This is a genomic window from Mucilaginibacter sp. (assembly GCF_025359345.1).
GTDB lineage: Bacteria > Bacteroidota > Bacteroidia > Sphingobacteriales > Sphingobacteriaceae > Mucilaginibacter.
Window position 1 is genome coordinate 1 of sequence record NZ_JANYGQ010000009.1, and the last position, 57,671, is coordinate 57,671.

Genomic DNA, 57,671 nt, shown 5'->3' on the forward strand with positions numbered 1-57,671 from the left:
GTTTAACGTAGACATTTGGCGCACTTTTGGCGCACTTTGATATCAAAACAAGCTAAAACAGCTTCAAATAGCTCATAGAGTCGGTAGAGCAAAGGACTGAAAATCCTTGTGTCGCTGGTTCGATCCCAGCTGATACCACAAGTCAAAAAGCCTATTTTCGCAAGAAAATGGGCTTTTTTTATGGTTTTAAGCCGTATTTTTGCCCCTACTCTTCAATGTCGCTTAATCAAGGGATTTAGCAGTTTAACAGTTTTTTTTGTTGAATTAATCGGTAATCTTCTACAAATATTCTACAACGGAGATGCCGGTTGCTAAAAGATTAATCATGGCAACAGTTCGTGAAGTGGTATTGCCTCACCACAAAAAAGAAGATGGCACATGGAATGTTAAAATAAGAGTTACGCACAAAGGAAAATGTGCTTTTATTAACACCCAGCATTTTGTTTGCGAAAAACAACTTCGTAAAGATTTTACCATTAAAGATCATTTTATAACTGATCTCATTAACCCCGTATTGAAAGATTATCGAAATCAAATAAGTGATCTTAACATTCGATTGAGTTATTATAATGCGAAAAGCCTTGCGCACTATCTGGAAAGTGGTGGCCAAATCAGGGCCGAGGAAATTAATGTAATTGAATTTGGCTTACAACAAATTGAAAAATTAGAAAAGGAGAAACGCGGTGCAAGCGCTGCGAACATGAAGACGGTGGTTTTTAGTTTGATCGATTTTTGGAAGTCTGATGTTGTTCCAATAACAAATATACGAGCTCAGTTTTTAGAGGAATATGAAAACTTTCTAAAAGGCCCGAGAACTATGACCCGGCTAAACCAATTTAAAAGACCCGTTACTAAGAAAGTAAAAGGCCTTAAAAAAACTGGGCTGCATAATCATATGCGCGATCTTAGAATTTTATTTAACGATAGCGCCTACTATCCCGGTGTATCAAAAAGACGGAACCACCTATGCTGGTGAGTTGGGTGCCGGGTATTCTGACCGCAATAATCCGTTGCACATGCAGGACCTGGCGAAATGGAATAACGCAAACCGTTTAAACACATTTGGGAATGTTTTCCTGGAAATTCAGCCAATTAAGAATTTGTTTATTAAGTCAAATTTCGGTGCGGACAATGCAACCTATTTGAATAAAATAATTACACCAACTTTTACAGAAGGCGCGTTAAGCCGTACTTCCAACAGTTTGTTTTTTGATCAAAACCACTATCTAAGTACCACTCTCTCAAATACAATCAGGTATAACCTTGATTTGAACGCCAATAATCATTTCAAATTTCTGGTGGGTACAGAATACGTTAAGACGTTCACCGATTTCCAAACAACAAAAAAAGAAGGTTTCGCACTGCAGACTGAAGACTATTTCACGTTAAATGCGGGGACGGGCAATACCACCGTTACCGGCGCATCGCTCGGAAACAGATTGCTTTCTGAATTTGGACGCCTTGATTACAATTATTCGGGTAAATACCTGGCCTCTGTCACTGTTCGCCGTGATGGATCTTCAAGATTTGGTACCGACAACCAGTACGGTATTTTCCCTGCAGCCTCAGCCGGATGGAGAATCGATAAGGAAGGTTTTATGAAAAATAATGGGATTTTTTCTGAATTAAAAACAAGGCTTGGTGTTGGCCGGGTAGGTAACCAGGAAATAGGCGACTTATCCCGTTTCGCCCTCTATGATACGCGATATGGAACGACCCAAAACCAACTTACGCCCGGATTTTGGGAACAATATATGAACATTGGGACGGCATATTCTTTAACGGGTGCTAACACTGGTTCATTACCCTCCGGCTTTGTTCAAACCCAGGCGGCAAATCCCGGGCTTAAATGGGAAACTACCGATGAAATAAATGCCGGTTTGGATTTCACCATATTTAATGACAAAATATCTGGTTCATTTGATTACTTCACCAGGAAAACAACCGGCATTTTGATTACACCTCCCGTTGCATCCGCATTAGGTGAGGGGCAATCTAAAACAGTTAACGGCGCATCAAAGAGTAATAAAGGCTGGGAATTTATAGTGTCTTATCACGGACAGCAAAGAGGCGACTTTAACTACAATGTGACTTTAAATTTCTCGCATTTCCGGGACAAGATCACAAACTTACCAGAGAATGTCAGGCCCGCTTACGGTACCGGCATTGGGGGCGCGCGCCCTACCACACAGGCTGAAGCACAATCAATGGGTAACCTGTCATGGGGCGCAAAATATGACGGCGTCCCTACAGTACAGTATGATGGTGTTTTAAGGCCTTATTCTCCTGATAAAAACCGTATAAGCGAATTTTACAGGACCGGGACTACGCTCACGAATTCGATAGCGCTTTCGGGAGGCAACACCTCGACAAACTTCCGCACTTCTTTTTCAAACCAGGATGCTCTTGGTATTTCGCCCGACAATAGCTATCACAGGAAGATTTTTAACATGGGGCTTAACAGCCAGATTACTCCACAACTCACGCTTCAGGTAAATATTAACTATACCCATGAGGAAAACAAGAACCCCCCGCTGGTTGGCGCACAGGGTGTCGGATTTTCCAGTTTCCTTAACCGTACGCCATTAACGCTGGCGATACAGACACTGAAGGACAATGCCGTAGGCCCTGATGGCAGCATTTATGCAACCAATCCCTTCGGGGCCCTTTTAACCAACCCGTATTACCTGATCGGACGGATGTTCAACGATACAAAAAGGGACCATTTTTTAGGTACGGTTTTGGCCAGGTATGATTTTACCAAGTGGCTGTACTTACAGGGCCGTGTAAATGCGGACATGGGTTACGCTGTTAACGACTTTAACTTCCCACATGGTATAACTACGCTGCGTAATAGTAGCAACACGGGCTGGGCGGGTACTTACAATGTTAACACGGGCTTTAACCGGCAAATGAATATGGACTTCCTGTTAGGTACCCACCATAAAATTGGCGATTTTACTATTGACGGAAGCGTAGGCGGTAATATGTATACATTTGACAGTAACCTTTCTACCCAGGGCGTTACAGACTTTGTGGTGAGGGACGTTTATAGTATAGCAAACGGTATTACTAAAACCCAGGATTTCGGCGTTACCAGAACACAGGTAAACTCCGCGTATGGGTTTGCAGATTTTGGCTATAAAAACTACCTCTATCTTAGTGTTACCGACCGTGTCGACTACTTTTCGGTGCTTACACCGCCAAGTTCGATAGTAGCCAACCCTAAAGTCTCTATCAACTATCCGTCCGCAGGCCTCAGCTTTGTTTTTTCTGAATTACTGCACAATATCTCATGGTTAAATTATGGTAAGCTAAGGATGAGCTATGCAGTGGCAGGGAATGCAAACGGTGTTCCTGCCTATAACAGCCAGCTTACCTACTCCATCGCGTCACAGCTTTTCGGCACCTATCCGGTTGGAAGCATTGCTAATGCAGATCGGCCAAACCCGTTATTAACGCCTGCGCTCATTACTGAAAAAGAAATAGGCATGGAGTTAAAGACCTTAAACAATCGTTTAAATTTCGATATCGCCGTTTACGACAAGAGGACCGATAAACAGATTTTGCCGGTTGCTTTATCGCCTGCTTCGGGTTACACTTCCACCAATGTCAACATCGCAAAGTTGAAAAACACAGGTTTAGAGGTTTTGGTCGACGGGACACCTGTTAAAACCAGGAACTTTGCCTGGAATATTGCGGTAAATACAGCCTATAATACATCAAAGGTATTGGCGCTAAATCCCGGGCAAACCCGTCAGTTAGTAGTGTTTTTTAACGGCACAGGCAACGAATTTCTGGGCTCTTTAGTGTACGATGTCGGCAAAGAGATGAACCAGCTGATATCATACACTTACCTCCGCAATGCAGCCGGTCAGGTAATGTTAAATGCTCAGGGACGACTTATCCACTCAGTCAATCAGGTAAATTATGGTAGTGCAAATGCAAAGGTAACCGGTGGGGTAGAGAACACATTCCGTTACAAGGCGTTGAGCTTATTAGTACAAATTGATGGTAAATTTGGCGGTAAGGTGTTTTCGTCGACAGCATTAAATGGTTTAAGATCGGGCATGAGCCAGAAATCTTTAGTGGGCCGCAGCGGGGTTGTTTTTGATGGTGTACTGCCCGATGGAAGTAAGAATACAATATCGGTTGATCCGAGAATATTTTATGCTGATTACCGTACCCAGCAAATTGCAGACCCGTTTGTTTTTAGCAGCGACTTTATCAAGTTAAGAAACATCACGTTTAACTATGATTTTACAAGTTTACTGAGTAAAAACGTAAAGTTTATTAAAGGGCTGTCCTTAGCTGCTTTTTGCCGGAATGCAGCGGTGCTTATGAAACGTATTCCTGATGTTGATCCTGAGGCTTTCGCGTCATCAGGCGATAGCCGCTTAGGATATGAGCAACATACTGAACCAACTACCCGCACCTTCGGGCTTAATTTAAATGTAAAATTCTAATATAAATATTATGAAAAAAATTAGTCGTCTTATAATCCCCTTAACCTTGTTAATTTGCTTCGTCGGTTGCAAAAAGGGGTTTGAAAAGCTAAACCAGAACCCTTATGGAATTACAAAAATTGACCCCGGGTTGTTATTTACCGGGGCCGAACTGGGCATGAATGCCGGCAACTGGGATGGGGAACAAACCATAGCACAACAATATCTGAATGCTTATAACTCAGGCGCTACCGCGGGTTTTAACTTTAATGATGATATAGATGGTTATAACAGCCCGCGCTGGGGTATTTACACAGCTACAGTTAAACCTTTGGTACAAATTATCAGCCTTACTCAAAATGACCCTTCCGCTAAAAACCTGTACAACATGACCCGGATATGGAAAGCGTATGCATTTATGACGCTTGTTGATACCTACGGTGATGTACCTTACAGCGACGCAGGAAAAGCGTACCTTTCAGGCCTGCTTTATCCGAAATATGATAAAATGGCCGCCATCTATGCCGACCTATACAACGAACTTAAAACGGCTACGGGGGCTTTATCTGTTTCAAATGAATATGTAACCGGTGACTTGTTTTTTGGAGGTGCAACCGCCTCCTCTCCTGCTTTGATAGCCGCACAGGTAGCACAATGGAAAAAAATCGGTTATTCTTTGCTATTGCGTTTGGGCATCCGCTACTCAAAAACTGACGTCGCCAAAGCGCAAAGTATTGCACAGGAGGCCTATGCAGGCGGCGTAATGCAATCAAACGCCGATAATGTTGTCATCAAGGGATATAGTGTTGCTAATCCCAACAATTTTTCTAACTTACAGCGAAGCGTAAGCCCATATTTTTATTATTTAGCTGAGCCTTTTGTTAACCAGTTAAAAAACACTAAGGACCCGAGATTGAAGTATATGGGCGCCAGCTATATCAAACCTCAAGATTTTACCTCAACACGTGATACCACGACAGCTAACCAATTTGGGTTCCCGGTGGGGTATGACCAGTCGAGCGTTCTAACCGCTCCGGGTTACAGAGGCATTAAAGGCGGCGGACAAAATTACACGCAGCTTAATTACGATGTAGTTGCCAATGTTCTTACCCCTCAATTTTTTATTACTTATTCGCAAACACAACTATTGTTGGCAGAAGCGCAATTCAGGGGGTGGATTGTGGGTACCTTATCTACGCAGCAATACTATGAATCCGGCATTATAGCTTCTATGGATGAATGGAAGTTGTATCCGAATGTGCCAAACCCCGCGATTTCAGTTGCAGAAGAAAACTGGTACGTAGCTCAACCCGCCGTTCTGTTTAATAATGCGAACGCACTTCAACTTATCAATACACAATACTGGATATCCAGTTTTGTAAACGGCCCCGAGAGTTGGGCTAATGTGAGAAGAAGCGGGTTCCCGGTATTAGCACCCAATATGTACAACAATAACTTAAACGGCGGCTTTGTTAGGCGTATGGCTTATCCTGATGCTGAGCAATCCCAAAACGCGGTCAACAATAACGCAGCTGTAGCGAGTATGGGAGGTGATGGGTTAACACAAAAAATATTCTGGGATATACCATAATAAATGATCTTGGCTTATTAATACCAAAAACCCGGGTTTAGATCCGGGTTTTTGCCCTTGTTGGTGGATTCAACAACAAGGGCTTACTTCGATCATCATCCGCAATTTTTTACCTTAACCATATTGGAATGGAAAACATCCGTTAAAAGATGATGCATACAAAGCCATCACCAATAACACACGCAAAAAACAGAGCAATTATAACATGATCTCACCCTCATGCACACCTCCAAAAAACTCCCGGGATTCATTCTTACCTTTTTTTTAGTGTTTAGCGGCTATTTTTGCACTGCCCAAAAACTGGCGCCATTGCCCATGATGGACCCGAGCTGGGTTAAACCAACCGAACCTTTCCGTATTGCGGGCAACTTGTACTATGTAGGCACGTACGACCTGGCCTGTTACCTGATAACCACCCCAAAAGGCCACGTATTGATCAATACAGGACTGGCAGAGTCTGCGACGATGATACGCGAAAATGTGGAAGCACTTGGCTTTAAATTTAGGGATATAAAAATACTGCTGGCTACACACGCCCACTTTGACCATGTGGCCGCTATGTCCGAAATAAAGAAAGTAACCGGCGCAAAATTAATGGTCAATGAAAACGACGCTCAACTTTTGGCCGATGGCGGTAACTCTGATTTTACTTTCGGAGGAAAAGGCCCCGTGTTTCAACCAGTAAAAGTCACAAAATTGCTACAGGAGCATGACACGGTAAAGTTTGGTGGGATGGAGATCATCCCTTTGCACCATCCGGGGCATACCAAAGGGGCTTGTAGTTTCTTATTTGATGTGAAGGACGAACACCGCACTTACCGGGTGCTGATAGCCAATATGCCCTCGATAAATAACGGGGTAATACTTTCGGGCATGCCGGGCTACCCGGACATTGGCAAGGATTATGCCCGAACATTTGAGGCTATGAAAAACCTGCATTTTGATATATGGCTGGCCTCGCATGCCAATCATTTTCGATTGCATAATAAGCGCCAGCCTGGCGATAGCTATGATCCTGAAGTATTCATAGACCAAAAGGGATACGATACTGCGTTGGCAAATTGGTATGCGGATTATTTGAAAAAACTGGCTGATAAATAATGCAAATTTTAGTTGCTGAAAGACTGTAAGTGACTGGAAATGCGCGTGCCTGTTAGCCATGCGGTCTTTTTTAACCGAGTAGTGCGACTCGATAAGCCAAAGGCGGCTGCCTAATAGCTATCCCGGCAGGCAAATTAAAGGTGATTTTGTACACCGCTTTATCTATCCTGGTTGGAATCAACGGTGAATGCTGCTAACTATAAGGCTGCTGTTGCGGATATTGGTGGTTCAGACGACCTGGACACACAGTGTTTTGGGATAAATAAACGCACTGGTTATTTATAAAAAAAGTAATAGTCAGACTAAATATAGACTAAAAAACTTTTTGGTTCAAATCCGCTATTAAACGCAAATCAGAAAGGAAATGGTTCGATATATGTACAGTAGGGACCACTAAAACCTGGTAGAAATACCAGGTTTTTCTATTTAAAGACATTTCCAAAATGCATTTTGCCTATATAATTTATTCGCCGACAAAAGATAAATACTATGTCGGGTCTTGTGAAGATGTCGCAAAAAGATTAGCGAAGTATAATACAAATCACAAAGGATTTACTGGCAACATGTTAGATTGGGAAATAAAATGGAAGGAATAATATTCAACAAAGAGTGACACAATAAAACGGGAGAACCAAATTAAAGCCTGGAAAAGTCATAAAATGATAGAAAAGCTCATAGCTGGTTCAGTGCATCCCTATTTATAATCGGGAGGGTCACTGGTTCGAACCCAGAAACCCTACCATCATGAAGATGCCCAGGATTATCTCAAAGTCAAGGACAACAAAAAGATAAAATTCAAGTCGGATATCCATAAGCTGGAGGATATCTCACGGCGGATCGAAGTACTTTGTAAAACCCCCATCCATTTCGCACGCAGGTAAATATTTCGTTTATATATCTGGCATCGTCCGAAATAATTAACTAACTTCGGAATGGCGGAACGCCCGGGCAGCACATCTGCCCCACTACATAAACCAGGGATCAAAAATAAACCGGAATGACTGCAAAATGGGGCTTTGCTTTATGCATTATTTTGATGGCGGTAAGCTGCAGGAAACCGTTTAACCCCGTGGAAATAAGATCCGACAAAAACAGTTACCTGGTTATTGAGGGTGTTATAGATAACGGCGCCGACTCAACCATAATCAAAATAAGCCGGACACAACAAATTAACACCAATCATAGCATCAAACCCGAGCCGAATGCCTTGGTCACCGTTGAAAGCGATACTAAAGACAGCTTTAATTTAGCGGAAACGGTGCCGGGACGCTATGCCGCCCCGCCGGTAACTTTAGATGCGGCGCGCAAATACCGCTTGCATATTAAAACAGCAGATCACAAGGAATATGTGTCGGACTACGTGGACGTAAAAAACAGCCCGCCAATAGATAGCGTGGGTTTTAACGCACAGCCAGATGGCGTACAGATATACCTGAACAGCCATGACGGTGCCAATAGCACACATTATTACCGCTGGGATTATTCAGAAACCTGGCAGTTTCATACTAAATACCCATCAGGGTATTTTAACAGCCTGGCACCACGCAAACCAGGCGAACAGATATTTAATTGTTTTGCCGGCGACTCGTCAACCAATGTTACGTTGGCTTCATCAACCAAACTGGCGCAGGATATTATTTACCAGGCACCTATCACAAAAATTCCGGCCACTGCCGAAAAAATAGAAACCAAATACAGTATGCTGGTTAGGCAATACGCCCTAACCATTGATGCCTACACCTTTTGGCTGAACCTGCAAAACAACACCGAAAAATTAGGCGGTATCTTTGATGTACTCCCCTCGGAAAATCAAACCAATTACCGCTGCCTTTCCGATCCGGCTGAACTGGTGGTAGGTTATTTAAGCGTTGGAAGAACAGCTACCAAAAGGGTTTTTATTACGGCCGACAAACTGCCGGCAAGTTATAGCGCTGTTTACCCTTGTGATTGTCAGATCGATACCGTTTTTAATAACCCTCCGCACCCTTTTACACGATCGTACGCAGAAGTTACGGGCCCAAATTCACCTTATTCCATCGTGTCAGGATTATACCTGCCTCCGCCAGATCCATTCGGGAACCCAACGGCGTATACTTATTCTACCATTCTTTGTGTTGATTGCACGGTCAGAGGGACCAAGGCGGTGCCGCCATTCTGGAAATAATAACAGCGCCATCCAAAAAACCTTAGCGGGAAACACAACAACAGTATAGAATTTGGCTTTTATCATTCGCTGCGTCTCTTCTTTGTTCTCCGCCTTAAATCATCAGGAGTGACACGAAGGGTCCACAAGGTACACTATGGAAAAGCCTTATCTAATAATAAATAAGATCTACTTTTTCACCTCGAAACTAAAATACCCGGTACCGGTCTCGCCATTTGCAGAGATCCCTTCAATTACACCGATGTACCGGCCCGGCTTGTCGCCAGAGTAAAAAGTTGCGCTGCATTTACCGTCAACACCGGTATTAACATCAGGGTTCCAGTATAACGCACTTCTAAAATCGGGCAGCGGGCTGTTTTGCAGCTGCCCGGGATTATACACAGGCGAATAAAACTTGCGTTCCAATTGCAGAGCTTCGTAATCTAATATAACAGCATGCGGATCTAATTCCAGGCCTTTCAAATCACCGTTGTAAGTCGCGAAACTCATGATCCCATTAAAAACCGTTGGTCCGTACATAAAGTCAGTAGTTACTATTTCCAGTTTCTGAATGGTTAACGGATCCTGGTGAAAGATCTTATCCTGATCAAATATGGGTACGCCATCCAGCATGATCAGGGGTTTAAAGCCCAATGGTCTATGGGCATTAGATATGCGGACATTGAATTTGTTCTGCCGTTTTGAAACAGAAATAGAGGTCACATACTCCCGCAACACCTCTTCGATGGTAGCAAAGCGGGTGTAGTCATCCAGTTTGTATGTTTTACCAGGGGTGCCGTAAAACGGGCCGACATCTATTTGTTTGGCATAAAACTCTTTCAGATCGTTACCCTTAAAAATATTTTGCACCTGCATGTTTATACTGCCTTCGGTAAGTGCGTTTTCCATAGCGGGCAACAGGGCGAAAGAAGGTATTGTGGTAGGCGAGTATTTATCCGAAAAGGGGCTTTTGATATCGATGCGATAGGTACTGTCCGTCTGGGAATTAGTTTGAACAATGATCTCACCGGAACCATAGAAGTCGCGTGTGTTGAACAGCAACCGCCCGGTTGAATCACTTATTGATGGATACAATTGCTGGCGGATGCCCGGCACACTTAAATAACCGGTAATATTCCGGCCAGACGCCTTGTTTATGGTACTAACTACTTGACCAGTTATAATATGCCCCGTGTATTCAGGCAAATAAGTAAACGTTGCCGGGCCACCGGCCAAAATTCGATCCCAGTCGAACTGGGCCCAGCCCTGGGCAAGTAATAAGTTATCCAATGCTTCGTCGGCATCCTTGCCATTATTTTCAAGATAATAACCCGCTGACTCGACATGGCCTTTGAACCCGGCAGAAAGCCACAAATAGCTCGATATATCGCCTGCATCTGCGTTTTGCAATTCATCATCACGGTAAACGGTAACCGATAAATTTGAAGCAGTTGCTTTACTATCCTGGTCTTGTGTGGATACATCAAAGCTTACCTTTCTGCGTGTTCCGTAAGCCTTATTGTCGGGCTGCACGGTCACCAACAGCTTTTTTGAAGACCTTTTAAAAACCAGCCGTTCGCATACCGGGCGTTGCTGGCCGTTAAACAGGGTAAGGTAGGTTGACCCATCATCCAGTTTGCTTTTACTGATATGGAAAGTTGCCTTTCCATCAGCTAATGATGCTTCCTGGGCTGACCTCACTGCATGTTTGCTGTGAGCGAGAAGGAAAATAGCTGAAGTACCAACTGAACTTTGCACATGTACGTCCCATCCATCATCGGCCGGGTTTACCCGCATTACATAGCCGGTAGCACTGATTTCGGGCAGATCTTTTACCACTGCCTGCCCGTTCAGATAAATTATCGCTTTATAGGCATTATCGACCTTTGGTGTAAACACAAAGCTGCCTATCCCAAACTTTAGCGTTTTAAAACGGGCCACGGTATCGTTTTGTTTATTGATAATGGCGCCTGCACAGTTTACCCCTTTGCCATCCGGCCCGGTAATTTTAATTGCCACTTTACTTGCAAGACGGTTTACCAAATGCCCGCCTTCGGGCATAAACCGAATATCATACACCGGCGCAGCAACCGCAGCAGCTATAGCCGGCGATATTAATGGGTTTGCAATAGTTAATTGCTTTTCGAAAAAAACGCCCGGCCCAAAATTTTTCATCCAACTGGTATACGCCCTCAGCAGGTAATTACCGTTTGGTAAAGATAAAGGAATAAACAGCGATCCATTACCAGCACCATCTTTTAAGCCAATTTTTGCCTGCATTACCGCAATGTGGTTATTATCCAATAATTCCACATAAGCCACCTTGCTAATCCCGGTAGATATATTGGAGCTGTCGTCTACACAATACAATTTAAACCATAATATCTCGCCGGTCAGGTAATAGTTTTTGTTGGTATGTGTGTATATTTTCTCGCGCAGGATGTTTCCATGGTACCGTGCAAATTTGTTTTGCAGACCATTTAAAACCTGCGCTTTGCTTAAATTAACAGCAAATAATATTATCAGAAACGCCAACACGGCTTTTAGGTGGCGCAGGCTTTTTTTATTGGCCCATATGGGTTGATATCTATTTTTCTGTACCATTAAAATCGGATATTATAATTAATAAAGGGTATTGGTTTAGCAAAAATTGACAGCTGGTAACCATTGATCACTCCTCCTTGTTCCGAAAAATAAGTGGAATAAGCATTATTGCGCCCGGTTAAATTGTAAACCCCGATAGTCCACGAGTTGTGGAAAAGCTGGTGCACCTTATGGTTACCGTCGATATTAATGGAAAGGTCGGTTCGGAAATAGTCGGGAATGCGGTACTGGTTGCGTTGCGAATACAATATCCGTTCCGATCCATCGTAATTATAAGTGGCGATAGGATAAGTGATAGGCCGCCCGGTGCTGTAAACGGCATTGAGCGAGAAGCTATAACGGTGGGAAAAACGGAAGTTGCCGATAAAATTAAAGCTGTGCGGCTTATCATAATTTGCCGGGTAATAGTCGCCATTATTGATCAGCGGTCCAGCTTTCGGGTCACTTTGCCGTAAAAAGGTGCGCGAGTAGGTATAGCTCAACCAGCCATTTAGTTGCCCTGTTGATTTTTTTATAAGGAACTCTGCCCCGTAGGCTTTGCCCTGTGTCGGCAGTACATCGGTTTCGATATGCGGATTTAGCACCAGGGTGGCGCCGCTGCGGTAATCAAGGTAGTTGTTTAGGTGTTTATAATAAACTTCAACGGAAGTTTCGATGGTGTTTGACTGGAAGTTTTTATACAAGCCGAGCGAAACCTGATCGCCAAACTGGGGTCTTATATTGGGGTCGCTCAGCTTCCAGATATCGGTTGGCGAAATAGCCGTGGTATTTGATAACAGGTGAAGGTACTGCCTTAATGTATTATAAGCAGCTTTTACCGAAAATTCATCGGAAATAGCGTAACGGGCAGATACCCTAATTTCTGGTCCCCCGTAAGTTTTTATAAAACTGCCGCTGTCATAGTTGGTGGTTTTGATAATATTATTGATGGTTTTTGGCTCGTTGGCCGGATAATTATTTACCGAATGGGGCCCAAGGTAATTGTACAACGAATAACGCAGGCCAGCATTTATCGAAAAATCGGGACTTACCTCAAACTTATCACCGACATAAAGAGCGCTTTCCAGGGCCTGCTCGGTAGGAATAATCAACGTGGCCACCGCCGAACTGCTGCCATTGGGTAAATTACTGCCGGGGTTGATGTTATGCCGTGAGGAGTTTAACCCAAATGTAATGGTATGCTCGGGGTTTAAATAATAGTTGAAATTAGTTTTGAAATTGATCTGGCTGATGTTGTAATTAAAGCGATAGGCATTAACCTTATTGGCTGTGCTGATAATGCTGTATTGATAACGATCATAACCGGCGGTAATAACGCTGTATAACTTGTTGCTGAAATTATGCTTCCATTTTAAGGATATATTGCGGTTGCCGTATTTGTAACTGGTATCGCTGTTTAGTTTAAACCCATCATTACTGAAATAGGTGGTGAGGTACAAATTGTTTTTATTATCGATCTGGTGGCTCAGGTTAAAATTTATATCGTAAAACGAAGCGCCGCTGTTGGCGTATGCTTTTGGCAGGGCTTTTAACAACCAGTCGGCGTAGGTTGCGCGTGCACCAAAAATAAAGGAGGTTTTGTTGGAATCAAGCGGGCCTTCAATGTTAAGCCTGCTGGTGATCAAACCGATCCCGGCCGAACCGGTAAATATTTTCTTGTTCCCTTCACGTTCGGTAATGTCCAGCACCGAAGAAAGCCTGCCGCCAAATTTTTCGGGAATGCTGCTTTTATATAACTGCACATCCTGTATAATGTCGGCGTCAAAAGCCGAGAAAAAACCAAAGAAGTGGGAAGGATTGTAAATGGTGGCGTCATTTAATAAGATCAGGTTCTGATCGGCCGAGCCGCCGCGCACGTTAAAGCCGGTACTGGCCTCGCCAACGCTTTGTACGCCGGGCAAGGTTAATACTACACGCAATACATCGGCCTCGCCAAAAACAGCAGGTACCTGTTTAATGCTTTTGATATCCAGGCGGGCCACCCCCATTTCAACGCTGCGCACATTGGCTACTTTTTCGGATGATATTTTCACTTCTTTAAGCGAGATCACTTCATTCTGCAATTCCACAGTCAATTCCCCATTGCCGTACAGCATTATTTGCCGACGGGTATCTTTCATCCCGGCACCTTTTATAACTATTATTTGCCGGCCACGCGGCATGTTGATAGAGAAATAGCCAAACTGATCAGTAACAATACCTATTTTTAGCGATGGCACATAAATGCTGGCCCCCGATACTGGCTCGCCCGATCTGATGTCGCGAACATAGCCGGAAAGCGTAGCGTTACCTGGTTTAAGTGTGGTAGTAGCTATACCAATTGGATATATTTTGTTTTCGGATGTGGCTGCCGGTGCCTTTTTAATTTCGGGATTATTACCAGGATCCTGCACAACTTCGGTTTTTGCGGTTGTGCTTTTCTTGTTGTTAAAAAAGCCATCGGGCAGGGTTGTTCTAATTTCGCGGCCCTTTGTCAGGATCACTTCGTTTTCTTTGGAGATAGCGTAACGAAACGCTGTGTTCTCAAACACCTTGCTTGATACCACCGGCAGTGTTTTCTGATCAACCCGAACGGTAACCCTCAGGCTATCAAACAGCACAGGATCGTAGTAAAAACGATAGCCTGTTTTGGATTGCAGATCGGCAACAATTTGCGCTATAGTAGCCTGTTTGAGATCCACATCGATTAGCTGGCTGCTGTTTTGCTGTGCAAAAGCACTAATTGACAGGTTCAGGAGAATTTGAATAGCCAGGTAAATTTTTTTCATCTTAGTGGGTTATCTGGTCGTAATACCTGGCTAAACGGGCAACTGATCCTTCTTTGTCCTCGTTAAATTTTATTTTGTTGCTCCTGAGGTATTGTTTCAGCTCCTTTTTTCTATCCTTAAAAATGCTTATCACATCACCTTTGCTATCAACCTGCATAAATTTCCCGCTTTTTTTTATGTAGATCTCACTTTCGTCGGAATAAATTACTTCAACAACTGTTTCTGTTACGCTTTTATGCGGAGTCTTTATCAGCTTTACCAAAACGGTTGTTTTACCATCATATAATACATCATAATAACCGGGCTTAATATCAGCCCCATTTGCGGCATCCACATAAATGAAATGGTGACCGGCAAGGTAAACATCTGTCAGTTTTTCCTGACGCAGGATAAAATAAACCGAAGCCGGCGAAAACGCCACCATTTCATCGTTAAAAACGTCGTACATCACAGGTATGTTTTTATACGCCGTGCCATTGTAGCGGATGAGAGACGGCGTACAAAAGTTCTTGTCATCCAAATAGACCGAACCTTTTGGGCCTCTTGGCGTAAATTCATAAACGACGCCATTGTATATTTCAGACTGATCCGCAATAGCCGTATTAAAAAGATCAATAGCCCGCCCGGCTGCTTGGCTGTAAAATGCGCTGTCGGGCTTAATATTTTGGGCGTAAACGCCTGAAAGGCATACAACCAAGGCAGCAACCATTAACCAACGTGACTTAACAAACATACATGAAGTTAAAAGTAAATGACTGTAGTCCAGCTATTTTGCATAGCGTAAATACACTATTATAAAGGTTTCAGTAAATTACAATTTGCGCGCGGATGGTCCCCTTGTTATAATTGGTACGGGTTCAGCAAGCCGGATACTATCCCGGAATGAAGTTATGATTTATAAACTATAAGTTATTCATTTTTAGTAAATATTTCATTATAGGACTTAGGTATTTAAAAGAGTTCTCCTTTTTTGCAATCGAGTAGAGGGCGAAACTTTTATTCGTTTCGCCGCTCTCCCACACCACCGTACGTACGGTTCAGTATACGGCGGCTCCAATAGTTACTGATGTCTCGTAGTCTTATTTGACTGGGGCTGGTTCCTCTGTTATGGATACGGAAGTATTCGGACCATTATTACTCCGAACGCCTTCCGGGTGTTCCCCTTTTATAATGGCCTAAAGTTCTGCTTCTTGCTTCGGTATCATAATAGTCCTTCCCGTTACTACCGTTCTGCCTTTCTTCCGCCGACTGGCGGACTACCGGATTTTCTATGAAATCAGATCGTCTTTTAATTAAATGGAAGATATAGTTTCTTACATATCCAAATTTAAAGAAAATGCTGACTTGTTGAGATAAAGACTCAAAATTATACACTTATAGATATCGATTTAAATGATAATTCATATATTTGTAATGTAGGTTTGCGGTATTTAAAATGACATATAATTGTATATTTTAAGTGTGATACCAAAAAGGATACCTTTTTAACAGACTTTAGATAACATACAGTAAATCAGGTTACTATAAACAAGGTTCTGGTACATTTGATACCACTAAAGCCTCCTGGAGAAATCCGGGAGGCTTTTTGGTTACTGACAAAAATCCAGCATTGCTAAATTCAGGATATTATGGATGTTATTCAAGTTCCGGAAGCTGTGGCAGCCCACCAAAAAATTGTTGGCGGCGAAATTTCTTTTGTGAATTACAGGGATACAGGTGGTCCCTTCCGCAGCCGGGTGATGTTTAGCTGCTATGCGTTCAGTTTTATTCAAAATGGGCAGAAGCGGATTTACAGAGCTGGCGAAAGCCGGGTACTCTCTCCCGGGTACGGGATGCTGATACCCGAAGGCAACTCGCTTATTACAGAACACAGCGACAATACCGAAAGATACAACAGTGTGCTTGTTTTTTTCCCGGCTCGTATAGGCAAGGCATTTATTGCATCTCATAAACGCAAAACACCGAGCCAGCCCGACAGGCCGCCGTATATCCATTTTACAACCAACGCATATATTGACGAATACATCAGAAATATAAAAAACCTGATTGATTCGCAGCAAACATTATCCGAAGAAATGGCCGCGTTAAAGGTAAATGAATTGCTGACCGCCATTTATGAGATGGCACCTGGCTTACTTACAGGCATATTTGGCGCTACGGAAAGCGTACCGCTAAAGGTGGTAGTTGAAAACAATTTGTTCAATAACCTAAACCTGGAAGAATTGGCTTTTCTTGCAAACCGCAGCTTGTCGTCCTTTAAACGCGATTTTGAAAAAGCCTACGGCATATCACCCCAGCGCTATATTCGCGACCGTAAGCTGGAAGTTGCCTGCGCCGAGCTCATAAAAGGCACAAGCCCCAGCGACTTGTACCTGGCGTACGGCTACGAAAATTTATCCAATTTCAGCACTGCTTTTAAGAGAAAGTATGGGATAACCCCGGCTGCGTTCAAGCAAAGCGCTTAAACTGGGCTTTTCTCACTACTCTTTTGAACTTTTTGCAATAACAAGGCGTGTAAGTAATCGGCAATATTTGCTGCATGAAAATATTATTCTTTACTGCAATAACGCTATTTATATCTAAGCTATCCTACGGACAAACCTTCACTTTAAAAAGCGTGGATTTAGGCGGCCAGTTCACCAATGAGTTTGTGGCCGGGCATTTCGGCTGCAACGGCTCGAACAAGTCGCCGGAGCTGAACTGGCAAAACGCCCCCACCGGCACTAAAAGCTTTGCCATAACCATGTACGATATGGACGCCCCTTCGGGTAGTGGTTTCTGGCACTGGGTAATGGTTGATATTCCGGCCGGTGTGCTTGAAATAAAACAGGGCGCCGGCGATGTTAAAAGCGGCCTTGCACCTGCGGGCAGTCTGCAAAGCATTAGCGATACCGGCCTGCCCGGATACCAGGGCCCATGCCCCGGCGAGGGCGAGGCGCCCCACCATTACCTTATAACCGTATACGCTTTAAAAACAGAAAAATTGGGCACAACAGTTAATTCAACCGCCGCATTGTCAGGCTTTTTGCTTAACAAACAGGCTTTGGCAAAAGCATCTCTTATAGTATATTGCAAACGTTAAACCTGGTTTCAAATCGACCTTAAAGAGATGAAAGAACGCATACATTCGATCGACATCGTCCGTGGATTGATCATGATCATTATGACGCTGGACCATACCCGCGATTTCCTGCATTTTCCCGGGCCATCACCGCTTGACATGCAAACTACAACGGTCATTTTGTTTTTTACCCGCTGGATAACTCATTTTTGCGCACCTACTTTTGTGTTCTTAGGTGGCGTGTCGGCATATCTTGCTGGCCAGCGGCGTACAAAAAAGGAATTGAGCATTTTCCTGTTAAAAAGGGGCGCATGGCTTATCCTGTCCGACATGTTGATCATCAGCCTGCTGTTTTCGTTCGATTTGCAATACCATATGGTGATACTCGAAGTACTGTGGGCAACCGGGTTTGGTATGATAATCCTTGCTTTACTACTCCGTGCACCTATACAGGTTATAGCCACAGTTGCTGTCATTATCATATTTGGCCATAACCTGCTCGACTATATGCAGCTACCGCAAACAGGCGTGGCCGGGGGCCTTACGAAGCTGTTTCTATCGGCAAAAGGAGCTTTCATACCGCTAAGCACAGGCCGGGCAATAATTGTATTATATGCCGTACTCCCATGGACCGGCGCCTTATTGTTAGGCTATACTTTCGGCTCAGTTTATAAAAACGGGTACGACGCAAAAAAACGCCAACGAATATTACGTCTGACAGGCATTTCCGCAATTGTTTTATTCGTTGTATTAAGGCTGATTAATCACTACGGTGACCCGTCACCATGGGCCATACAACGAAACACGGCACATACCATATTATCTTTTATAAATGCTACCAAGCAGTCGCCTTCACTCCTGTTTTTCCTGATGACGCTTGGGCCGGTTATGGTACTGCTGTCCTTTACCGAAAAAGCCGGCAACCGATTGGCTGAATTTTGCCGGGTGTATGGAAATGTACCTTATTTTTATTTTATAGTACATTTAAGCATTATCAGGCTTCTTAATATGATACTTGTGCTTATATCAGGCCTGCCGATAAAATCCGACGGTTCGCCGATAGTGTGGCAGGTACAGGGTTTTGGAATCCCGTTGCGGGAAGTATACCTATTCTGGATAGGCGTAGTATCACTGTTATATTTTCCCTGCCGCCGGTATGGCAACTACAAACGAACGCATAGCCAATGGTGGCTGTCGTATGTGTAGCCGGTAGCATTCACTCTTGCTTTTCCGTTGATTTTAATGCCCCCATCGAAGATTGCGGGGTGACCCTGCTTTGCCCGGTTCAGGGCTGGCTTGATACATCTATGTCAAAAAATCACACCTAAAATTAAAAACATGATACACTTATTGATCATCCACGAAGTGGAGAACTATGCCGCATGGAAACAAATATTCGACGATGCCTCAGGAATTAGAAAAGCAGCGGGAGAAATATCGTACCAGGTTTTTAATTACTATGACGAACCAAATAAAATCGTCCATTTATCAATATGGGATGATAAACAAAACGCCGAACAATTTTTCAACTCTCCGCAACTGGTAAAAATAAGGGCTGATGCCGGTGTAAGATCGCCCGAATTTATCTATTTGGATTTACTTGAAGCGGGAGTTTTATAGCCCTGGTTGTTTTATTAATACATCCTTTCTAAAAAATCAAACATGAACGCAATATCACCAGAAACCTACCGGATTGAGAATGCAAGTACAGCCGACCTTGAAGTTATCTATTGGCTGTTTGAAGAAGCTATTAGCTACCAAAAAAAGAACAACTATGTTGGCTGGAATAGTTATGATAAAGATTACATAAAGCGGGATATTGAGAACAAACTGCAGTTTAAAATAGTAAGCGACGATACTATAATGTGCATTTTCAGCATTTGCTTTACTGATGAATTAATCTGGCGCGAAAAGGATAAAGGCGATGCCATTTATTTACACCGGGCGGTAGTTAATCCGGCATTTAAGGGGCGAAAAATGTTTGAAAAAATATTAAACTGGATTACCATATTTGCCAAAGAAAAAGGATTGCGATATGTCAGGATGGATACATGGACTGCAAACCCGCACATTATTGAATATTACAAAAGCTACGGCTTTGTTTTTTTAGAAAATTACACAACCCCAAACACGCCCGACCTACCCGAACAACACCGCAACCTTACCGTAGCATTGTTAGAATTTAAATTGTAATTATTAAAATTTTCAAAATGAAACAGGAAAAATGGTTCGACCGGAAATTTAATTTCGAAAGTAAAGAGAATATTTTCCCATCTATATTGGAGCGGCTTTCGGGCACCCCGGCACGGCTCGAGGAAAAGCTAAAAGGTGTTCCCGAAGATATTTTGACTTTTTCGACCGATAACAAATGGACGATAAAAGAAAATATCGGCCACTTGGTTGACCTCGAACCACTTTGGCAGGGAAGATTGGAAGATATTATGAATGGCGAAATTGAGCTACGGCCAACTGATCTGCAGAATAACAAAACCCATTTGGCCAACCATAATGCCAGGTCGCTACAGGAGCTCCTGTCAGGCTTTAGGGAGATAAGAAAACAAACATTGACTGCACTACGCACAATGGATGATGAAACCGTTTTTAAGTCAGCCCTTCATCCCCGTTTAAAAACGCCAATGCGCACAATGGATCTTTTTATATTTGTTGCCGAACATGACGATCATCATTTAGCAACAATTACAACATTACTAGCTGCCAATGGAAATGACATCAAATAAAAATACAAGGATCGCAATTGCAGGCATAGGCGGTATTGGCGGATATATCGGGGGTAAACTTGCCCGTTATTATTCGGATAAAGAAGATGTAGAAATTGTATTTATTGCCAGGGGCGAAATGGCTGATGCCATAAACCAAAATGGCTTAAACCTGGTCTCGAAGGGCGTTACTTATAAAAGTATGCCGACCTTAACTTCTGATGACCCTGCAGCGATTGGAACAGTCGACCTGTTTATTATTTGCACAAAAAACTTCTCGGTAGCTGCAATACTCGAAAAGTATGCAGGTTGCTTAACAGCAAACACAATAGTAATTACTACTCAAAACACAGTAAACGGAAAAGAAACTGTGACACCATACCTCCCGGAGGGCGCAACCCTAATGGAAGGCAGTATCTACATCGCTTCCAATATAGTTGCACCCGGAAAGGTGGATCACATTGGCGGCCCGGCAAAATTATTTTTTGGCAGCGACGGACAGGCGGATAGCAAAGGCAATGATATTGCCAAAATCTTCACTGATGCGGGTATAGACGCAACTTACACAACAGATATTAAACCCGTTTTGTGGAAGAAATTTATGTTTGTTTCGCCGGCTGCAATTGTAACTGCCATATTTGAAACCACATTTTCGGGAATAATCGAAAATAGTGACGCAAAGCAGCTTTTCACAGGGCTAATGTCTGAGTTAATGCGATTGGCTAAAGCGAAAAACATTGTTGTTGATGAAAATACGATAGCGAACAACATTAACCTGCTGTCGAATTTCAAAGGCGAGGTAAAATCATCCTTTCAACTTGATTTGGAAAACAACAAACCTGCCGAAATTGATTCATTGGTAAAATATGTTATCGATGAGGCTAAATTATTTAAAGTATCTACACCGTACTTTGATAGTTCATTTACCCGGCTAATCGGGCAGTACGATTCATTAACAGCATAACCCTTTATTCCGGCCTGTATAAAGTTCCTTACACGCTAAACCTGCATGCAAATTCCGAATATTTTCTATATTTATTTCCGGTATCAACCTAAATAATACCCGCACCTCCAAAATGAGAAAATTAAACAGCTTCAACTATAAATTGCTAACGCGCCTCATGTTTTTGGCAATGTTACTATTTGTTGCCGCACCCGGTTTTGCGCAATCCGATGCATCATCGGTCGACGATGCCCTGGCCAAACTGCCCGGTATAAAGATCATCCACAAAAAAGTAACCGAATCTCCGTTTAAAGCTGAATACCAACTTGCCATAAAGCAACCTGTTGACCATAATGATACAACAAAGGGCTTTTTTTACCAGCAACTGCGCCTTATACACAGGGACTTTTCGAAGCCGATGGTAATGGAAACCGAAGGCTATAGTGGCCGGCCGGGTGGCAACGAGCTCGAAAAAATACTGCATTGCAATGATATTGATGTCGAATTCCGGTATTTTAATAAATCGAAACCCGAACCGCTTGACTGGCAATATGCTACCTTTGAACAGGCAACTGCCGACCTGCACCACATCAACCAGTTATTCCGCACGCTTTACCAATCGAAATGGATAAGTACGGGCATCAGCCGTGGCGGCGAGACCGCACTCACCTACCGCTATTTTTATCCCGATGATGTGGATGCTACGGTTCCGTATGTGGCGCCGATGCCAAATGATATCGAGGACAAAAGGATATACAATTTCCTTGACACCGCCGGCGGTGCTGAAGTAGCAGCGAAAATTAAGAAGGCGCAAATTTTCATGCTACAGCATGAAAAGGAACTATTGGACAAACAGTCGGCGTATGCTCAAAAACAAAAATACAATACCCTCGGTGGTATAGGCGCCGCGTTTGAATATGAAATAATGGAGTACCCGTTTTCCTTTTGGCAGATAAGCAATATCGACCCAAAGGATATACCCACGGGCGACAATGTTGAAGATTATTACAAACATCTAATGAAAGTTTTTGGCGAGGATGTCTCCGGGTTTTCTGACGAAAAGTCGGTAAACCCATATTTGCCACATTCATATATGACCTTTCAAACAGGGTATTACAAATATAACCTCAAACCCTTTAAAGCTTACCTGCATTACCTGAAAGGGCCAAATCCTTCAGCTGCGTTTTTGCCGGCATCATTACCCCGCAGGCCATACGACCCCGAATTTGAGAAAAAGATAAATGCATGGCTGTATAAAAGCGGCAACAAAATTTTATACATATACGGTGGCCGCGACACATGGACGGCCTGCAAAGCGGAATACGGGCCATCTGTAGACGCCAAAACTTTTATTGTTCCCGGCGCTAACCATTATGTTGCGCGTATTAAAAGTATGAGCCCGGCCATGCAGCAGGAATTCGCCGCAGCTTTAGAGCAAATGACGGGATTGAAGGCTGATATGGGGGTGTTGAAATAGGGAGGTATTTTGAGCCGGCAAATTATTCACCCATCTCAAAATCGGTATTAATACAAATGGCAAACAGACAGTGCAGGATGCTATTCCCTTTCAAAACTGCGAATATTAAGCATTATTTGTTACCCTGCGTTATCGGCATTGGGCAATAAATTTTTCGCAAAAAAAATCACCAATAATATGCCTTCATTTAAATCAACCTGCTTTTGTTTGCTGCTTCTAGCCGCATTTTCCACCCATTCAAACGGACAGGCAATGCACAACAAAAAGTCGTCATTAAAAAGAAACTCAGATTTCAAAGCCGTCGAAACAGGCTTCATCAATATCCCCGACTCTGTGCAAACCAGCGTTTACTGGTATTGGATATCAGACAATATCTCGAAAGAAGGTGTAGTGAAAGATTTGGAGGCTATGAAAAAAGTCGGTATCAACCGGGCCTTTATCGGCAACATTGGTTTGGATGATGTGCCTTACGGAAAAGTAAAAATGTTTTCGGATGAGTGGTGGGATGTTTTGCATACAGCACTTAAAACTGCTACGCGTTTAAATATTCAGATAGGTATTTTTAACGGACCGGGCTGGAGCCAGTCGGGCGGGCCATGGATCAAGCCGGAGCAATCCATGCGTTACCTCACTTCGTCGCAGGTAATGGTAAAAGGGCCGTTTGCATTCAACAAAAAGCTGGATAAACCCCAAAAAAATTTCCAGGACGTAAAAGTTTTAGCCTACCCGGTAGCCGATGATTTTAATACAGATATCAGCAGTTTAAAGCCAGCGATGACATCAGTACCGGTTATCGACTCGATCAATAACCTTACTGAAAATAATAACGCGACAGCTATACATTTAACCCAACATCAGCCGTTTACTGTCGATTTTACAACCACAACGCCATATACCGTTCGCAGTATAGTTATAATCCCGGTACACAAAACCGTTAGCCTGGAAGCTGATTTACAGGCAAAAATAAACGGCGGATATACCACCATTAAACATGTTACCATCGACCGTTCAAACGATAACCTGAATGTTGGTTTTACACCTTACGGACCGGCGGCTTTTTCTATACCGGCAACTTCGTCCACCAATTTCAGGGTGGTTTTTACATCCATATCGTCCAATTGCGACATCGCCGAAATTAAACTCTCGGCTACTCCGATGGTGGAGAATTATATCGAAAAAACGCTGGCTAAAACCTGGCCCACTCCTCACCCGTTCTGGACGGCTTACCAATGGCTACCCCAAACTGCCGAGCCATCTGCCTACATTATCGACCCGGCAAAGGTTGTCGACATATCTGCAAACATGACCGCTGATGGCACTTTAAACTGGAACGTACCAGCCGGTAACTGGGTAATTGAACGCACGGGTATGGCACCAACTAATGTGCGTAATGCGCCGGCACCACCCCAGGGCACGGGGCTTGAGGTCGATAAGATGAGCAAGCAGCATATCGAACAACATTTTAATGCCTATATGGGCGAGATTTTAAAGCGTATACCGCCCGAAGACCGCAAAACATGGAAGGTGGTGGTTGAGGACAGCTACGAAACCGGCAGCCAAAACTGGACAGATAATTTGATAACCGAATTTAAGCAAGCTTATAATTACGACCCGACACCTTACATGCCCGTTCTACAGGGAAAAGTTGTGGGCAGCCAGGATATGAGCGATCGTTTTTTGTGGGATTTAAGGCGGTTGATAGCTGACGATGTATCCTATAAATACGTAGGCGGCCTGCGCGAAATCAGTCATAAAAACGGGCTGACTACCTGGCTGGAAAATTATGGACATTGGGGTTATCCCGGAGAGTTCTTGCAATATGGCAGTCAGTCGGATGAGATTGGGGGCGAGTTTTGGAGCGAAGGAGACCTGGGCGATATTGAGAACCGTGCAGCGTCATCATCGGCACATATTTATGGTAAAACTAAGGTATCCGCCGAATCATTTACCGCAGCTGGGAACCCGTTTTTCCGCTACCCAGCCATGTTTAAAAAACGCGGCGACCGCTTTTTTACCGAAGGCATAAACAACACTTTGCTGCATGTTTATATCGAACAGCCTGCCGACGATAAATTGCCCGGCCTGGATGCCTGGTTTGGCGTGGAATTTAACCGGCTGAACACCTGGTTTTTTGATATGGATATATTTTTGAAGTACATCAAACGCTGTAACATGATGCTGCAACAAGGCCGGTACGTAGCCGATGCTGCGTACTTTATAGGCGAAGATGCTCCAAAAATGACTGGTGTTACCGATCCGGCAGTTCCGCAAGGCTACTCGTTTGATTATATTAATGCTGATGTGATAAAAAACAGGCTGACCGTAAAGGATGGCAAACTGGTGCTGCCGAATGGCATTACTTACAGCGTATTGGTTTTACCAAAACTGACCACCATGCGCCCCGAATTGCTGTTGAAAATAAAAGAGCTTGTGCAGCAGGGTGCAGTTATCCTCGGGCCAAAACCACAGCTGTCACCCAGCCTGCAAAATTATCCTGAGGCTGACAAACAAGTTTCTACCGTTGCCAATGAACTTTGGGGCAGCATTGATGGAACGGCCACAAAGGTTAACCGCTACGGCAAAGGTTTAGTAATTAATGGCATGGATATGCAGCAGGCTTTTGATTTTATCAAAGTTGTCCCCGATGCCAAAATAACCGGCAGCGACTCTATCCTGTTTATTCACCGTAAGTTAACCGGCGGCGATGCTTACTTTATCTCCAACCAAAAAAATACCACCGTAAATATTAATGCAGATTTCCGGTTAACCGGAAAACAGCCCGAATTGTGGAACGCCATATCGGGTAGCGTGCGCAACTTGCCGGGTTTTGAGCAAACTGCCACAACAACTTCGGTACCGTTAACCCTGGCTCCGTTTGAAAGCGCATTTGTAATTTTCAGCAAACCGGCCATAAAAGGCAGCAAGCGGTCGAATTTCCCTACGGCGAAACAAACTATTGACGTAACCGGCCCGTGGATAGTCAGTTTCGATAGCAAGATGCGCGGCCCTGCCAAACCCGTAGTATTTGACGGGCTGACCAATTGGATTAATAACAGTAATGATAGCATAAAATATTACTCAGGTACCGCGATTTACAACAATGCATTCAGGTTAGCTAAAAAAGTAAAAGGCGAGACTTACCTGCTTGACCTGGGCAACGCCAGGGCCATAGCAAAAGTTACGGTTAACGGCATTGACGTTGGTGGAGCCTGGACGCCACCTTACAAAGTTGATATTACCAAAGCCATAAAACCCGGCCTCAACAAGTTGAAAATAAAAGTGGTAAACACATGGGTAAATCGTTTAGTAGGCGATAGCATGCTGCCGGTTGCCGAAAGAAAAACATCAGCGTTTATTTTGCCAAATCCAAAAAACGGTCTGGAATCATCGGGATTGTTAGGACCTGTAAAGGTTGAGGCGGTGAGGTATTAAGATTACCTCACCACCAATTCTATCCGCAACACTGTTGGCTTTTCGCCAAACCTTGGGCCGCCCCAGTCGGTTTCGTCGCCGTTCAATATCCTTACCGGTTTAAACGCACCACTTTGATAGCTGCCCTCTTCTACTTTTATGTATTGCCAAGCCTTACCGGTGTTGGATCCTGTGGGCTTAAAAGTAACATGACTTTGTGTGCCCATCGCGATGAAATTATTTTCGCCAAATTTTACGATCATCAGTTTGCCGATGGGCTGTTTGTTGGTTTCAGTGACATTGGCCCTGCTGTTGCCAAATGATATTACTGCCTGCCATGCGCCAAGGTCTATCGTTTGGTCAGCATGGTCTTCGCGTTCAACAACGGCTTTTATCCTGCCGTCAAATGCCCATTGCGCCAGTTCCCGCATCAAGGGGCCTGCCACCGCATAATCGTGACCATAGGGCGCAACATGTTCGGCAACTTTTTCCGGTGAGTCTCCCCTACCATTGTCATCCAATCCAAACGGCGAAAACCCTATGCCACCACCAGCCAATACTTCGTACAGGTATTTTGCATTTTCGGGGGTGAAAGCAGCTTCAGGTACAAAAAGTGCGTTATCCGGGCGATTGTATAGTTCCAGCACTTTTAAAACCCTTTCGCTGCCTTGCAGGTAAATATCTGGCGCAACAAGGTCGAGCGCCGGGGCCGCTGCTTTCCAAATCGGGATAACATTATCTGTAGGGCCGCCACTTTCGTAGGTATTTGCCATGGGGTTGGTGAGCGGGTCTCGCAGGGCAGCGTTGGTATATAGTGGCAGAGCATACTGTGCTTTGCCCGCGGCAGCAACCTGCCCTATAAACCGCGCGACAGACCATGCATGAAAATACTCATCGGCCCTGTCGCCAAATACTTTTTGCCAGGAGCCTTGGGCGCCTTCAGAAACGTTTAGCGCTTTCAGCACCGCGGGTTTTAACAATTCAGGCGGCACATTGCCTTCAAATAGTTTTTGGGCCACCGGCGAATAATCGCGCATGCTGTCCCACGCCCCCGATTCATTTTCAACCTGCACCATTATAACCGTATGCAGGGCATCGGCGGCTTTTAAATGCTTCATTACCTCTGTAAATGCTCCTACGTCAGCGTCGAGAGTAGCTTTGCTATACGGGGAAGGTGAATCAATATGCTTGTCGTTTTTGCCTGTGATGTTGGGATATTTGCCAGCATCACGCTTCATCCATTCGGGCATGTAATGGTTACTCCCGTTTTTCCACGTGCCGAACCAAAGCAGCACCAGGCGCATTTTATGCCGGCGCGATTCAGCAAGCAGTTTATCAACTACCGAAAAATCAAATTTGCCCGGCTGGGATTCAATTTGCTCCCAATATATGGGTATTTCGATGGTATTGAGGTGCATTTGCTCCGCCGCCCGCCAAACTGCGGGTAACATGCCAGGCCAGCCGCTGGAGTTGTGCACCTGCGCGCCCAGCATAAAAAATGGTTTGCCATCAACCAGTAAGGCGTACCGGCCATTTTTTTCAATAAGCCTCGGTAGCGGGTTGGCCTGGCCGAAAGTTTTTATAATTGCCAATAAGGCTATCGCTATGCAAATCGTTGTTTTTCTAAGCATAATTATCATATTTATAATTCCCTAACCCAAATGTTGCGGTAGCTGATCGGTTCGCTTTTATCACCATGAGCCTGTAGCTTAATAGGCGATGGGCCGTGTTTACGATATGCTGGCTGCCCAATGTATGGGGTGTCGCCTTTCAATTCAAAGTTGTTTTGTACGAGTACGCCGTTATGAAAAGCAGTTACGCGTGCGGGCGATTTTACCGAGCCGTCCTCATTAAACCGCGGCGCCGTCCAAACCACATCATAGGTTTGCCACTCGCCAGGTGGCATTGCGGCGTTTGCCAGCGGTACCGATTGTTTGTAAATACTGCCCACCTGCCCGTTTACATACGTTTTGTTGTTAAAATTATCCAGCAACTCGTAACCACCGGCACCCCATGGCAGGGCGGCTAAAAATATGCCGCTGTTGCCGCGTGCCTGCCCGCTGCCGGTAATATTCATGGGTATGCGATATTCGGCATGCAGCTGAAAATCCATAAAACGGCGGCGGGTTTGGATATCGCCTGCGGCTTTGTTGACGGTTATGATATGGTCGGCAACTATCCAGCCGGCTGCAGCGGTGGTATCTTTGTTTGATACCCAATGGTCGAGGTTGTCACCACCAAACAGGATAATAGCATCTGAAGGTGCAGCGCCAGGCATTTTGCCGGGCGTAACAATTTTTGGCACCGGCTCATAAATTTCAGTATCCTCTGGTTTAGCGGATTGTTGGGCGGCTGCTATAAAAAAGCTGCCGGTAAGTATTGTTGTGAGAATGAGGGTATGTTTCATTTTGGTATTTATTGAAATTGGTTAATATGCGTTAAAAGCTTTTAAATAAGCCATTTGTCATTCTGAACGCAGTGAAGAATCTTATCAATTTGACAAGTCAGCACCATACCTATCCGCGTTCATATCGCTCGCAGAAGATTCTTCACTGCGTTCAGAATGACAAAATTAGTTTATGCCTATACTCCTGCTCTGCCCTTTATCATTCGTCACCTCAACGCTCTTCACATCCTTCCCCACCGTAAAAAACCTGCCAGATTGCGATAAGAACGACGAACCGTAATAAAACTCCTGCTTTTCCTTTTTTCCGTTAGCATAAGTTATAATTGCACTTTCATCATCGGGCAGCAGTTTTATGTTATGCGCATTTGTTTTAAGCTGAAAGAGTTTCAACGCACCCCGGTTTTGGCTGGCTGCCAGCATGTATCCGCCTTTGTTATTTTGTAGTTTTACCAAAGCTTTACCATCGCCGGGTATGTAAATACCGCTTTGCATGATGCTTTGTGCGGTAAATCCGCCTTTGCCATCGCCTTTCAGCATCAGGCCATTCAGGGCATCATATCGGCCTACACCGACCTCGGTGCCATAATCATTTCCGTTTATCATTACATCGAGGTTGCCGTCACCGTCAAAATCATCCACCACCATTCCGTTTATGGCCGATATTTGTGCCTGGTTGGGCAGTGGTATCATGGTAAATTTGCCATTGCCATCGTTCCTGATATAGCACGATTGCGAAGTGTTCGATTTTAGCCGCAACGCACCTTTGCGCATTTCGGGTGTAATAACCTCATCCATGGTTGCCACAGCGTACGATTTGTAATTGGTGTACCGCTTCTTAATGCTGATCATCTCCTTCAAAATATCCTCGCGTCCTACTGCCGGAAACTCCTTTTTAACGCCGTTTACATCCGGCAAAAAAATGGAGGTAAATGCACTGTATTCGCCGTTTTTATCAAAGTCTTTAGCGGTTAAATACACCGGGTATTGCTCACTAGCTTTGTACAATGTGTTTTGGCCAACGTTACCGACGATGTAATCCATGCGGCCGGTATGCCTGAAATCGCCGGCAACTATACTGTTCCACCAACCGGTTTTACCGGCAATACTTGTGGACTGCGTTGCGTTTTTAAATATTCCGTGGTCGTTTTTTAAAAATGTTACCGGCATCCATTCACCCGCCAGCACCAGGTCGGGCCAGCCATCGTTATCGTAATCGGTAAACAGGGCATCGCATACCAGGCCAATGTCTTTCAGCGCCGGGGCCACCTCAGCGGTCACATCTGTAAATTTCACCACCCCGTTTTTACTGTCGTTTCTTAGAATGCAGCTCGATACCGGCTTTGGATAATTCCACGGATCGACCCTGCCCGATACAAAAAGGTCGGGTTTACCGTCTTTGTTATAGTCAAAGGCACGCACGCATAGTTTGCTGGTATGGTTTATTGGCAGGGCATAATTGGCCGGTTTAAAGTTGCCTTTGCCATCGTTCAGATAAAGCTTATCCTGGTAAGTGCTGTCGTTAGGTGCATTTTGGTAGCCGCCATGAGCTATGTACAGGTCTAATTTACCATCGCCGTTGGCATCAAATAACAGCATGCCTTCATCTTTTATGTTCGAGAAAGTGTTTTGCTCTGCTGCAAATGCATGCTGGACAAAAGCACCGTTTTGCTGTTGCAAAAATACCTGCGCCGGGTAAATGGAGTTGCCGCCAACTATAATATCATCCAAGCCATCGCCATCAATATCGCCAACTGCGAGAGCCGGACTGTAGTCAGATAATTTGTGCGGCAATAACTTTTGAATGTTAAAGTCCACAAAATCCTTTTCGTTATGTACAAAGTTGACGCCTTTTGCTTTAGTTACTTCGGTAAACAGGGTTTTATCTGCTGTTTTAGGGCTATCCCACACGTAGCTTTGTTTAGCATCGGCAATGTTAACGGTGATTAGCCTGTTAGCCTTAACCTGTTGTAATACCTGTTTGTTCCCATTTGGCCAACGCACAACGATAGAATCGAGCACGCGGATTTTGCCTAAGCCAAAATGGGCAATGTTTTGATTGGTGGACAGGTAGCCCCTATATGGATTGTTTTCTGCTACCTGGTGTTTGCCGTTGTCGTAATAAATATCGGCCCAGGCACCAAAGCCGTTCAGGTTATGGGCATCGCCTTTAAATTTCAGCTGGATATAATTGGTATTAACCGTATCCTTATCGCGCGAAGTATTTTTATATATAAGAGCCTCATCATTAATATTATTAATAATCATATCCATAGCGCCATCGTTATTCAAGTCGGCATACACGGCGCCGTTAGAAAATGTGGGGATGTTGAGGCCCCAGTCGTTAGTTTCGTCCTTAAAAGTCAGATTGCCATTATTTTGGTAGGCATAGTTATGAATTTTCACCGAAGGTATTTGGTCAAGCACCTGCTTTTTCGATCCTATGGCAAATGCGTTTTGCCGGTAGGTCATAAAATCGTGGTCTGTTAAATCCTTGGGAAAGCCATTGGTGATAATGATATCACGGAAGCCGTCATTGTTAAAATCCGTTATCACAGGTGTCCAGCTCCAATCAGTTTGGGCGGTGCCGCTCATGAAACCAATTTCGCTGAAGGCAGGGCTGCCAACGGTGTCGTTTTGTAAAACCCTCGGCCCCTGGTTTATCTGCAGCGTATTACGTACATACTGGTATTGATAGCCAAATAGATCAAAACTTTGTATCGACTGGTAGCTATTGGGACCCAACATCATTTTCTTACGGTAATTATCCTCGGGGTTCATATCCAGCTCAAACACGTCGGCAAGGCCGTCATTATTTATATCGATGATGTCCTGCCCCATGGCGTTGAACGAGGTGTGCTTAAAATATTCTTTGGAACGGTCGGTAAACGTACCATCGTGGTTATTGATATAAAGCAGGTTTGACGACAGAAAATCGTTGCTTACATAGATGTCTTTCCAGCCGTCGCGGTTAATGTCGACAATAGTGGCAGCATGTCCAAAACCCTGGTATTTTATCCCTGCCTTCGCCGATACATCCTTAAACACGGGGTGGTTCAATTTTGTATCCCATTCGTTGTGATACAGCCGCCCCATGCTCGGGATTAGGCCTTTATCCTTTGAGCCAAACACGTTTGGATAGTAATGCTCATTAGCTTCGTTTACAGTAAGGTACATATCCAGATTACCATCATTGTCATAGTCAAAAAACGCAGCCATGGTCGATTGTACGTTGATATCCAATCCATATTCTTTGGCCATTTCTTTAAAATGTGGCACCCCGTCTTTATCTGCTCCCTGGTTAATATACAGCAGGTTGCGGCGCAGCAGCGAGTCCTTATAAATGGTATTACACACATAAATATCGGCCAGCCCGTCGTTGTTGATATCGATGATGGATACGCCCCGCCCCCACCTGCCCATGCCACCAACACCGGCTTTTTCGGTAACATCTTCAAACTTAAAATCGCCTTTATTTATATAGAGTTTATTGCTTACGCGATTGCCGGTAAAGTAAATATCCTGCAGGCCATCGTTGTTAAAATCACCAATCCCTACACCGCCTCCATTGTAAATATTTACGATGTCAAGCGGGTTTATAGAGTCGTTTTCGGCGATGGTATTGTTAAAAGTAATGCCTGAATGTGAAGACGAAATTTGCTGGAATAGCGTTGGCTTTTTGCACGAAAAAAAACATATTACACACGAAACGAGCCCTAAAAGTATCGGTTTGTTCATTATTAATCAGGATATTTTTTTATATTAATAATTATTTTACTGAATATTTCACTAAAATAACTTAACAAAAACATTCAATAATATGGCCGTTTTTGTTCATTTTTTTGGTTTATATCGTTATTATCTTAAGCCTGTAATTCTAAAAATCGCATCCAATTTGAATCCAATTTCTTTACCGGGAAATCAAATTTAATTTCAATCATTTACCTGTTGTAATACAAAAAATACAATCTATATTCAAAATAGTAAATCATTATAAAAAGCAGTTCACATTTCTCATTCTATTCATTTTACAATCTATTAATAATCAACATTTTAAATTGAAATTAAAGTTTATACATACAAAATAAATATAATGAAAATCGGGCAAATACAGGCGTATTTTATTTATATTTAGCATTAAAACCGGTGAAAAAAGCATATTATCAAAAGCGATAAGACGTTCAATAAAAAACTGCTTTTTTTGACGAGTTATACTTATAGAACTTTTTATAAAACCGATAGAATTAAACCAAATGCCAGGGCTAAACAATTTGAAAAGAACCGTATTTATTTTTTCAATAATTTTATTATCAATACTGTTATTAAGATGCAAAAGCACACCCGCTACACAAGTATTTTATTTGAACGATAATTTTATAGGGATAAAACACGATGGGGTGGTGAAGTTTTACGAAACAAAGGACCAAAAGAAATGGATATACGGCCCAAACAAAGATTTTAAAAACCCCGGCGGCGCGGAGCAGGTATTTTATTTCTTTGGCAGCTACATTGGGGCAAGGGATGGTAAAAACATAAAATTTTATCATACCGACAGGTCCGGCGCGTGGAACTATAGTGCAGGTAAGTACCTTACGCTCGCCGACAAAACCGACGGCGTTTTTTCCATCAATTACAGCACAATTGGGGCTTGGCTCGGTAAAACCATAAAATTTTATGAAACCAATAAACAAGGTCAGTGGGCGGCCAGTCCGCTCAAAAACTTCGTGAACGATGACGACATTGATGGCGCATTCACCCCCGGGAATAATTTTTTAGCTGTGCGGGCGGGCAAAACCGTTAGGTTTTATTACGTAGATCCGCAAGGCAACTGGGCCAATCGTGGTAATCTTACGTTTACAAGTACCGGTGCGGTGGACCAGGTGTTTTATTTAAACACCGGATCAATGGGGGTTTTGAGCGGTAATACCATCAAATTTTACCAGGTAAACAAACAAGGTACCTGGGAATATAAGCCGGGATTTGATTTTACCTTTTAACTGTATATGAAGAAGATAAATGTTGTTGCAGCAATTTGCGCAATAATGGCCTGTTTTGTTTACATGCAATGTAAAACCGCAAAACCCACCGACCCGCGCGGGGAGGCTTACGCCGGTGCGGCAACATGTGCAAAATGCCACAGCGCTATTTCCAACTCATCCCTGCATACGGCACATTATTTGGCAACAGTTCCGGCCAATCTTAATACTATCCATGGCAGTTTCGCTAAAAACGCAAATATTTTTGATTTCAGTCCATCACAAAAAATTGTAATGGAAAAGCGTGATAGCGGGTTATTTCAAACCTATTATTTGAATGGGAAAGAAGCGGAAAAACATCGTTTTGATATTGTTTTGGGCGGAGTAAAAGGCGAGAGTTACCTGTACTGGCACGGCAGTGCCTTAAACCAGTTGCCGGTTTCGTACTATTCAAAGCAAAACCAGTGGCTAATGAGTCCGGGCTATATGCCTGGCCAGGTGTATTTTAACCGGCCAATTGCTACCAGGTGTATGGAATGCCACGCCAGTAACATAAGCGGTTTACCTGACAAATCACCGCAACTAACCGGCGGCGAGCAGTTTGACAAAAGCAGTTTGGTGTACGGGATCGACTGTGAGAAGTGCCATGGCCCCGGCGCCCGGCATGTTGAGTTTCAAACCAATTACCCTGAAGTAAAAACGGCAAAATATATCGCAAGTTTCAAGTCGTTACCGCGCGAACGCAAACTGGATGTGTGCGGGGTATGTCATTCGGGCAATAAAAGCCCAATGTTGCGCTCAACTTTCGGATTTGTTCCAGGCGATACACTTGCCAATTACAAATTGCCCGAAATGGTTAGCGCAATTGATACCGGCCACCTCGACGTGCACGGCAATCAAATTCAACTTTTGCAAAGCAGCAAATGTTTTATGGGCAGCAAACTTGATTGCCAAACCTGCCACGATACTCACCAAAACCAACGGGGCAACCTTTTGCTTTATTCCCAAAAGTGCCTGGGTTGCCATAGTACCACCAAGCACAATTATTGCAAAATGGCCAATACCATTGATGCACAGTTAATTAAAACCAATTGCGTACAATGCCATATGCCGGCACTACCCTCAAGAGTGATTATCGCGCCAACCCAAACCAAAAGTGCATCGGCCGATATTTTGGTGCATACGCATCATATAGCCATTTATCCTCAGCAGGTGAAAAAGGTATTGGCAATGGCGGCTGGGAAATAAATTACTATCATTTGATATTGCCAATAACGCACCGGTCTGCGACCTGTGCTGATGGATGCCACCCCGTTGGAGCTATGAAATATCGGTTCATTTAGGAACAAAAGCATTGAACAATATTTATCGGATTCCCATTCGATGTTATCCCAAAATCACACCATTTTGAACGTACTTCAAGCCCCAACGGGGCGAAATTCGCCAGCGCAGGTCGCAGGCCTACGCTAAAAGCATGTAAAGTTCTTCCACAAAAAATGCCGCTCCTTTCAAAGCGGCATTTACAAAATATATTAAATCAACTAACTAGTAACCAGAGTTTTGGGTAAGATTTGGGTTCAAACCGATTTCGGGTTGCGGGATTGGGCAAATATCATGACCAACCGGTAATGATGTGCGCCAAACACCATGCAACTTACCATCGGCAGTTGGGCCGTATGGATAAGGTTGTGGGTTCAGGTTGTCAGTAGTACCATAAGCAGCGTGGATAAAATCACGGGCTACCTGGCCTGGGGTTGTACCACCGGCACGACGCAGGTTGTAAAACAGCGAGTAATCACCGCTTAACTCATGGCGATATTCGCTTAACACCATTTGCATCGGATCGGTTATCGGGGTGGTAGCTTTGCCATCATAGGTAAGGCCATCCTGCATAACTGGAGGTGCAGTACCACCAAAGGCACGGTCTCTAACTAATTTCAAGTCGGCCATTGCTCCCGGGATATCTCCGGTGTGTACTTTACACTCAGCCCTGTCAAGTATAACTTCAGCATAACGCAGTAATATCTGGTCTTGTGAACCGAAAATGGCTGATGTTCCGTTAGCACCGGTAAGGTTCGGATCGCGCCATTTTTTTGCACAATAGTAGCCTGAACGGGTAAGGTCATCACCATACCAAGGCTGCCTTAAAGCGCCAACTGTATTGATGATTTTATCGTCATCGCCTTTGTATGATGAGTAGGTTTGCGAAGCGTTGTCTTTAACATTATTGGCAAAACCAGCCTGCACAACTGCGTAACCTTTTATGCCGCCCCATTTGGCTATAATACCAGGGCTCTGAATTTCGTCGCCCGGGCCTATAATGGTTAATGTTTTGCGCAAGTCGCCCGCCTGGTATGAGTACCAAAGGCCAGGGTTTCCATAATCATAACCAAAACCGCTTATTTCGTGTGGCCAGCTAAAGTCATCAATCCAGGCAATTTCGCCGCCATTTTGCCAGCCACCGTCCCAGCTTTGTGATTCACCTGTTGGCAAATCAAACTGAATTTCAAATAACGACTCGTCATTGTTCTGGTGATTAAATTCGTGAACATCAACAAAGTTTGGCATTAAGTGGTAGTTCGAAGTAAGCTCGCTGTTGTTAAATGCAGCTAAAGCCAAATCGTATTTCTTTAACCACATTTGGGCAGCGCCTTCGTAACCGTAAGCAGCACCTTTTGTGGCGCGGCCAAGTTCGGCAGCAGGTAAAGCTGATTTTGACAACAATAAACCTTCAGCTTGTTTCATGTCTGATACTACCTGGGCAAATACCTGGTCCTGTGTGCTGCGCGGCGTTAAGCCTGTACCGCCTGGTTTTAATTCCAGCGGAACACCGCCAAAAGTACCGGCAAGATAGTAATAGGTCATGCCCCTCATAAAGTAAGCTTCGCCTGTTAACCGGTTTGCCAGTTCGGGGGTAACTACACCCTTGGCTTTGGCGGTTTCTACTATGCCGAATACCGAGTTAGCCCTTGCAATAGCGATGTAGGCATTTCTCCAAAAAGTGTCAATAGCACCAAAAGTAGGGCTGATGGTGTATGAGTTCCATGCAACGTCGGCACCGTCATTATACCAGTCGTGCGAGAAGAAGTTTGCATAGTACCAAATTGACTTCTTCATCAGATCACTGTTCTGGTAGCTATCGTAAATACTGTTTACCAGCGCAACCACATCCTGCGATTTGGTAAATGTACCCGAGGCCGTAGAGTTTTGCTGATTTGTTTGCGTTAAAAAGTCTTTTTTACATCCCAGTGGTATCATCAGCACCGCAAACAGGCAGATGGCGACAAGGGTGATATTTTTCTTTTTCATTTTCATGTCTTTAATTATTTATCTTCTTTATTAGAAAGTTACGTTTAAACCAACGGTGAAATATTTCGATGAAGGATAAGTACCGTTATCAATACCATTTTGTGTACCAAAGCCACCCTGTGTACCAATTTCAGGATCTAAACCTTTGTAACCGGTTATGGTAAACAGGTTTTGGGTTGATGCGTAAAGCCTTAGTTTTGATATCGAAAGCTTCCTAACCAAAGCGCTTGGCAGTGTATAGCCAATTGTTAAGGTTTTCAGTTTCAGGTAGCTGCCATTTTCAATCCATTGACTTGACGGAACCGAGTTTAAATAAGAGTTATCGTTATAGTAAATCCTGGTGAATTCATTTGATGGATTTGATTTGGTCCAGGCATTTTTATAATATTCCTGGCTAAGGTTTTCAACCCCTACGAAACCGCGGTTCTGGAAAGTTTCCAGGTTGCTTTCTTCGTAGTTCAAAATTTTGTTGCCGTAGCTACCGTAGAAGTAAAGGTTAATATCCCATGCCTTGTAGGTAGCATCAAGATTAAGGCCTCCAAAAAACTTTGGCTGTGGGTTACCCAGGCTAACCTGATCGCTTGCGTTTACAACGCCGTCGCCGTTAATATCAGCAAATAACCTATCGCCCGGGCCGGTAAGCGCCTGGTAGTAAAATTTATTAACGCCATTTGTTTTGGCTGATGCATTTGCGTTTAATGCATTAATTTGGTCTTGCGATTGGATAACGCCTATTGATTTATATCCAAAAAACTCACCAACCGGCTGGCCGATGTGGGTTTCGCTATAAACTCCCCAGCCCTGGCCATTCAGGTTAACTGCACCATTAGGACTGTTAAGCGGGTTGGTTATAAAAGTTGTACCGGAGTTTAAGGCGGTAAGTTTGTTTGTAATGAATGAAACCGTTAAACCAGCGCCAAGCCTTAAATCGCTTGAAGTAGCATGGCTGTAATTCAGGGCAAACTCCCAGCCTTTGTTGCTCATTGTGCCTACGTTTTGCGATTCATTGGTATAACCTGTTTGCGGCGGTACAGCAATATATAATAAAAAGTCTTTCGATTTCCTGTTAAACCAGTCAACAGTTAGGGTCAAATCGCCATGTAAAAATGCCATATCAGCACCGATATCGGTTTGGTAATCAGTTTCCCACCGAAGGTTCGGGTTCTCCGGAGATGTTGCCGCTATACCTGGCTGGTATATTTTATTGAATGGATAACCAAGGTTACCGCTATTGGTAGATGCTGAACCGGTTGAATATTGTGCTTCGTATTGGAACAAGCCGATAGGGCCTTCGTTACCAACCTCGCCATAGCTACCCCTTAATTTAAAATTGGTAAGCCAGTCAACACCTTTCAAAAAGTCTTCTTCTTTTACTTTCCATGACACAGCTCCTGATGGGAACGTACCATATTTATGCCCAACATCAAATTTTGAGGAACCGTCGCGACGTACAGTACCGGTAATAAAGTACCTGCCGGCATAGTTATAGCTCAACCTTACAAACTGCGATGCAAGCGACTGAATGTTTTGCGCGCTGGTGCCAAGCTTTAAATTGCTAACCTGCGATATATCCCGGATTTGAGAATTTGGAGGGACACCGCTGCCGCTGAAACCATTGTTGGTTAATTCCTGTTCAGACACACCACCTAAGAAATCAATAGTATGTTTGCCAAAAGTGCGATTATAAGAAAGTGTATTTTCCCATATCCAGTCAAACGAGGTATTTAAGTTTTGATTGTAGAATGCATTTTGAGTTGCACCCGCCTGTGAGCCATACTGGTTAACCAGGCGGTCATCTTCAGGTTGAAAATAGGAGCCGTTTATACCTGTTACGGTAACACCCGCGTTGGTTTTGATTTTAAGGCCCTCAATGATGGTGGCTTCCAACGATGAGTTGGTTAAAAAGAACTGGCTTATGTTTTGGTATTGATTGTGGCTGATGCCGTAAACCGGGTTGTTATATTTAGCAACATAGGTATAAATAGGATTAAAAAAACCGTAGTTACCGTTACTATCACTTATCTGGCTGGTCTGCTTGTTACCACCGTCAAGCGTTGGTGGTAATTGCGCCAGGTTACCCAATGAACCGGTACCAAACGGGTTGTTAGCATTTTGATAGCTGTACTTGGCACTGGTTGATGATTTTAACCATTTGGTAGGCTGATAATCAAGGTTAAGACCCAGTGTAAGCCTTTTAAAGAATGAGCCAAGCACTATACCTTTCTGATCGTAATAACCAATTGAAGCCGACGACTGAACCTTGTCGTTACCACCGCGTATAGCAAGGCTATAATTTTGTGTTAAACCAGTACGGTAAATTGCATTTTGCCAATCAACACTGGTAAGCGATGTCGGGTCGTTCCAGTTGGATAGCACACTAAACTGCTTTGCAGGATCGTCTGCTGCCTGTTGCACAGCCAGTGTAGCAAATTGCTGGGCGTTTAATAATTTGTACTCTTTAGGTCTGCTTTGGAAAGCTGTGTAGGCGTTAAACTCAACTGTGGTACCATCTTTTTTACCTTTTTTGGTATTGATGATAACCACACCGTTGGCTGCACGTATACCATAAATAGATGTTGCAGAAGCATCCTTTAAAATGTCGATAGATGCAATATCACTTGGGTTGATGTTATTAATACCACCTGTTTCGAGTGCGTAACCATCAACAACATATAAAGGACTGTTGCCATATTGTGCCAAACTACCGGTACCGCGTATTAATATACTAACATTGCCGCCTGGGCTGGCATCGTTATTGGTAACCTGCACACCTGCTGCACGGCCTTGTAAGGCTTGCTCAACCGAAGTAACCGGAACCTTAGCAATAGTAGCCGCGCTAACCGAACTGATCGCACCGGTAAGGTCGGTGCGCTTTTGGGTGCCGTAACCTACCGATACTACCACAACCTCATTCAGGTTGCTAACCGCAGATGCAAGCTTAACGTTGTACACGCTACCGCTGCCTATGGCAACTTCTTTGGTTACATAGCCCACAAAGCTAATTACCAGTGTTGCATTGTCGGGAACGGCGAGTTTGAAGGTACCGTTAACATCGGTCACGGTGCCGTTTGTTGTCCCTTTTATTTTTACGCCGGCGCCAGGTATTACGGTGCCATCGGGATCACTTACCGTGCCTGATACCTGCCGGGTTTGAGCTACCGCGGCAAAGCAGGTAAATAAAGTAAACAAAAAAACGAAAATCGTTTTTTTGCTACTATTGAATTTGTTAAACAGTAAATCTTTGTTCATTTTGAGTCATTTAGGATGATTGATTATAAGTATTGGTTTGATTATTATAATGCCGGGCTTAATGCCCGAGTTGATTATTCATGTGTTGGTTTAAAGGTCTGCATGTAAAAAACCTTAGTTATGACGATTGTGGTTACTCGCACAAATTCCTGCCCGGTTTAATTAAATGCGGAGACCGCGATTTTATAATTGGTTACAGTTATAAAATTATACAGGAAGTGATAAAAGGGATAACACTATTGATAATGATTATAGCACAAATGTTAATCATTTTTTAATCAACTAATAATCAATACATTAACTAATATTTAGTTAAAAAATCATCAATAAATGCTACAATAATCGCAGCATATTTAACATTATTGGTACAGCCAGGGGTACTATTGTTGCCACCGTGTTCAACTTTTAAAAATTATCAGTTAAAATAGTATCATACCAAAAAATCAGGTTTTCGCGCTTGCGGTGTGCGGCATTTTTTTCTCCGGGGGGCAAAAAAATCAAAACTGTTGAAGGCGAAAACCAAGCAATGCTTTATTGCCGAATAGCAGGTTAAGAAAAATGAATATAGTGTGTGTGCGGACGACGTTAAAAGCTTTTTATCCCTTTTGGATTTATTTTCAGGATGTTACCTTCAGCGTCAAAGTTCAAACTATCAAGGCAAAGCTCGCGCAGCACAAATTCCTTTTTTTGGGGATGAATACGGTGATACAAAATAAAATATTGCCCGCTTTGTTGAAAAACGGTATGGTGGCCGGGTCCTACGGTGGTGCTGTCGGCGCTGGTTGAAAGTATGGGGCCGTTTTTGCCTTCTGTCCATGGCCCAAACGGTGTTTTACCGGTCGAATACCAAATTTGATAACTCGCATCGATAGCTTTACCGTACGAATACATCAAATAATACAAATTATTGCGCTTAACCATATGGGGTGCCTCAAAATAGTGCGGCGGGGTTACCTCAACAGGTGCACCATCAAAAGTAATCATATCCTTTTTTAGTTTTACTGCCATGCAATGGCCGTTTATCCAGTTAAATCCCGAACCCCAGTACAGGTAAGCCTGGCCATCATCATCAATAAAACAATCGGCATCGATATTATGCACTGCCGGGAATTGATTTGCAGCTATTAATGGCGTGTTATCATTTTTTACATTTTTCCAGGGGCCAAGCGGTTTGTCGCTTACACCAGCCCAAACTTCACTACCCACAGCAACATACATGTAAAACTTACCGTTTGCCGCTTTCCTTACTGATGGCGCCCATACCATAGAACTGTTGGAAGTTGGACTTGTGCATGCTGCCTTGGTTGGCCAGTTAATATGTTTGATTTCAAAACTTATGAAATCCCTGGTTGTAAGTACGCCTAATTCACTGCCGCCCCATGGGTCGATGGTGGCGTAGATGTAGTACACATCTTTGTCTTTTATAATGGTTGGATCGGCATAATAGCCGTTAACAATTGGATTGGTTGTTGATTTTTTTTGCGCCGACGAAAATTGCCAAAGAAATATAAGCAACATCGGCAGTAATACCAATTTTGATAGGCTGCCGATAGAATTCAGGGCGTATTTTTTCATAAATATAGTGATTCCGGTATGACCAGTTACATACCCGGCTTTTTTGCAGAGCCAACTAAGTTAACATCAACCAACTCCAGCGACGTCACCATATTTTTAACTGTCTCTTTGTATTTCTTAAAGTGAGCGGTTTCAATATGTGCCTTGTATGCCGCCGTATCGGCGTAAATTTCGAGGATCGTTATGTGTGATGGATTGTTTTTATCAGCTACAGCGTAATACGTTAACACGCCAGGCTCTACGCCCACTGCGGTGGTCATTTGTTCTTTAAGGGCGGCATTATATTTTTCCAGTTGCAATGGGTCAACCTGGATTTTTGCCAGCCTTACCATTTGATTTCTTTGCTGCGCCATAGCTTTTTCACTAAAACTAAGCGTAAGTATACAAATAGTAACAATAAAAACAGCACGGCTACCCTGGGATAGCCGTGCTTTAATAATTTCCGTAAGTTTCTTCATAGCCCTTGGTGACAAAAAGTTATCTAAGCAAATGTTGTAAAAATTATGGTATTACCGGGAATAATAATCTTTATAACACCCATAAATAAAGCTTTATAGCTTTACCACCATCTGTTGCCCTGTATAACTAACACTTTTATCTGCTTTGCTGCTAATGTCAACGTTTTCGCCATGTCCTTCTTTTACCAGCACTATATTGAAAATACGTTTTTTAGGCATACCGGGGTAAGTGCCTTTTCGATCGGTAATGGTTAGCTGGTGCAATTTATCGTTCCATTTAAAGCTGAAAGTGGCGTGATTACCTTTCTCGTAATTGTAATTGTCGTTTTCGTCTTCGTAATATTTAAAGCTGCCATCGGTACCTGCGTAAATACGCAGTTCGATTGCGCCTCCGGGGTTTTGAGTGGCATATTCAATATTCGGCCCCATAGGTACCACCGAACCCGCCTTAACATAAAGCGGCATAGTCTCGATAGTTGCTGTTGCATCAATGGTTTGGCCACCCTCCAATGCTTCGCCTGTCCAGAAGTTATACCACTTGTTACCTTTTGGCAGGTAAACCTGGCGTGTTTTTGCTATCGCATCGGCATTGCTGGGGGTGTACATTGGTTTGGTTACTGGGTTTACTAAAAACGCAGGGCCAAACATGTATTGGTCAGGTATGTTGTACACATTTTTATCATTCCTGAAGTCAAATGCCAGCGAACGCATAATGGTATAGTTATCATTGGTAACCTTTGCCGCCAGCGAGTAGGTATACGGTAGCAGGCGGTACCTTAACTTGTCATAGTTTAACAAAATTGTCCTGGTTTTTTCATCCCAGTTTTTTGAAAATAAGGCCCGCTCGCCTTTGCCGTGGATACGCATGATCGGGCTGAATGTGCCAAACTGGAACCAGCGGGTAAACAATTCCCGGTATTTTGGTTGTGACCAATCAGGAATGCCGTCTTTATCTACACGTGAAAGATAGCCACCGATGTCCGACGTCCAATATGGAATACCCGAAACACAAGCATTAATACCCTGCGGAATTTGGTTACGAAGGGATGCAAATGTACAGGTAATATCAGACGACCATAAAGTTGCTGCATTACGCTGCTCACCGGCAAATGACTGCCTGATCAACAAGAAAGCGCGTTTTCCCGGTATATCTGCGCGCCAGCCCTTGTAAAGCCCTTTTGAGTGTTCTAACGAATAAGTATTAAAGTAATCGATGCCTTTACCAACCGAAAAAACGGCTTTGCGGCGCTCGTCCAACAGGCTGCCGTTATCAGGCTCGCACTGGTCGACCCACCAGGCATCCCAGCCGTAGCGTTTTATTACGCTATCGCGGGCCTGCTCCCAGTAACGCTGGCGGGCTTTGGGGTTATGGGCATCGTAGTAGGTATCATAAGTGTGTGTAACAAAATTATCCCAGGTAATGCTGGTTAAAAAACCTTTACTTTTTAAATCGTCAAAATCGCGCGTCCCGCTGCCAAATACCGGCCAAATAGATAACATGGCATGCATATTTGCCTTATGCAACTCGTCGATCATCGCTTTTGGATTGGGGTACCGGCCGTTATCCATCACATGCGAGCCCATAGGCAACGGCGACCACCAGTACCAATCCTGCACAATGGCGTCAACAGGTATGTGGTTGTTGCGGTAATTATCTTTTACACCCAGGATTTCGTCCTGCCGGGTATATTTATCCTGCGACTGGAATAAACCCAATGACCACTTAGGGAACATCGGCGCACGCCCGGAAGCAGTGCGGTATAAATCGATAATCCTGTCGAAATCAGGGCCGTAAAAAAAGTAATAATCAATCATTTTGCCGCTTTCGGACACGTACTTGTATTGGGTATTACCTGCTTCTGCGCCGTAAAAATTTGATGCGGCGTAATTGTCCCATAAAATACCATAGCCCTTGTTTGATAACATTACAGGTATAGCCCCCGTCATGTACTTTATCAGCATTTCCTGGTTGCGGCCTTTATAGTTGATGGATAAGGAATCTTCAGGATGACAGCCTAAACCAAACAACGCTTCATCGGCCGGCGAATTGAAATTTGTAGTACAGCTATACGTTGATATACCTGCTACGGTTGACGGAGTCATGCTTTTATTTTCAGTGCCCTCGGCTACTATTATCTCACCTTTTTTGTTGGTGTAAGTTATTGCGTTGTTTGCTTTATTTATGCTGATGTTAAGCCTTGGGGTGGTGATAACTATTTGTCCGCTACGTTCTGTAACCGTAAATGAAGTCTTTCCGGCCCAGGGATTATTTACTACCAGCGAGTTTTTGGCAGGGAAGGCGTCAAAAATGGTGTATTTAACTTCAACAATATCCGCTTTACAAATCTTTACGTTCATTAGGCCTTTATCAAGCTTGAACGTAACACCATCGGCATTTTTTTTGTACGATATTACTGAGGCCTTCGTGGTGTTTACCAATAGCAAGGCAGTAAGTAAAAACGCAGCCGGTTTCAAAAGAAACTCTTTAGCAAAACTTTTTTTCATTTAACAGGGTTATTTTAGGTTTTGACCGTGGTTGAAGATCAGGGTCTAAAACTACTTTCGTTTTTTAAAAACAAATACCACAAATAGTAATAAGTGTAACACAAATGTTTACAATACCCATAATTTGGTGTAAGATGGTGTATTTTGTACGCTTTACAAAAAAGGTAGCTGGGCATCACCTTATAAAGTGCAGCTTTTTACCAGCGTACTTTATCCATTCCCTTGCAAACAGTTCGTGGCCGTTTGGCATGGGGTGTATGCCGTCCCACATCCAATATTCGGCAGGCGGATATTTGGCTGCCGACTGGTTAAAACTATCCTGCAAGGGAACAAAAATGGCATTAAATTCTGCTGCAAGCTTTTTGGCAACTTGCTGCCGACCGGTAACTTCACGTTTATAGTCAACCCATTTATCTTTTACCCGGCCAACTGGCAATATAAACGGCTCGCAAATAACAAGTTCAACCTGTGGCAACTGTTGTTTGGTTTGGGTTAACAGCGCGCGGTAATCGTTTTCGTAGCTTTCAACCGTAAATCTTTTATCGCCTCCAACTGCGTGCATGGTATCGTTAACGCCTATTAAAATGCTTAGCACATCGGGTTTTATTGCGATGGTGTCGTCGGCCCAGCGAGCGGCCAGGTCCGGAACCGTATTGCCGCTTATTCCCCGGTTAAAAAAGTGAAAGCCCTTTTTGGGCAGCTGATACCAAAGTCGGGCGGCAATTAAATAGGCATAACCGTGACCCAAAACATGATTCCAATCCGTATTGCGGCTGCGGTTACCGTCTGTAATGGAATCGCCCTGGAACAGGAACGTAAAACCATTTCCTTCATCGTCTGACGTTATCGAAAAGCCATCCAACGCCGATGGAATGGCAAGTGCAGCAGCACCTGCCACCGATGCTTGTTTTATAAAATTCCGCCTTGATGATTCTTCTTTTTCGTGCATTAAATTGTGCTGCTAATTTTATACCGCCCGCCCGCTTGTGTATTAAATGCGGTTACATACCCATTAGCCGTTTTTTTGGATACTGCCGATACCCCGGCAACTTTTATCGGCTGGCTGGTGCGGATACTACATTTGCCGCCAACTACCGCCAACACCGATGCACTTGTAAGTTTCATATCTTTCCAGCGCATACTTATCTCGAAATTGCCACGTGCTTTTAAACCAGAAATTTCGCCTGTTGCCCATGCATCGGGAAGAGCGGGGAGCATATTTATTTCGTTGTTCTGGCTCTGCAGCAACATTTCGGCCATGCCTGAAACGCCGCCAAAGTTGCCATCAATCTGGAACGGCGGGTGGGCATCAAACAAATTGATGTAAGAACCGCCACCGCCAGAGTATTTTGTACCGGAAACAGCTGTAGCCCTTAACAAATCTTTTATCATTTTGTAGCTGTGGTTGCCATCGAGCAGCCGGGCCCAAAAGTTTATTTTCCATGCAAGGCTCCAGCCGGTGCCTTCATCACCACGCAGTTCGAGTGTTTTTTTGGCAGCAGCCGTCAGCTCCGGCGTATTTATGGGAGATATCTGGTTACCGGGGAACAAGCCGAACAAGTGAGAAACGTGGCGGTGGTGCGGCTCAGGATCCTCCCAATCTTTATACCATTCCTGCAAGTTTCCTTTTTTGCCGATGTGGAACGGGTATAGTTTAGCTTGTTTAGCTATTATCGTGTCGCGGAAAGCCTTATCATCGCCTAACTCATTTGCAGCTGCTATAACGTTGCCGAACAAATCGCGGATGATGGACATATCCATAGTTGTGGCGATGGATACGCTGCCTTTTTTACCTTTATCATCAAAAAAAGCGTTCTCGGGCGACACAGAAGGCGCCGTAACCAAATAACCATCCTTATCAGGTACCAGCCAGTCTTCACAAAATTGGGCCGCGCCTTTCATTAACGGATAAGCTACTTCGCGAAGGTATTTTTTATCTTTTGTATATTGGTAATGCCACCACAAATGCTGCGACATCCAGGGCGATCCCATTGTCCAGTTGGCCCAGGTGGGGTCGCCTTTGCCTTTGTCGCCCACGGGGTTGGTTAGCGCCCAGATATCACTGTTATGGTGCAGCACCCAGCCCTTGGCATGGTAAAATTCTTTTGCAGTACGCCTGCCGGTGACAGCCACATTTTTTATAAAACTGATAAGCGGTTCGTGCATTTCCGAAAGATTGGCAACCTCTGCGGGCCAGTAATTCATCTGCGTGTTAATATTGGTGGTATAGTTCGAGCTCCATGGCGGTCGCAGCTCCTTATTCCATATTCCCTGCAAGTTGGCCGGCACGCCTTTGGTTCGCGAGCTGGATATCAACAGGTACCTGCCATATTGAAAGTAGAGTGTCTCCAGGTCAGGGTCTTTTGCGCCGGAAGTGTAGGCAACCAGGCGCTCGTCGGTTGGGAGGCTTGCGTTGCTGTTATCGGCAGGGGCAGCCAGTTTAAACGATACCCGATTGAAGAAGTGGTGATAATCGGCATAATGTGCCGCCAATAATGTTGACCAGCCTTGTGCCGATGCTTTTTTCAGATAATCGCCGGCTATTTTGCCTTCGTCCTTACCTTCGGATACCGGGCATCTATCAAAGCCGTTGAAACTTGTGGCCGCCGAAAGAAAAATAGTGGCCTCTGTTGCGTTTTTAACAGTAACGCCAGTTGTATCGGCGCTTATTTTACCATCCTTGCTTACAGCCTTTATTTGCAGCTGAAAACGCATACCCTTGCACCCGGTAACATCATAAGTAATTGGGTTTGCCGAGTCGACGTAATTAGGGTCGTCGTGCGCGGGGGCTTTACCTTTTATGGCAAGCTGGTTGCCGGGTAAAATAGCCATGTTATGCATTAATAAGCTGCCTGCACCTACCTTAAAACTCAATTGCCCGGTTTTGCTTGCGGTAAGGTGGATAACAATAACCTGGCTGGGCGCTGATATTATTACCTGCCGGGTATAAGTTACGCCATTAATGGTATAACGGGTTGTTGATATGGCGTTTTTAATATTCAGGTCGCGGTAGTAAGCGGAGGGTACGGTATCTTTTAAATCCTGGGTAATGGTCAAATCACCCAGCGGCAAATACGACTCGGAAAAATACCCCTGCATATTTTTAGCATAGTTGTAGGCTTTGGCGTAATCTTCCTCTTTAAAAAGCGCTTCTCTCGCCAGTAATAAATTGGCATAGGCATCAGGATTCACGTTGGTACGAACCGGGCCGCCAGACCATAACGTAGCTTCATTTAGCTGTATAAGCTCCTGATTAACCCGGCCGAAAACCATAGCACCCAAGCGACCGTTGCCTAATGGCAAGGCATCGGTCCACACCTTTGCGGGTTGTTTGTACCAAAGCTTCAGATTATCCTGGCAAATGCCGGTGAAGGGGATTAAACAGGTAAAGAGGATGAGGATTTTTTTCATAGCTTTTATTTTAAGAACCAGGAGCCAAGAATCAAGAGCCAAGACAGAAGCCCGACATTTCTTGAATGTTTTTCTCCTGATTCTTGGCTCTTGGTTCTAAATCACTGCGCTACCAACTTCAGCAGCACCGCCCCATGCTTATTAACCTGCTGATGATAGCTTTGCTTAAATATGCCCATGTCCTGTTTCTTCCATAAATCCCTTACGGAAATTTTGCCTATCATACCTATTGATGCGAAGGTAAAATCAATATCCTGGGGTTGCTCGCCCAGGTTAAACAGCGCTATGTACATGTCTTTGCTGCCCTGCGCGTGCGAGTACCATATTGTTTTTCCGTCTTTTTCAAACAGTTGCCTCGGGTTTTCGCCCTGCTGGTTAACAGCAATAACTTCGGGATTATTAAACAGGCTCAACTCAAAGGGCCGGTTTTCAGGCAGGTTTCCGCCAAGCATTAAAGGTGAGCGAAATATGCTCCAAAAAGTCATATGCGTATATTCCTCGTCTTCGGTAAAGCGGCTGTAACGCTCCTCGCCCACCGGGCCGCGTTTAGATAGCTTGCCGATTTGTATCATATCGCAATCGGGCCAGTGGCCCTGCACACCTACGCCTTCCCATTGTTTGGCGTATTTCATCATGCCGGTTATTTCTTTCCAGTTATCCCAAAAATCATCGGCCATGCGCCACATGTTGGCATTTCTAAGCAAGTGATCGGTTTCACCAACGGGTGTTGCACCCGGTGAAAGACTTAATACAATTGGCCGGGCGCAATGCTCAATAGCCTTATAGTAGCCTTCCACTTCGGGCTCGCTATAGGGCCGCGAAAGATCATCTACCTTAATAAAATCAACACCCCATTCGGCGTATAGCTCCAGTATCGAGTTTAAATACTCCTGGGCGCCGGGCTTTTTCATATTCAGCCCGTACATGTGGTTCATCCAGGGGCATTTTGAATTGGTGTCGGCAATCATATCTGCAGTGATGCCGTTTGTTCCCTTCACCGGCAATTTTGCCCAAACCGCCTGCCGCGGTATGCCACGCATAACGTGGATACCAAACTTCAACCCCAGCCCGTGCACATACTCTGCCAGCGGACCAAAACCCTTGCCGCCAAATGCCGAGGGAAATTTGGTGGGCTGCGGGCTTAGCCGGCCCCATTTGTCCATAGTGAGCCACGGAACATAGGAGCCATCGGGCAAGCGCAACTGAAAGGGATTGCCGATGTTGCTGCCCGGCGGGTTATCATACGACCATAAAAAATCGACTATAATATATTGCCAGCCGACTTGTTTCAAATTTTTTGCCATATAATCGGCATTGGCTTTTACTTCATCCTCGTGCACGGCCGAACCAAAACAATTGTAGCTGTTCCAGCCCATGGGCGGGGTTAAGGCAACGTTTTGTGCCGATGAGGAAATGGAAATTGATACTAAGGCGCCAACGAGCACGGCGTACAGGTATTTCATAACAGTTGTAAGTTCTCTGCGTTAATTAATTAAGGGTTTCTTCTTTTTCTTTACTGCGCAATTCAACAATGTATTCGGATGGCAACATACCAAATTCCTCGCGAAAAACCTTGGCAAAGTAAGCAGCGTTATTAAATCCGACTTCGTAGGCAACACTGGCAATGCTCAGCTTGCTTTTCTCAAGCAGCTGCACTGCCCGCTTCAGGCGGATGGTGCGGATACAATCAACAGGGGTTTTACCGGTAAGTACTAATAATTTTTTGTAAAGCGATACCCTGCTGAGGTTCATATTCCGGCTCATCTCTTCGACCGAGAAATTCGGATTGGTTATATTCTTTTCAATACAGGCAAAGGCGTTCTTTAAAAACTTTTCATCTTCCGACACCACCTCGATACCCGATGCCTGCACATCAACCTGTTTCTGATAGGTTTTGGTAATCTTTAACAACCCATGGATTTTCGACAGCAATATTTCAAAGTTGAACGGCTTAACAATATAATCATTAGCGCCGCTGTTAAGGCCGGTTAACTGGTCATCCTGGCTGGTTAGTGCGGTGAGCAAAATAATTGGAATTTGTGCTGTGCGGCTGTCGGCTTTTATTTTTTTGCAAAGCTCGATGCCATTCATTTCGGGCATACTTACATCGCTCACAATAAGCTTAGGGTGCAATGCAAGCGCTTTTTGCCACCCATCCTTGCCGTTTACTGCTTCAATAATATGGAAGCTATGTTTAAGGTTATCCTTTAAGTAAAATCTTAAATCATCATTATCCTCTATCAATAAAATAGCCGGCTTTTTTGAGGAGTTATTTACATTTTCTGCTGCCGGCAATGCAGGGTACAGCGCTTCAATCGCATCAGGAACATCTATCAACGACTCTTCGTGTAAGTCGCCAACAGGCAGCTCAATGGTGAAGCAGGTGCCATAATCGGGCTCGCTTTCAATTTTGATATCGCCGCCATGCATCTTAACAAATTCCTTGGTTATTGATAAACCGATACCGCTGCCCTGGTTAAGCAAACTCTCCGGCATGTTATCCTGGAAAAAGCGCTCAAAGATCTTTTCCTGGTTTTCGGCCGGTATGCCGATACCTGTATCCATGATTTTTATCTCCAGTATCTTTTGGTCTTGCGCAAAAATATCGGGCGAGAATAAGTTGATCATTACGCTTATATAACCGCCCGATGGAGTAAACTTAAATGCATTTGATAACAGGTTAAACAGCACCCGTTCAATCTTGTCATGGTCGAAATTGGTGACGAACGAAGAAACCTCGCTTTCAAACAAAAACTGTATCTGTTTTTGATGCGCTACATCGGTAAACGACGATGAAACCTCTTTTATAAAATGGATGATATCGCCTTTTTTCAGGCTGAGCTTAAGCTCATTGTACTCCATTTTACGAAAATCGAGCAACTGGTTTACCAGATTGAGCAGCCGTTTGCCATTGCGTTTTATCATGGTAAGTTGCTGCTGCTGTTCAGGCCGCTCAGTAGTTTTTATTAAGTCATCAATAGGCGATAGTATGAGCGACAATGGTGTGCGGAACTCGTGGCTCACGTTAGTGAAAAATTTAATCTTCATTACATCAAGCTGATGCATGCGCCGGGCCTCTTCGCGTTCGTTGGCAATTTGCCGTTCTTCCTCCAGCTTATCGTGCTTAAGCCTGAATTCGTTCCTAAGTTTCATTATTCCCCGGTGGCGGATGTAAAATAACGCACAACCAATAAGCACCACGTAAAAAACGTATGCAATTGCCGACTTCCAGAACGGCGGTAATACCTTTATGTTAAGCGTTATGATGCTTGCGTTATTAATATCGTTAATGCTGCTTGCACGCACCTTAAAAACATAGTCGCCGGCATCAAGGTTGGTAAAAGTGGCCTTGCGAGAATTATTGGGTACCGACAGCCATTGTTTATCAAAATCTTCCAACTTATACTGATAAACAATTTTATCGGGGTTAAAATATTCAGTGGCTGCAAACTCAATACTAAAATCGTTTTCGTTGTGGTTCAGCGTTAAGTTCTTCGTGTCGGTAATGGAGCTTTTAAGCACCACGTTGCCATTAATGGTATCGCCCACAATTACGCTTTTATTAAACAGCTGAAAGTCAGTAAACAACAGCTGGGGCTTGTTTTTGGTTATGCTGATAGACGAAGGATTGAAAATATTATACCCGTGCGCACCGCCAAATATCATATCGCCATTGGGCCTTTTAATAGCGGCATAGGCATTAAACTCACGCCCCTGCAACCCGTCTGACTCATCAAATTTATTTATGTGGAAGGTGTATCCTCCACCAGCCGGCAGCGCTGTAATGGCGGCCATGCCATTAGGTGTGCTGAGCCAAATTTTTCCGTTGTTATCTTCCAGTATCTTCAATACATCATTGGCAGGCAAACCATTTGCTTCATTGAGGTTGTAAAATTTATTTGTTTTGGGGTTTAATACGCTTAAGCCATCTTTGGCGCCTATCCACATCAGGCCGCGGGTGTCCTGCAAAATGGTATTTACATCATTGCCAATAAGGCTATTAGGGTTATTGGGCTGGTTTTTGTAATGCCGGGCTACTGTGCTGCCCGGGGATATAAAGTCGATACCCTTATCGCGGCCTATCCAGATGTTTTTTTGCCGGTCTTCATATATAATTGCCGTGTAGTTTGACAGCATCTGGTAATTGGGGTGCTGAAAACTATTGGTAGCCCTGTCGTAAATATTGATTGCACCCGCAAACGTGCCTAACCACAGCTTTTGCGACGAGTCTTCTATAATGGTATACACCCTGTCGTCTGATATGCTGGAAGGATCGGTGTCGTTATGTTTATAATGAACGAATCTGCCGCCTTCAAAACGATCCAGCCCGCCAAAATACGTGCCAACCCAAAGCTTATGATCATGGTCTATACAAAGGCTTATTACCACATTGTTAGCAAGGCTGCTGGCGTCGGCGGGGTTATGTTTGTATTGGGTGTACGTTTTTTTGCCGGCATCGTAATAGATCAGTCCGCCGCCGTTGGTACCCATCCATAAGTTGCCTTTTCCATCATCAGCAAAGCAGTCCACATCTTCGTAAGGCAGACTCCTGGCATCCGAAAGGTAATGCCTTACCAGCGGAAACTGGATGATACTTTTGTGGTAATAGCTTATCCCCTGCTTAAAGGTACCTGCCCAAATTATGCCGGTGTTGTCTTTGTAAAGCACCGTACTGTTACCCTGCAGCGATTTAGCATCATCCTCCTTATTTAATACATATTGTATACTGTTATTGGCCGGATTGATGATGTTTATGCCCCCGTGGTCTGTACCGATCCATATTTTATTGTCGTCGGCCTGTAAAATGCTATAAATAACATTGTAATTGAGCCTGGTGCTGCCGGTTTCGGTGCTGAAATGGTCGAGTACATCGGTGTTAGTGTTGTACCGGTAAACACCGAGCGGACTATCAGCGGCAAACAGCCAAAGGTTGTTTTGGCTATCAATGCTTGCCGAATACCTTTCGGGCTTGTTATTGTTGGCTTTGGATAATTTACTGGTTTGCGCAACTATGGTGCTGGTACGAACATCGAGTTTGTCAATTTCACCATCGGAATAAACAAGCCATACAAACTTGCGACCGTCTTCAACAACGTCGGTCACCGCATCGGAGTGTAAAATGGAAATTGAATTATTACCGGCACTATTAAAAAAACTGGTGGTATTGGTTTTAGGGTCGTAGCAATATAAGCCCTCGTTATTGGTTAAAAACCAAAAATTGCCCTGGTTGTCTTTTTTAATATTGGTCAACTGGTCGGTTAATACTTTATATTTACCGAGTTCGCGGGCAATATCGTTCGAAAATTTCTCGGTGATTGCGTCGTATATGCTGAACCCGCTGTGGGTTTTTATCCAGAGCTTTTTGCCGGGCCCCTCAAAAATGCCTGCAACGGCATTATCTCCCAATGATGTTGGATCATTTGCGCGGTGTTTAAATACTTTAAATTTATAGCCGTCGTACCGGTTTAACCCACTTATGGTGCCGAACCACATAAAGCCGTCGGCATCTTTAAAAATGCTGCTTACCTGGTTTATCGACAGGCCGTTGGTGATATCCAGATGCGAAAACTGATAAGTCGTGTTTTGTGCATACAGCCATTGCTGCATCACCATAAACAGGATAACAATTTTGTAAACTCTAAAGCGCATATGTGCCTGGTATGTCGGTTTGAATCAAGAGCCAAGAATCAAGAACCAAGAGTCAAGACAGAAAAAAGGAAAATTGGCAAATGGCGATTCACACCACCTACTGTTTTCACTCTTTGTTCTTGATTCCTGGCTCTTTGTTCTATTCCCTTTGTTCTTACTAATTGGTTCTAATTCTCTAATCTATGCAATAATTGTTAATATAACAGTAATTAATTTCAACTGCACGCAGCACAGCTATTTATCACATCAAAAAAACGTTAAATACAATTCAACCGCATTTGCCGGGCGTAACAGGTCTATTTATTGGATTGCTGCTAAAGCACTGGTGGTAAAGTTAGGGTTTTATGCAGCTCATGGATACGACAAATGTTAAATTTGATACCACAAATGTTAGGGAAGGATAAAAATGTTAACCGCTTGTTTTATATAAAAACTTTCCCTGATGTATAGGTTTCCCTGAATTCGCGGGGCACACATTGTTTTTTGCGTTTAAAGGCGCGATTGAAATTAGAGATATTGTTGAAGCCGCACTTATAGGCGATGAGGGCTATGGTATAATTGGTATCAACCAGCATGCGCGATGCATGGCCCAGCCTTATTTCGTTAATAGTATCGATAAACGACTTGCCGGTACGCTTTTTGAAAAACCTGCTGAACGATACAGTAGGCATATTTGCTATTTTTGCCGCCTCGGCAAGGGCAATTGGTTTTTCGTAATTATCATATAAAAACTCAAATACCTTTTCCACCCTGCGGCTCTTATAGGCAAATTTCTCGCTGGCAAAGCCCGGCTCCGACAACAACTTTATATTTGGCGCCACCGATAAACTGTGCAGAATTGACAACAAGGCCAGTACGGCCTCGAACTGGGTTTTCTGTTTTAAATTCACGATGCTGTCCAGCACGCCCTCCGCTGTTTCCTGCGAAAAAAGTATACCGCGCTGGGCATTGTTAAACATGCTTTTGAGCATGCTTAGCTGGTTGCGTTTTAAAAAGCCCTCTCCAAATAAATCCTTATGAAACTGGATGGTTATTTCCTGTATATCGCCGGGTTTGCGCTGATGGTTGAACCAGGAATGGTACAGGTTAGGGCCGATAAACACCAGCTCGATATCGTCAACCACGCCAATGCTGCCGCCCACAATACGTTTGGCGCCTTTGGCATTTAATATCAGGGTGAGTTCATATTCGCTGTGATAGTGCAGCGGGAAGTCAAAATCCTTTTTTACCCTTGACGATATAGTGAAACAATCGCCCGGAGTTAAAGGTGTTATTTCGTGCATTACGCCCGGAGTGACTGCCTGGTACATTGTTTTTAAAATTGGAGGTTGTTATTTGGTTTTGTAAAGCTATAGCATTACAATTTTTATTAATCCCACAAAAGTTTATGTTTATATAACAAATGTTAACCCGGGGAGTAAATACGGGTAGTATCACAGGGAATAAACGGCTTTTGAGTACTCCAAACACCTCATGATAAAGTAAAAAAGAGCAATACGCGTTGGCGTATTGCTCTTTAAAATAAGTTTTTTAAAAGACTTATCCCCTCGGCCGTTTTAAATTAAAAGCAACCAGGTAATTAATCTCGTCTGTAAGTATATTTTTTGCAGTTGGTAACTGGCTTTCGTTGTATGATGATTGCTTTAAACCCTTTTGAGTGGCATGGAAAACCTGCAACAACATTTCGGGGCCAACCTTTATGGAAACAGCCGGAAAATAATCTTTATGAAGTTTTGAGCGTCCACTAGCTGTAACCATGCTCAATTCCCAAATATCGTCGGATTTGAAGCCATGCTCGCTGGCTGCATTCATTAAATCGTACAGGTACATACGGGTTTGAACTTCTACAGTTTGTACGCTCATGCTTATTTAGGTTTTTTGCCTGTGGCAATTTCAGATTTCGAACCTTTTTCTGACTGGTACGACGATACCTTTTTATTTGCGTTAACGCTCGGGGCTTTTTTAACCTCTTTGATGGTTTTTTTGTCTTTGCTCATTATTGGTGATGTTTAATGGTATAAATAATTAAACGCAGATACCAGGGTATTATTAGCCGAATGATAAGTATTGTTTAAGAAAAGAGACGAAACAATGTTTAAACGCAGCTACTGCGGTAGTATGGAATTTTTAAAGATAGGTTTTATAAAGCAAAGTTTGGCTGCTGGCCAATAATAAATATGTTAAGCCCCAAACTGGCGTAAATGATGATCAAGGTGTTTATACTGTAGGGTACTCCATTCATCAACGGTTAACGGGCCAAAAAACGGGTGGGGGCCGTTTATTAATACGCCAGGGCCGCTTTCAAATTTTTTCACCAAGACGATTAGCGCAGCCTTTTCCTGCTCAAAATTGCGTACATCAGCAATTTTGGCTTCCTTCATGGTCGGTAGGTTGCGTTCAAAAGGTTGGTCGTTAACCAACTTTTTTTTAGCTATGCGGCCAAATAGCAGACCTATTAAACCTCCTTTGCTCACAATATCGCCAACGGCAACCTGTATAGGCACCTGACAATGGGCCAGCATTTGGGCGACATTCATTTTGCCCCACAAAGCAGGAGTTGCCGGCGTAAGCTTATTGATACGGACAATAAATGATTCGATTGTGGCTGGGTTGAAAATGCTATCCATAACAAGGTTTTTAAAGCCTTAAAAGTAGATAAAAAGCTGCCGATAAATTGGAAAAAACGGGCTTAATCTTGCATGTACTTATCCACCGAAATTACTCCTGGAAGTTATCCCGGTTAATACCCCAGCGCAACCCCACCCGGCGGAGAGAAAACAAAGTGGGTAACTAACTTATCCAGCAGCACAAACGCGGCAATAATAAGCGCAATGCCGGCAACCTCGTTAAGCCGGTGCACAAATTTTACCGATATACGGTCGCGCAGCTTATCGGCATAAAAGGCCTTGGTGGTATCCAGACCAAACTGCACGATAAGGATAGTTAAAAACATTATCCCAATTTTTAATGAGCGATTGTGTACGCCCTCGTGGTAAACGGTACTTGCCGCGCCGATAACTATCGTCCAATGGAATAAAATGGTTGGGTTAAAAATGCACATAACAAAGCCTTTCAAAAAGTAGCCCGCGCGATGCAGCTTGGTGGGGATGGTATTCTTATAGTTTATTTCGGACTTTTTGAACATATAGTAAATACCTATGGCAAACAAAATGGCGCTGCCAAATATGCCTGCGTAGGTTTTATCGTGTGCGGTGATATCAAAATATTGTGAGCCGAACAGTATGGCACCAACAAAAACCATGTCGCTGCAAACAACGCCCAAAGCTAATGCAACACCTGCATGGAAGCCCTTTTCGATGCTGGTTTTTATTAGTGCAAAAAATACCGGGCCGGTTAAAAACGTAAGCACTAACCCAAACCCAATACCCGAAATAATAGCTTCTATCATTAATTAAGGCTTATGTGCCAGTTAATTTTAAAAAAGGCAGCACGAATATGCAACTTTATATGGTAAACAACCAAACTTAAAATTGTGATTTATTAATTAAAAAATATAGCAGAATTATAAAAAATAGCTATGTTTAGTGTTTCAATTACACCGTTTGTATAAACCTGATTAAAACAATGGAACAAAAAAATTCAAAAAGTTACGGCTCGGCGCTGTACACACTTATTACGGTATTTTTCTTTTGGGGCTTCTCCGCAGCCTCAAATGGTGTTTTTATACCTTTCTGTAAAGCGCACTTTCATTTGAGCCAATTTGAATCGCAGTTGATTGACTATACATTTTATGGAGGTTATTTTATCGGTTCGTTAATTTTATACTATGCATCTGAAATAACCAAGGTTGATATTATGAACAAACTGGGTTATAAAAACGGTATCATATATGGGCTTGTACTATCTGCGGCTG

38 protein-coding genes and 1 tRNA gene (1 of these 39 running past the window's edge) are annotated in these 57,671 nt (G+C 43.7%); 19 read left to right on the forward strand and 20 right to left on the reverse strand.

All coding sequences use genetic code 11. The annotated features are described in order from the left end of the window. Window positions 1-67 precede the first annotated feature (67 nt). The 7 genes from Q0R52_RS03745 (at window position 68) to Q0R52_RS03770 (ending at window position 9,301) form a co-directional block, all read left to right on the forward strand. A tRNA-Phe gene (locus Q0R52_RS03745) sits at window positions 68-138 on the forward strand. A 187-nt stretch (window positions 139-325) separates the two neighbouring features. Continuing rightward, a complete protein-coding gene (locus tag Q0R52_RS03750) occupies window positions 326-976 on the forward strand; it encodes a phage integrase SAM-like domain-containing protein (RefSeq protein ID WP_295792305.1) in 651 nt (216 codons plus the stop codon). Then, window positions 942-4,466: a TonB-dependent receptor gene (locus Q0R52_RS03755; RefSeq protein ID WP_295792306.1), complete on the forward strand. Its 3,525-nt coding sequence runs from the start codon at window positions 942-944 to the stop codon at window positions 4,464-4,466. Before Q0R52_RS03750 ends, Q0R52_RS03755 begins: the two co-directional genes overlap by 35 nt. Window positions 4,467-4,476: 10 nt before the next feature. Beyond that, window positions 4,477-6,036 carry a SusD/RagB family nutrient-binding outer membrane lipoprotein gene (locus Q0R52_RS03760; protein WP_295792308.1) on the forward strand — a complete coding sequence of 520 codons (1,560 nt, stop codon included), beginning with the start codon at window positions 4,477-4,479 and terminating at the stop codon, window positions 6,034-6,036. Between the two features lie 219 nt (window positions 6,037-6,255). Next, window positions 6,256-7,137, forward strand: a complete 882-nt coding sequence (gene bla, locus Q0R52_RS03765) for a subclass B3 metallo-beta-lactamase (RefSeq protein ID WP_295792310.1) — start codon at window positions 6,256-6,258, stop codon at window positions 7,135-7,137. Between the two features lie 443 nt (window positions 7,138-7,580). After that, entirely contained in the window at window positions 7,581-7,733 is a 153-nt protein-coding gene (locus Q0R52_RS29305) for a GIY-YIG nuclease family protein (protein ID WP_366520847.1), read from the forward strand. Between the two features lie 401 nt (window positions 7,734-8,134). Then, window positions 8,135-9,301, forward strand: coding sequence for a DUF4249 domain-containing protein (locus tag Q0R52_RS03770; RefSeq protein WP_295792312.1), 1,167 nt, complete (start codon window positions 8,135-8,137; stop codon window positions 9,299-9,301). Between the two features lie 168 nt (window positions 9,302-9,469). Here Q0R52_RS03770 and Q0R52_RS03775 read toward each other — a convergent pair whose 3' ends face one another. The 3 genes from Q0R52_RS03775 to Q0R52_RS03785 are packed head-to-tail and all read right to left on the reverse strand — an operon-like array spanning window position 9,470 to window position 15,385. Next, complete coding sequence (locus tag Q0R52_RS03775) at window positions 9,470-11,884, reverse strand: hypothetical protein (protein ID WP_295792313.1); 2,415 nt, start codon at window positions 11,882-11,884, stop codon at window positions 9,470-9,472. Continuing rightward, window positions 11,884-14,652, reverse strand: coding sequence for a carboxypeptidase-like regulatory domain-containing protein (locus tag Q0R52_RS03780; RefSeq protein WP_295792315.1), 2,769 nt, complete (start codon window positions 14,650-14,652; stop codon window positions 11,884-11,886). Before Q0R52_RS03780 ends, Q0R52_RS03775 begins: the two co-directional genes overlap by 1 nt. 1 nt (window position 14,653) lies before the next feature. Beyond that, on the reverse strand, window positions 14,654-15,385 hold the full coding sequence (locus Q0R52_RS03785; protein WP_295792317.1) for a hypothetical protein: 732 nt from the start codon (window positions 15,383-15,385) through the stop codon (window positions 14,654-14,656). 895 nt (window positions 15,386-16,280) lie between these two features. On the opposite strand from Q0R52_RS03785, the gene Q0R52_RS03790 reads away from it, so the two are divergent. The 9 genes from Q0R52_RS03790 to Q0R52_RS03830 all read left to right on the forward strand — a co-directional run bounded on the left by Q0R52_RS03790 (window position 16,281) and on the right by Q0R52_RS03830 (window position 26,282). Then, window positions 16,281-17,117 (forward strand): helix-turn-helix domain-containing protein, encoded by an 837-nt coding sequence (locus tag Q0R52_RS03790; protein ID WP_295792319.1) that lies wholly within the window; start codon window positions 16,281-16,283, stop codon window positions 17,115-17,117. A 74-nt stretch (window positions 17,118-17,191) separates the two neighbouring features. Then, a complete protein-coding gene (locus Q0R52_RS03795) occupies window positions 17,192-17,734 on the forward strand; it encodes a YbhB/YbcL family Raf kinase inhibitor-like protein (RefSeq protein WP_295792321.1) in 543 nt (180 codons plus the stop codon). 27 nt (window positions 17,735-17,761) lie between these two features. After that, the gene (locus Q0R52_RS03800) at window positions 17,762-18,919 is read left to right on the forward strand and encodes a heparan-alpha-glucosaminide N-acetyltransferase domain-containing protein (protein ID WP_295792323.1); all 1,158 of its coding nucleotides are present in this window, start codon (window positions 17,762-17,764) and stop codon (window positions 18,917-18,919) included. Between the two features lie 132 nt (window positions 18,920-19,051). After that, entirely contained in the window at window positions 19,052-19,333 is a 282-nt protein-coding gene (locus tag Q0R52_RS03805) for an antibiotic biosynthesis monooxygenase (RefSeq protein ID WP_295792324.1), read from the forward strand. 42 nt (window positions 19,334-19,375) lie between these two features. Further along, window positions 19,376-19,906, forward strand: a complete 531-nt coding sequence (locus tag Q0R52_RS03810) for a GNAT family N-acetyltransferase (RefSeq protein WP_295792326.1) — start codon at window positions 19,376-19,378, stop codon at window positions 19,904-19,906. 17 nt (window positions 19,907-19,923) lie between these two features. After that, complete coding sequence (locus tag Q0R52_RS03815; RefSeq protein ID WP_295792328.1) at window positions 19,924-20,451, forward strand: DinB family protein; 528 nt, start codon at window positions 19,924-19,926, stop codon at window positions 20,449-20,451. Next, a complete protein-coding gene (locus Q0R52_RS03820; protein WP_295792330.1) occupies window positions 20,438-21,394 on the forward strand; it encodes a 2-dehydropantoate 2-reductase in 957 nt (318 codons plus the stop codon). Before Q0R52_RS03815 ends, Q0R52_RS03820 begins: the two co-directional genes overlap by 14 nt. A gap of 112 nt (window positions 21,395-21,506) precedes the next feature. Then, a complete protein-coding gene (locus tag Q0R52_RS03825; protein WP_295792332.1) occupies window positions 21,507-22,850 on the forward strand; it encodes a S28 family serine protease in 1,344 nt (447 codons plus the stop codon). Between the two features lie 252 nt (window positions 22,851-23,102). Then, entirely contained in the window at window positions 23,103-26,282 is a 3,180-nt protein-coding gene (locus tag Q0R52_RS03830; protein ID WP_295792334.1) for a glycosyl hydrolase, read from the forward strand. A gap of 2 nt (window positions 26,283-26,284) precedes the next feature. Here Q0R52_RS03830 and Q0R52_RS03835 read toward each other — a convergent pair whose 3' ends face one another. The 3 genes from Q0R52_RS03835 to Q0R52_RS03845 form a co-directional block, all read right to left on the reverse strand. Beyond that, window positions 26,285-27,892, reverse strand: coding sequence for a DUF5597 domain-containing protein (locus Q0R52_RS03835; protein ID WP_295792336.1), 1,608 nt, complete (start codon window positions 27,890-27,892; stop codon window positions 26,285-26,287). 11 nt (window positions 27,893-27,903) lie between these two features. Next, window positions 27,904-28,668, reverse strand: coding sequence for a DUF1080 domain-containing protein (locus Q0R52_RS03840; RefSeq protein ID WP_295792339.1), 765 nt, complete (start codon window positions 28,666-28,668; stop codon window positions 27,904-27,906). 165 nt (window positions 28,669-28,833) lie between these two features. Further along, complete coding sequence (locus Q0R52_RS03845; protein ID WP_295792341.1) at window positions 28,834-32,403, reverse strand: VCBS repeat-containing protein; 3,570 nt, start codon at window positions 32,401-32,403, stop codon at window positions 28,834-28,836. Between the two features lie 623 nt (window positions 32,404-33,026). Here Q0R52_RS03845 and Q0R52_RS03850 point away from each other — a divergent pair. Next, window positions 33,027-33,662 (forward strand): hypothetical protein, encoded by a 636-nt coding sequence (locus Q0R52_RS03850; protein WP_295792343.1) that lies wholly within the window; start codon window positions 33,027-33,029, stop codon window positions 33,660-33,662. A 6-nt stretch (window positions 33,663-33,668) separates the two neighbouring features. After that, window positions 33,669-34,889, forward strand: a complete 1,221-nt coding sequence (locus tag Q0R52_RS03855) for a multiheme c-type cytochrome (protein ID WP_295792346.1) — start codon at window positions 33,669-33,671, stop codon at window positions 34,887-34,889. 297 nt (window positions 34,890-35,186) lie between these two features. On the opposite strand, the gene Q0R52_RS03860 is transcribed toward Q0R52_RS03855, so the two are convergent. The 14 genes from Q0R52_RS03860 to Q0R52_RS03925 all read right to left on the reverse strand — a co-directional run bounded on the left by Q0R52_RS03860 (window position 35,187) and on the right by Q0R52_RS03925 (window position 57,206). Then, complete coding sequence (locus Q0R52_RS03860; protein ID WP_295792347.1) at window positions 35,187-36,950, reverse strand: RagB/SusD family nutrient uptake outer membrane protein; 1,764 nt, start codon at window positions 36,948-36,950, stop codon at window positions 35,187-35,189. Window positions 36,951-36,980: 30 nt separating this feature from the next. Then, entirely contained in the window at window positions 36,981-40,199 is a 3,219-nt protein-coding gene (locus Q0R52_RS03865) for a TonB-dependent receptor (RefSeq protein ID WP_252787866.1), read from the reverse strand. Window positions 40,200-40,784: 585 nt separating this feature from the next. Beyond that, window positions 40,785-41,774, reverse strand: coding sequence for a family 43 glycosylhydrolase (locus Q0R52_RS03870; protein WP_295792351.1), 990 nt, complete (start codon window positions 41,772-41,774; stop codon window positions 40,785-40,787). Between the two features lie 26 nt (window positions 41,775-41,800). After that, window positions 41,801-42,232, reverse strand: a complete 432-nt coding sequence (locus Q0R52_RS03875) for a putative quinol monooxygenase (RefSeq protein WP_295792353.1) — start codon at window positions 42,230-42,232, stop codon at window positions 41,801-41,803. Window positions 42,233-42,325: 93 nt separating this feature from the next. Further along, the gene (locus Q0R52_RS03880) at window positions 42,326-44,737 is read right to left on the reverse strand and encodes a glycoside hydrolase family 31 protein (protein WP_295792354.1); all 2,412 of its coding nucleotides are present in this window, start codon (window positions 44,735-44,737) and stop codon (window positions 42,326-42,328) included. A 175-nt stretch (window positions 44,738-44,912) separates the two neighbouring features. Next, window positions 44,913-45,686 carry an SGNH/GDSL hydrolase family protein gene (locus Q0R52_RS03885; RefSeq protein WP_295792356.1) on the reverse strand — a complete coding sequence of 258 codons (774 nt, stop codon included), beginning with the start codon at window positions 45,684-45,686 and terminating at the stop codon, window positions 44,913-44,915. Next, window positions 45,686-48,148 carry a glycoside hydrolase family 95 protein gene (locus Q0R52_RS03890; RefSeq protein WP_295792358.1) on the reverse strand — a complete coding sequence of 821 codons (2,463 nt, stop codon included), beginning with the start codon at window positions 48,146-48,148 and terminating at the stop codon, window positions 45,686-45,688. Before Q0R52_RS03890 ends, Q0R52_RS03885 begins: the two co-directional genes overlap by 1 nt. A 101-nt stretch (window positions 48,149-48,249) precedes the next feature. After that, window positions 48,250-49,611, reverse strand: coding sequence for a glycoside hydrolase family 27 protein (locus Q0R52_RS03895; RefSeq protein WP_295792360.1), 1,362 nt, complete (start codon window positions 49,609-49,611; stop codon window positions 48,250-48,252). Between the two features lie 25 nt (window positions 49,612-49,636). Further along, entirely contained in the window at window positions 49,637-53,797 is a 4,161-nt protein-coding gene (locus Q0R52_RS03900; RefSeq protein ID WP_295792362.1) for a hybrid sensor histidine kinase/response regulator transcription factor, read from the reverse strand. Window positions 53,798-54,219: 422 nt separating this feature from the next. Next, the gene (locus tag Q0R52_RS03905) at window positions 54,220-55,107 is read right to left on the reverse strand and encodes an AraC family transcriptional regulator (protein WP_295792365.1); all 888 of its coding nucleotides are present in this window, start codon (window positions 55,105-55,107) and stop codon (window positions 54,220-54,222) included. Window positions 55,108-55,336: 229 nt separating this feature from the next. After that, entirely contained in the window at window positions 55,337-55,660 is a 324-nt protein-coding gene (locus Q0R52_RS03910) for a hypothetical protein (protein ID WP_295792367.1), read from the reverse strand. Between the two features lie 2 nt (window positions 55,661-55,662). Beyond that, window positions 55,663-55,794 carry a hypothetical protein gene (locus Q0R52_RS03915; protein ID WP_256484188.1) on the reverse strand — a complete coding sequence of 44 codons (132 nt, stop codon included), beginning with the start codon at window positions 55,792-55,794 and terminating at the stop codon, window positions 55,663-55,665. Window positions 55,795-55,977: 183 nt separating this feature from the next. Beyond that, window positions 55,978-56,424: a DUF1569 domain-containing protein gene (locus Q0R52_RS03920; RefSeq protein WP_295792369.1), complete on the reverse strand. Its 447-nt coding sequence runs from the start codon at window positions 56,422-56,424 to the stop codon at window positions 55,978-55,980. 113 nt (window positions 56,425-56,537) lie between these two features. Further along, a complete protein-coding gene (locus Q0R52_RS03925) occupies window positions 56,538-57,206 on the reverse strand; it encodes a LysE family transporter (protein WP_295792371.1) in 669 nt (222 codons plus the stop codon). 176 nt (window positions 57,207-57,382) lie between these two features. On the opposite strand from Q0R52_RS03925, the gene Q0R52_RS03930 reads away from it, so the two are divergent. Beyond that, window positions 57,383-57,671, forward strand: the 5' end (the start) of a protein-coding gene (locus tag Q0R52_RS03930) for an MFS transporter (RefSeq protein ID WP_295792372.1). It continues 1,349 nt past the right edge of the window; the window shows 289 of its 1,638 coding nt (coding positions 1-289); the start codon lies at window positions 57,383-57,385; its stop codon lies off the right edge, out of view.

What these genes read in the sequence shown, in the direction of transcription:
- Q0R52_RS03750 (WP_295792305.1), top strand. Translation starts at nt 326, where the DNA reads ATGGCAACAGTTCGTGAAGTGGTATTGCCTCACCACAAAAAAGAAGAT.
- Q0R52_RS03760 (WP_295792308.1), top strand. Translation starts at nt 4,477, where the DNA reads ATGAAAAAAATTAGTCGTCTTATAATCCCCTTAACCTTGTTAATTTGC.
- bla (WP_295792310.1), top strand. Translation starts at nt 6,256, where the DNA reads ATGCACACCTCCAAAAAACTCCCGGGATTCATTCTTACCTTTTTTTTA.
- Q0R52_RS29305 (WP_366520847.1), top strand. Translation starts at nt 7,581, where the DNA reads ATGCATTTTGCCTATATAATTTATTCGCCGACAAAAGATAAATACTAT.
- Q0R52_RS03770 (WP_295792312.1), top strand. Translation starts at nt 8,135, where the DNA reads ATGACTGCAAAATGGGGCTTTGCTTTATGCATTATTTTGATGGCGGTA.
- Q0R52_RS03775 (WP_295792313.1), bottom strand. Translation starts at nt 11,884, where the DNA reads ATGGTACAGAAAAATAGATATCAACCCATATGGGCCAATAAAAAAAGC.
- Q0R52_RS03780 (WP_295792315.1), bottom strand. Translation starts at nt 14,652, where the DNA reads ATGAAAAAAATTTACCTGGCTATTCAAATTCTCCTGAACCTGTCAATT.
- Q0R52_RS03785 (WP_295792317.1), bottom strand. Translation starts at nt 15,385, where the DNA reads ATGTTTGTTAAGTCACGTTGGTTAATGGTTGCTGCCTTGGTTGTATGC.
- Q0R52_RS03790 (WP_295792319.1), top strand. Translation starts at nt 16,281, where the DNA reads ATGGATGTTATTCAAGTTCCGGAAGCTGTGGCAGCCCACCAAAAAATT.
- Q0R52_RS03795 (WP_295792321.1), top strand. Translation starts at nt 17,192, where the DNA reads ATGAAAATATTATTCTTTACTGCAATAACGCTATTTATATCTAAGCTA.
- Q0R52_RS03800 (WP_295792323.1), top strand. Translation starts at nt 17,762, where the DNA reads ATGAAAGAACGCATACATTCGATCGACATCGTCCGTGGATTGATCATG.
- Q0R52_RS03805 (WP_295792324.1), top strand. Translation starts at nt 19,052, where the DNA reads ATGATACACTTATTGATCATCCACGAAGTGGAGAACTATGCCGCATGG.
- Q0R52_RS03810 (WP_295792326.1), top strand. Translation starts at nt 19,376, where the DNA reads ATGAACGCAATATCACCAGAAACCTACCGGATTGAGAATGCAAGTACA.
- Q0R52_RS03815 (WP_295792328.1), top strand. Translation starts at nt 19,924, where the DNA reads ATGAAACAGGAAAAATGGTTCGACCGGAAATTTAATTTCGAAAGTAAA.
- Q0R52_RS03820 (WP_295792330.1), top strand. Translation starts at nt 20,438, where the DNA reads ATGACATCAAATAAAAATACAAGGATCGCAATTGCAGGCATAGGCGGT.
- Q0R52_RS03825 (WP_295792332.1), top strand. Translation starts at nt 21,507, where the DNA reads ATGAGAAAATTAAACAGCTTCAACTATAAATTGCTAACGCGCCTCATG.
- Q0R52_RS03830 (WP_295792334.1), top strand. Translation starts at nt 23,103, where the DNA reads ATGCACAACAAAAAGTCGTCATTAAAAAGAAACTCAGATTTCAAAGCC.
- Q0R52_RS03835 (WP_295792336.1), bottom strand. Translation starts at nt 27,892, where the DNA reads ATGCTTAGAAAAACAACGATTTGCATAGCGATAGCCTTATTGGCAATT.
- Q0R52_RS03840 (WP_295792339.1), bottom strand. Translation starts at nt 28,668, where the DNA reads ATGAAACATACCCTCATTCTCACAACAATACTTACCGGCAGCTTTTTT.
- Q0R52_RS03845 (WP_295792341.1), bottom strand. Translation starts at nt 32,403, where the DNA reads ATGAACAAACCGATACTTTTAGGGCTCGTTTCGTGTGTAATATGTTTT.
- Q0R52_RS03855 (WP_295792346.1), top strand. Translation starts at nt 33,669, where the DNA reads ATGAAGAAGATAAATGTTGTTGCAGCAATTTGCGCAATAATGGCCTGT.
- Q0R52_RS03860 (WP_295792347.1), bottom strand. Translation starts at nt 36,950, where the DNA reads ATGAAAAAGAAAAATATCACCCTTGTCGCCATCTGCCTGTTTGCGGTG.
- Q0R52_RS03865 (WP_252787866.1), bottom strand. Translation starts at nt 40,199, where the DNA reads ATGAACAAAGATTTACTGTTTAACAAATTCAATAGTAGCAAAAAAACG.
- Q0R52_RS03870 (WP_295792351.1), bottom strand. Translation starts at nt 41,774, where the DNA reads ATGAAAAAATACGCCCTGAATTCTATCGGCAGCCTATCAAAATTGGTA.
- Q0R52_RS03875 (WP_295792353.1), bottom strand. Translation starts at nt 42,232, where the DNA reads ATGAAGAAACTTACGGAAATTATTAAAGCACGGCTATCCCAGGGTAGC.
- Q0R52_RS03880 (WP_295792354.1), bottom strand. Translation starts at nt 44,737, where the DNA reads ATGAAAAAAAGTTTTGCTAAAGAGTTTCTTTTGAAACCGGCTGCGTTT.
- Q0R52_RS03885 (WP_295792356.1), bottom strand. Translation starts at nt 45,686, where the DNA reads ATGCACGAAAAAGAAGAATCATCAAGGCGGAATTTTATAAAACAAGCA.
- Q0R52_RS03890 (WP_295792358.1), bottom strand. Translation starts at nt 48,148, where the DNA reads ATGAAAAAAATCCTCATCCTCTTTACCTGTTTAATCCCCTTCACCGGC.
- Q0R52_RS03895 (WP_295792360.1), bottom strand. Translation starts at nt 49,611, where the DNA reads ATGAAATACCTGTACGCCGTGCTCGTTGGCGCCTTAGTATCAATTTCC.
- Q0R52_RS03900 (WP_295792362.1), bottom strand. Translation starts at nt 53,797, where the DNA reads ATGCGCTTTAGAGTTTACAAAATTGTTATCCTGTTTATGGTGATGCAG.
- Q0R52_RS03905 (WP_295792365.1), bottom strand. Translation starts at nt 55,107, where the DNA reads ATGTACCAGGCAGTCACTCCGGGCGTAATGCACGAAATAACACCTTTA.
- Q0R52_RS03910 (WP_295792367.1), bottom strand. Translation starts at nt 55,660, where the DNA reads ATGAGCGTACAAACTGTAGAAGTTCAAACCCGTATGTACCTGTACGAT.
- Q0R52_RS03915 (WP_256484188.1), bottom strand. Translation starts at nt 55,794, where the DNA reads ATGAGCAAAGACAAAAAAACCATCAAAGAGGTTAAAAAAGCCCCGAGC.
- Q0R52_RS03920 (WP_295792369.1), bottom strand. Translation starts at nt 56,424, where the DNA reads ATGGATAGCATTTTCAACCCAGCCACAATCGAATCATTTATTGTCCGT.
- Q0R52_RS03925 (WP_295792371.1), bottom strand. Translation starts at nt 57,206, where the DNA reads ATGATAGAAGCTATTATTTCGGGTATTGGGTTTGGGTTAGTGCTTACG.